Genomic DNA, 55,124 nt, shown 5'->3' with positions numbered 1-55,124 from the left:
CAAGCCCGCTTTCGACGACTTGGTGAAGGTGCTGGATGCTTTGTCGCCCTCTGGCGTAGAAAAGATGAGACCCGGGGAGCCGATGCGGGTGGGCGACAGCGTCAGGGATATTCCTTCGCTGCGCATGCCCTATGGACAAGATGTACCGCTGACCCAGGCGTCGGCGGGAATGCGCCGTATTGCGGCTCTGGCCTATCTGCTGGTGTGGACATGGCGAGAGCATCAGCTTGCTTACGAACGTTATCGAGTCCCACCGGCAAGAGAGATCATCTTTCTCATCGACGAGATCGAGTGCCATTTGCACCCACAATGGCAGCGTCGAATTGTTCCGGCCTTGCTGAATGTCATGAACGCGCTGACCGGTACCCGTGAGGTGCCCGTGCAACTGTTGGCGGCGACCCATTCACCGCTGGTGCTGGCGTCGGTCGAACCGGAGTTTGACGACAATCGTGATTGCATTTGGGATTTCGACCTGGTCGGGACTGAGGTTCACGCTTCGCTCTTTCCGTACTCGCGCAAAGGGGATGTGAATGCCTGGCTATCGTCCGAGGTGTTCAACCTGAAGGAGCCCAGCTCTGTCCCCGCCGAGGAAGCGCTGGAGCGTGCCCGAGCCTTTTTGCGAGAGGTGGCCTCTCAGCCGACACCACTGACGGCCGAGCAACAGAGCACCTTGGCAGAGATTGATTCAGCGTTACGCGGAAGCCTCAGTGATGTCGATTCCTTCTGGATCCGCTGGAGCCATTTCCGCGAGCAGAAGGTGGGCGGCGCATGATTAGAGTTGAACCCGCGGATGAGCCTCAAAGCTTCAATGAACAGGTCAGGAAACCGGGGCTTCGAGCCATTTCTGAAATGGTGGGGGAGCCGGACTTGCCCAAGCGTAGGGGGCGGCCCAGGAAGAAAGTAGCCGAAACACGAGAAGATATTCCGGGTGATGAGTTTCCGCCATTCTGGACTGAAGCCTTACCGGATTTGATGGAGGCATACGGTCGACTGTGCGCGTACGTCTGCATCTACATCGAGCGTGTCACTGGAGGGGGCTCGGTGGATGGACATCCGCAGTCTTCAATTGCACCTCCATAGTAATTGTCTTCTCCATCTTCCACCTCCCACATACTGGTGGTGCAATAGCAGTGTTGGCACTGGTAGTGATACGTAGACATATAGATCGATTCCTAGGCGGCAATGGCTGAGTCAGTCGTTGTGGTGCGAGTAGTCCTCGAAGTATTCTTCTTCGTAATACGGGTCGTGCCGAAAGAATATCGCTGAGATGTTTTGGGCATCTCGCTGACTCAAGCCAAGGCTCGAATTCAACGCCATGGTCTGCTTGGCTGCGGAATCATGGTTGTCATAAGTATGGTGGGTAGCCTGTCCTTCACGGCTACCCTCCTGAACGAGCATCAACCTGTAGATGTTTCGCTCGTTTGGAAGCTCGGTACAGTAGTAACAGTGTCTTTTCGGCAAGACTTTGCCGGTCAGAGCGCGCAAAAATGAGGTCGTGACGCACTCATCTTTGGATGTGACGGATTGCTCGTCCAAAGAATAGAAGGTGAGGCTTTCCGGCTCGCCTGAGTGGGCTGCGTGAAGCTGATAGCTTGGACGTAGCCACCAGAGCCAAATGGTGACTTCTCCTTCTGCTAGCGTGACCTGCACAGGGGGGAGCGCTGTGGAATACCTCCTGTGTTTATGGCGATCAAAACCTACCCAGTCTTCGACAGGATCGACTGAGTCTAACAATGAGAACTTTGAGGCCGCCTCTGAAAAACGATGCTCTGCACTAGCAGCAATTGTTTGAGCCAGCTCTTCGGCAACCTGCTCCATATTCGAGTTGGAACTGCGATCATGTATCAAGTGATAGGAAGTAGCGATCCCTGGCGAACAAACAATCGCAAAGCCCAGGCAAGAGTAAACCCACGTATCATGTGCGACATCAGGTAATTTTGGTGCCTTGGTGCTCATCACGTTCCAGTCACGGAACCCACTTGCACGCGATATAGCGGTCAGCCACTTCCCGAGCGGTATGGCATTGAAGATTTGAGCGTGAGAATGTTTTACGTAGTGGGCTAATTCTTTGGCTTCAGCAACACTTAGAGCAGGCATACCTTTCTCCATGATGAGCACATGTAAGAACGGGGCCTCCCCTTGCCATTCAGTGCTCAGTCAGGAGCGCAGCAAAGAATTGTTCACCAGAGATTTACCGTGCCCAAGAGGGGCGGGAGGGGATGGTTCTCTAAACCGTGGGTGGATGTTATCCATCATTGATTGCTTCCGCAATGCTAGATTTGCAGTGGTTGAATCGTGGAGAATTTTCGAATGACCAAGGGTTGCGCGGTTCAGACCAGTTCAACATGCATCATTCGGATTTTGCTAGAGGTCTGGGCCGCGTGAGCGATGATGAATTGCCGTAACTCAAGGAGTTGGTTTGTGACTATCAGTACCCTGGCTCAGCAACTGCGGAAGGCTCAGCATGTCGTTGTATTCACTGGGGCTGGTGCATCAGCTGAGAGCGGCATCCCGACTTTCAGAGACGCATTGACGGGACTGTGGGAACGCTTTGATCCTGTGCAGCTCGCCACCTGCGAAGCCTTCCGAGCTTACCCATCACTGTGCTGGGGGTAGTACGAGTGGCGCCGGCGGAAGGTTCTCCAAGCGCAGCCTAATGGAGCGCATCTCGCTATCGCCGAGCTCGCCAAGCATGTGCACAAGCTGACGGTGGTCACACAAAATGTGGATGACCTGCATGAACGCGCTGGCAGCCAGGATGTGATTCATCTACATGGCAGCCTGCATTCGCCTCGGTGCATCGACTGTGGGCAGGCGTATACCTTGCCTCTCACGTCTGACGCCCTGCCTGAGGAGGGGAGTCGGATTGAGCCACCGCGATGCAGTGCGTGTAGCGGGTATGTCCGGCCAGGCGTTGTGTGGTTCGGTGAGATGCTTCCTGAAGATGCATGGAGCGCCGCGCTCGCAGCTGCGCAGGAGTGCGATGTCTTCCTGTCGATTGGTACGTCCGGGATTGTCTATCCAGCAGCAGAGCTTCCGCTACGTGCCTTGGGGCACGGTGCGACTGTGGTTCACATTAACCCGGTGCGTTTCGAGATCAGCACCCAGGAGCATTTTCTCCAGGGCCCTGCTTCAATGATGATGCAGAGCCTGCTTCGCGAAGCCTTAGGCGACCATACCGTCTCGTAGTTGGATGGCTACTTCCGGTAGATCCGTTTTGGGCTTGACCCCTTCGGGGCACGGCTGTCGTGAACCAAACCCCGGACAAGCCGGGTTTTGGCCCTCCGGGCGTCCATCCTCAAGCCTTTGGCCCACTGGCCGGCGCGCTCCGCTTGCGATGTAGGGAAGGCCACAAATAGATAATCCTGACACCAAGAGTCTGTTCATTCATAACGCAGTGGCTCAGTGAGTGCCAAAAGCTGCGAGCGCGGCACGAGTTCAGGCTGGCTCATCTTTGTGAGGTATCCACTTGGGCTTGGCTACTCGTGATCCAAAAACGAACCTGCCTATTGATACTGTCTGGGCGCCAAGTTCCAGCAAGGAGCGGTCGAACACTGGCGACAGCGCACTATGCGCCTGAATCATTTCCTCCTGTCCTGGGCTTTGGGCAATGACAGCGCCATAGCCGAAGCGACAGGTTTGGGTGTTTACATAATGTACCCATTCAACGTCTGGTATCTCACCATGCATGAGCCCCTCCGAGCAGTAGCGCTCTCGGTAGTCTTTGGTTCCAAGCAAAATCATGTTGGGACTGATGGGAAACTGGATTGCTATCGGCCCATCAGGGGAAATTGCATAGGGATTCTGGCTTTCGATTGGGATTGATGGGTCGTACCAAACGACTGGATTGTCGCTTGTGAGAAACGGTATGTCTGACGTGTTATGGATAATGGCAAGGCCAACCGTATCAAAAAGCTCCCCGATTTTTTTGATAAGGCCGGGCATCGCATGAATGCTTTGATGAGGGTCGATGGACACCTCGACCTTGTCGAGGATGTCTTCGAAACCTCGGGGTGGTGGTGAAAGCTTTCCGCTCCTCACTAGCGCTTTCATTGTGTCCTTAACGGTTGCCGCCAACCCCGCCTCAAAAGCATCTCGCGCCGCAGGCACTCGAGCCCGCTGTAGCGCAACAAACTGGATGAAGGGCTCAATTTGATCGTTTATGGACTCTTTCCGAGCCAGCCTTTCAACGAGGGACGGCCATGCGGACTCTACTTCACAGAAGATGTCCTCGAGAGTGTTATTGTCCTGACCGCCTTCGGGCAACGGTTGCGAATAGTAATAGCGCTCAAACTGTGTTGTATCTGGCCTGGCGGGAAGCGCTCGTCCAGGGTTGTCTTTACGATAAACGAGAACTTGGCCGCCCTGATTCGCGAACGCTTTGAGATACGCTTTAGGGACAAAGTGGTGGCGTTTTTTTTGCTGAGTTGAGTTCACTGCTCACCTAGATATCGAGAAAAAATACGACGCTCACTGAATGCTCCACAGCAAGGTATCAGAGCTCCTCATCTTCACCACGAATCCAATGGTGATCAGGAGCGATCAGTGTGCCGATAACGCCATCAGCCTGCTTTCTCAGGATTTCCTCATACTGAGAAATTGCCAGTGCGAGCATCTGGATTGCAGATCTCGCGACTCGCAGAGCACTCAGAGCCTCGTCGACAAAATCAGTGTGGTTGAGATGCTCAATTTCTGGAGCCTGCCTCGCTAACGCAGGATCACCAAGATCATGCAGCACCAGGAATCGGTGTGTACCCGAATTTCGCAGATTTTTCTGTGAGCGGAGAATTCCATCTGCGCCGTCATAGTCTTCTGCCAGCTCGACCAATCCGTACATTGCGTATACGCCTGCCCGAATCAGCCCCTCAACTTTCTCTACAAGCCGAGAACCTGTTTTCTTGTCGTCGGGATCCCGCCATAGCCTCCCGAAGCTCACTTTTTTTGGCGGTAATCCGAGCTCGAAATAGAAGTTTGCCGTTACGGCTACCTTGTCGAGCAGATCAAGGGCTGTCCGGTGCGCCAGTATAAGTGCCGAGGTATCAGGGCCGTATAAAGCATAGTCAAGAGTGTCTGAAAATTGCCCCGTCTTTGGCCAAACGCTTTCGTCTCTTGCACGCCATGCTAATTCTCGGGCGAGCAAAAAATCGCCTTTCAGCATATTGAACATGGCAAACAGTGGCGGAGGGCTGACTCCTTTTTCTGGCTCACGCTCAAGGATGCCTGGGAGCGTGAGCCAATCAAGCTTACCCAAAGATGGATCAACGAGTTCGACAGCTGGAGCAAGTGTGAGGCGCTCGTCCTCCACCCACCTGATAAATGGGTCGGTATGCTCAGACCGAGATGGCGGATCACTCAGCTCACTGGCGAGCGCTTCGACTTTGGCCACCACGTTCGCCCCGGCGTATTGGAGAATCCGCTCCTTATTTCGAAGCGCCTGCCTGGCTAGCATCACGGCTTCCATGTGGGTTAGCTCTGAGCAACCTCCACGCTCGAAGAGCCACATTAAATCCAACGCCGCGCAAAACGCGGCGACACCGTTCGTTGGATCAATCCTCAATGCGGAAAGGCGTGCATCAATTTAACGGGGAGTTGGTGTCCGGTCTGGTAGGGGCAAGTCCAGAAAGCTCCAGCATCACCTTTCTCCTGATGTCGCTCAAGCGCTTGGCGCCCTTCTAGAGGCCCTCCAGACTCAGGCGCTTTAGGCCGCCTCATCGGAGCTTGGGCTCAACTTGTCACCTCCAAGGGGTCAGTTTTGGGTTGGCGTTGACATCAACTCAATGAGTGGTGTTTCCACCGGCTCCGATGAACCCATCAATCCCTTCTTCGTTTATAGCCCGCATTGCTTCCGCGAATGCTAGATCCGCTGTCTCGAAGGAATTTTCCCAGCAAGTGGAGTTCCAGTGCTCATCGACAATCTCGATCAGCCAACCGCCCTCACCATCTTCATAAACCTGAACCTCGACAGTCTTCCCGTCTACCGTAACTTTCTGTTCCATTTCAGCTCTACCTGCACACTTTAGCTCGACAGGGTAGCGCGTAGAATTCCTATGGACCAGCCCAGAAGGCAGGACTGAATTTTGAGAAAATTTGTGAGACTCCTTGTTAAGGTGCGGACGCCATGATCATCTCAATATCGCTGACTGGGCAATGTACCTGCGCAAACTAACGAGCTCGAATCAGCTCTGGCAAACACTCCCCGTCTGCTCGATACCGGCGTTTTTCAAGGTAGTTGTCGCGTCACCGTCTAACTATGCCGCTCTTTTCTCGACCTGCGGCTCCCGATCAGGGGTCAACAGCACCGTACCCATCGGCTCCCAGTTTCGCGTCTGTCCAGACCAGCGTTCCGGGCTTTTCTCCCGGGCTTGCTCGTACAGCTCATGACGCCGAGCCAGGATCTGATGATCCTGACCACGGTGTCGTTCGGCCGGGGTCACGAAGCGGATTCGGCTGTGTCGGTGCTCGTGGTTATACCAACGCATGAAATCCCTGACCCAGGCGCGGGCGGCGTCCAGGCTGGCAAAGCCATCTGCCGGCCATTGCGGGCAGTATTTCAACGTCCGAAACAGTGATTCCGAGTACGGGTTGTCATTGCTCACTCGCGGTCGGCCACGTGACGGCGTGATGCCCAGCTTATGCATTTTGCTCAACAGCGTCAGCGATTTCATCGGGGCCCCATTGTCCGAGTGCAGCACCAGTGGCTCGTGCAAACACTGCTCACCGATCACGCTACGTTGCAGTAGCGCAGCCGCCTTCTCGCCACTTTCCTCTTCGTAAACCTCCCAGCCCACGGCCTTGCGGCTGTAAATATCCTCGATCAGGTACAGGTAGTAATACTGACCGCGTACCGGAGACGGCAGGTAGGTGATGTCCCACGACCACACCTGGTTGGGGCCTTGGGCCGCGTGAGTCGTCGGTGCGGTGTGGCGCCGGGGACGCTGGCTACGACCACGATGCTGTTGCTGACCCGCCGCACGCAGCACCCGATAAAACGTCGCTTCCGACGCCAGATAGCGCTGTTGGTCGGCCAGCCTCGGCACGATCTGGCTGGGCGGCAAATGGGCGTAGCCCGGGCTGTTGCACAGCTCCATGATCGCTTGTCGTTCGACCTCGCTCAGCGCATTGCGCGGCTTGGGCCGTGCCGTGGTCGTTCGGGCGTCCGCCTGAACAGCCTCGGTTTCAGTCCAGCGCTGCACGGTTCTGAGCGAGAGACCGACTTCCTGGCAGGCCTTGATTTTCCGGGCGCCGGCCATCCGCGCCTCACTCAACCAGGTCACCAGTAACTGCCGTTCCGGCAAGGCGGTCAGTTGTCCTCGTTGTCGATCCCCCAGTAATCGTTGAGCTTTTTTCGCAGCACCAGCAACGCGGCGGTTTCAGCCAGCGCCTTGTCTTTGCGGCGCAGTTCGCGCTCCAGTTCCTGGATGCGTTTCTTGTCCTTGCGGGCTTGCTCGCGATCGTCTTTTTGCTGGGCTTTGTCTGCCTTCTGGCCGTTGATGCAGGCTTGCCGCCACGCCTTGATTTGCTCGGGGTACAGGCCTTTGCGACGGCAGTATTCAGCCAGTTCAATTTCGGACAAGCCGGCGGTTTCAAGGACGACGGCAAACTGGGTTTCGGCGGTCCAGTTCTGGGCCGGTGGGGTGTTCTCGGACACTGCGTTTCCTTCAGAGCGGGCCTTTCTGCGCCAGTTGGCCAATGACATGTCACTGACCCCTTCGCGCCGAGCAACCTCGGCCATCGACAGGCTCAGTGGGGGAAGCAGCATCTTGAGCAATGCGGCTTTGCGTTCCGGTGAATAGTACGGCACGAACAGTCTCTTTCCGCCCCCGATCTGCGTTTTCAGGAAAATTCGGAGAGGCGACAACTATCCTGACACCGGGGGATACCCTCGCGTTCACCTGCTCCAAGCCCGTCATCCCCGAAGCTCCATACAAACCCACGCTGTTTGCCATCCAACCGGGCATCACTGCTCAGGATGCACTGACCTACGTTTCCAATTTGCTGGAAACGGCAGAACTCAATGGCGATGAAATCAGCCTGCATACCAACCCCGTCGAGCGAGCGTTGTTCTGGGGCATGCTGCATTCGGTGGAAGTGGCGCGGGCAGTGGTGGATGCGCTGCTTGAGGGGGCATCCCCATCCCGTCAGCTATTGTCCGCGTTGGATAACCGCCCGATTGATTGAGGTCGTTGCGCTGAAAGAGATCAAGCACTTGGCAGCTTGATCTCTTTTAATTACTCGATGAACACAATTGAGGTCCAACGCAATGGGCGCTATCAGCCTTGAAGCCAAGAAGGCCTATGCGGCCAGGACTCGCCAATCCAACTACGCGGCCAGTCTGCGTCTGGAAGGCTTCAAAACGACCCCCGCAGATGGTGAGAAAAGCCTGCCGTCGTGTGAGGAGGTCCTGGATTCTTTCTCCAAGAACTCAAGGCGAACCAAGTGAAAGAGCATTTTCCGTAATTTCCTATCGGTGTTGGTCGCCATGTAGGACATTTCTGGTAGTTGGTTGGGATCTGGAGCAAACAGCGGTATTGCTCTTCTTTTCGCTCTTTATCTGTCTTTATATCTGACGCCATCTTTCATACATCAAGGATGTGAAGCATGGCGAACGGATTCATCAATGAAAAGACCATTCATTACCCCAGCCTAAAAAACCAACTGTTGATACAGCGCGGTTCACATGCACAGACCAAGTTCGACACGATCAATAGCCACCTGCGCCGCTCGATGGTGACACCGGGACAATTGGTGATCGTTCCCGATGACAGCACGGCGTCCTGCACCTTCGAAGAAGCCTGGCTGATGACCCGGGCACGGGAAATCGATCTGGCCTTGAGCCTCGACCCCAAGGCCGGTGTCGAGGTTCTGAACAACTATGATTTGTTACAGGGCTTGCTGGGCTATAGCTCGATTGGCATCGGCAGCACCACAGCGGCCTGGGGGCGGCATTTGACTGGGGTCGAGGAAACCTTGAAGGACATCGAAAAACTGCATCAGCAGCATTTAAAAGGCGGCAGCTCGGCCAGGAGCGAATTTATCGTCAAGCGCCAGGCCCTGTTCCAGAAGCTGGACACTCAACTCTAGGGCGTGGGCCATTACGGCACCAGCCTGCGACACAACGAGTCGATCAAGAAAATGCTCGGCATTTCCACCCAACGCTACCTGCATCGCCAGACCATCGACGGCTATGCGCAGCGGATCAACAAGATTGCCAGCACCTCGCGTTTTCTGAGCAAAGGCGGCTATGTGGGCATGGCCCTGGACGTGGGGGCGGCGGGGCTGGCGATTCAGGAGGCGTGTTCGACGGGGCGGGAGGAGCAGTGCAGAAAGGCCCGGTATGTGGAGGGCGGCAAGGTGGCGGGAGGAATTGCTGGTTCTCACTTCGGAGGAAAGCTTGGGGCGCGTGCAGGGGGATTGGTGTGCGCGGTTGGGTTGGGTGTTGTATCGGGCGGGTGGGGAGCATTGAGTTGCGGAATTATTGGTGGGGTCGTAGGTGGATATACTGGCGGAATAATATTTGGAGGGCTGGGAGAGCTTGCGGGTGATTTGATTTATGAGGGAACGCATTGATGATGACGTTGGAGGCGATGAGTGTTTTTCTACTTCTGTTTCTATTGTTCTTTAGTCTTGGCTTGTCAGCCTATATCACTAAAACAAAGCTGGATTTGGTCGAAGCCTATTTCGATAATAACGAAATGATGATCGGTGACCGCAAGTGGTGGGGCGGCAAGTCTTACAAACATCGCTCAATGAGGTTATGTCTGATCGGCATTGTTATCATGTTTCCCAAGATGTTCATCTGGCGGGGACTCATCACCCAGCGAGAGCTCGACGCCATACCACAGGGGCTCAAACGATGGAGCAAAGCACCTTTGTATCTTGAGCTTCCTCTATTCTTCGGCATGATTGCCTTTTGGATATGGCACCCATTTCTGTGAGATGGGCAGTGCGCAAGTTCACGCTGAGCAACTGGCCGACGTATCACGCCGGCGATGTCATTGTCAGCCTGGATGCGCGGGTCAGCGGGGCAGGCAAGAGGTAGACTGCTGGTTTATCCTTCGTCCGGAGTAGCTTCCCCTTGGAACTCAAGCAACTGCGCTATTTCGTGAAGATCGTCGAGCACGGCAGCCTTGGCCGTGCCGCATTGGAGCTGGACGTCGGCGTCTCAGCACTAAGCCAGCAGGTCGGCAAGCTTGAGAGTGAACTGTCGACTCGCCTGCTAAACCGTACCAGCACCGGCGTGACACCGACCAGCGCCGGGTTCGCCTTCCTGCACCACGCCCAACTGACCTTGCGCCAGGCGGAGAACGCGATCCTGGCAGCACATCGCGGACGCATGAGCGGATACGTCAGTGTCGGTCTGCCACCCACCACCGCCACGGTTCTGGCGCTGCCATTGATCAATGCAATGCGCGAGCGTTACCCAGACATCCAGTTGCACCTGGTGGAAATGCTATCCGGGCACCTCGCGGCGCAGCTCAATGCACGACAGATCGATCTGGCCATCCTGTTTCAACTCGAAGGCGGCAAGCGCTGGAGTGTGACGCCGTTGCTGGACGAAAAACTATTCGTGATTACCTCCCGGGAGCTGCCAGGCGCACCGCGTGGCGACAGCGTGCAACTGGCAGATCTTGGTCAACTGCCGCTGGTGATGCCCAGCTCTCAACATGGGCTGCGTACGACTCTGATGACTGCATTTGAACGCTCGGGCGTGACGCCCAACATCATCATGGAGATAGACGGGCTGGTCGTGCTGATGAACGCGGTACGGGCCGGACACGCCGCTACGATTCAACCAGGTGCCGCCGCAGCATTAGAAGGGGAGTCGGGACTGTCACTGGTACAGATCGCTGATGCGCACGTTGGGCGTAGGAATTTGCTGGCGACTCTTGCTGACGACGAACTGTCTCCGGCTGCTCTGGCGACGCGGGTCGTGATAACCGATGTAGTGCGACACCTGGTCAATGATCGGCAGTGGCCCGGAGCGCGTTTGATCGAGGAAATTTGAGACTTGGAACCCTATCACCGTACCTATGCCTTACAGGCAATGCCGCCCACTCAATAGTTGTTCGCTTCGCATAACCGTTGCGATCAAAGGGGCCGTTGCCCGAAGAAAGTTCACTTCCCCCCTTTAGCAAAACTAAAGCCCCCATGTAAAAACCCGCCTTTCGCCCCCTTGGGTGCCGCACTACTGTTCGCCCACTCGCCAGCAGCAACTCGTTCCCGTCTGCTTGCGAATTGAGGAGAAACGATGGTCGATGTTTTGGTTATAGGTGGCGGTAACGCGGCCTTGTGCGCGGCGCTGATGGCGCGGGAAGCCGGTGCCAGCGTGATGTTGCTGGAAAGCTCGCCAAAGGTCTGGCGTGGTGGTAATTCACAGCACACGCGCAACCTGCGCTGTATGCATGATGCGCCGCAGGATGTGCTGGTCGGCGCGTATCCGGAAGAAGAATATTGGCAGGACTTGCTCAAAGTTACCGGCGGCATAACCAATGAAAAATTGGCACGCATCGCCATTCGCGCCTCTTCCTCGTGTCGTGACTGGATGCGATCCCACGGCGTGCATTTCCAGCCGCCGCTGTCCGGCGCGTTGCATGTAGCGCGCACCAATGCGTTCTTCATGGGCGGAGGCAAGGCGCTGGTCAACGCGTACTTTCGCAGCGCCGAACGCCTGGGCGTCAAGATTCGCTACAACGCTCAAGTCACCGATATCGAGCTGCAGGATGGAAAGTTCGTCGCCGCGCATATAGGCGAACGCGAGGTCGATGGGCGGCATTTGCCTGCCGAACGCGTTGAGGCCCGCTCCTGCGTTCTGGCAGCCGGTGGTTTCGAATCCAACCGCGAATGGCTGCGCGAGGCTTGGGGTCAAAACGAACGTGGCGAATGGCCGTCGGATAACTTTCTGATCCGTGGCACGCGTTTCAATACCGGGGTGTTGCTGCGCCGCATGCAGGATCTCGGCGCTGACATCATAGGTGATCCGACACAGGCGCACATGGTTGCCATCGATGCCCGGGCGCCGCTTTACGACGGTGGGATCTGCACCCGCATCGATTGCGTGTCGCTGGGCGTGGTGGTCAACCACGACGGCGAGCGCTTCTACGACGAAGGCGAAGATTTCTGGCCCAAGCGCTATGCAATCTGGGGGCGGCTGGTGGCCGGTCAACCCAACCAGAAGGCGTATTCGATCATCGACCAGCAGGCGATCGGCCGCTTCATGCCGCCGGTTTTCCCTGGTGCCAAGGCCAACTCGCTGCAAGAGCTCGCGCGTCTTCTGGATTTGCCAGAAGCGCAGTTCATGCAAACCATCGAAAGCTACAACCGTGCCTGTCAGGTCGGCACTTTCGACCACACCGCTCTGGACGACTGCCATACCGAAGGTCTGACACCTGCCAAGACACACTGGGCACGGCCTTTGGTCAAACCGCCGTTTTATGGCTATCCGCTTAAACCCGGTGTGACCTTCACCTACTTGGGTTTGGCCACCGACGAAACGGCGGCTGTGCACTTCAAAGGCAGAGCCAGTCCGAATCTGTTTGTCGCCGGAGAAATGATGGCGGGCAATGTGCTGGGCAAGGGCTACACCGCCGGCATCGGCATGGCCATAGGCACTGCTTTCGGGCGTATTGCTGGCGTTCAGGCGGCGGCCTCGGTGGGTTTCGGCCCTTCTACTGTGATATCGGAATCTCGACATGCAACTGTTTGATCCCCAAGCGTCCAGCCAACTGATCCCAGTCCTTAATCTGGAGGAAAGTGAAGTTGAGCGGCAGATGACCATCTGCAATGCCTGTCGCTATTGCGAAGGTTTCTGTGCGGTGTTTCCGGCCATGACCCGGCGTCTGGAGTTCACGCAGGCAGACATCCATTACCTGGCGAACCTATGCCACAACTGCGGCGCTTGCCTTTCGGCGTGCCAGTACGCCGCGCCCCATGAGTTTGCGGTCAATGTGCCTAAAGCAATGGCCAAGGTGCGTCTGAACACTTATGCCGAGTACGTTTGGCCGCAGCCTTTGGGCAAGCTTTACCAACGTAACGGTCTAACCCTGGCTCTGGCTTCGGGTGGCGGGTTGGCGTTGTTTCTGTGCTTGACCCTGGTGGCGATGGGTAACCTGTTCACGGCCATGCCGGGGGGCAATTTCTACGGTATTTTCCCGCACAACACACTGGCCCTGATGTTTGGCGCGGTGTTCGGCTTTGCGGCACTGGCGCTGACAATCGGAGTACGACGCTTCTGGCGTAACGTCTCACCTGCCGACGCGCCGCTGCCACTGAAAACCTCTGCCGCCCTGGAGGCCACGGCCAACGTCGCACAGCTCAAGTATCTGGACGGCGGCCACGCAGAAGGCTGCAATAACGACGATGACAAATTCACTCTATGGCGCCGTCGCTTCCACCACTTCACCTTCTACGGCTTTCTGCTGTGCTTCGCCGCCACGGCAGTGGCCACGCTCTATCACTTCCTGCTCGACTGGTCTGCCCCATATCCGATCTTCAGTCTGCCGGTGATGCTCGGAATCCTCGGCGGTATCGGTCTGCTGGTGGGCCCGGCCGGATTGCTATGGATGAATCTGCGCCGCAACCCGGAACAGGGCGACGGGAACCAGAAACCCATGGATCGCGGATTTATCGCGCAGCTGTTGCTGGTCAGTTCCAGCGGCCTGGCGTTGCTTGCTTTACGCGAGACCAGCGCCCTGGGCCTGCTGCTGGCAATCCACCTGGGGCTGGTGATGGCGTTCTTTCTGACCATGCCCTACAGCAAATTCGCCCACGGTATCTTCCGTAGCGCCGCGCTACTCAAGTACGCCATCGAAAAACGGCTACCCAACCCGATCAACGCCGGCAGTGACTGACCGTCACGACCTCTATTCCAATAACAATATCGAGTAGCACCGTAACCATGGTCAAAATAAAAACGGAAAACACCCGATCCCGGACGTCAAAATTCGGCGCTATCATAAGGGTCACCAGCGGCAACTTTCTCGAACAGTTCGACTTCTTTCTGTTCGGGTTCTACGCAACCTACATATCCCAGACGTTCTTCCCCGCAAGCAGTGAGTTCGCCTCGCTGATGATGACCTTTGCCGTATTCGGTTCGGGTTTCCTGATGCGTCCATTGGGCGCCATTGTGCTGGGCGCCTATATCGACAAGGTGGGGCGTCGCAAGGGGTTGATTGTGACGCTGTCGATCATGGCATGCGGCACGGTTCTGATCGCATTGGTACCGGGGTATGCCAGCATTGGTGTCGCGGCACCGATTCTGGTGCTGTTGGGTCGATTGCTGCAGGGCTTTTCGGCGGGTGCGGAACTGGGCGGTGTGTCGGTTTATCTGGCCGAGATCGCAACGCCGGGTCGTACGGGTTTCTACACCAGTTGGCAGTCGGCCAGCCAACAGATCGCGATCATCCTTGCGGCGGCGTTGGGCTATGGGATCAACGCCTACCTGAATGCAACCGAGATAGCGGCGTGGGGCTGGCGCATTCCGTTCTTCATCGGCTGCGTGATCATCCCGTTCATTTTCATCATTCGTCGTTCGTTGCAGGAAACCGAAGCGTTCAAGACTCGTGCGCATCATCCAAGTACTGCCGAAGTGTTTCGCTCCATGAGGGAAAACTGGCGCACAGTGCTGGCGGGCGGACTGTTGGCCTCGATGACCACGACTACCTTCTACCTGATCACCGTATACACCCCGACATTCGGAAGAACGGTGCTGCACTTGAGCACCACTGATAGCCTGGTGGTGACGTTGTTTGTGGGTCTCACCAACTTTATTTGGTTGCCCATCGGCGGTGCGATTTCAGATCGAATCGGCCGTCGTCCACTGCTGTTGGCGATCTCGCTGCTGTGCATTTTCACAGCGTATCCGGCCATGCATTGGCTGGCTGAAGCCCCCAGTTTCGAGCGATTGTTGGTGGTCTTGCTGTACTTCTCGTTTTTCTTCGGCGTGTACAACGGTGCAATGGTCGCGGCCTTGACCGAAGTCATGCCACAGAATGTGCGGGTGGTCGGGTTTTCTTTGGCCTTCAGCCTGGCGACCGCAATTTTTGGTGGGTTTACCCCGGCGATGTCGACCTTTCTGGTGCAGTCGACCGGCGACAAGGCGTCTCCGGCCTATTGGTTGATGTTCGCAGCGTTGTGCGGGTTCTCGGCAACGATGGTCTTGTATCGGCAACGTAATAGGTCTGCGAAAAAAAACGGGCCGCCCCCAAAAAGGGGATTGTCGCGAAAAACGCCTGACCAGGTGGTTTAGCGTGGCAGCGAATTTTCACGCGATATCTGAGCAAATATGGCAATTGAGCCTGGCCTGTACAATCGGCTGTTAGATTGCCAGCCGTTGAGTTCAGGGATGACAGGAGCAGTGCCAGTGCAAGGAAGCACAGATGAAAGAGCCTTGGCTCTGGCTGTAGTCGGAAGGGGCTCGGGATAGGCGCCTTGCGATATTCCTTCGTTGCGCATGCCCTATGGACAAGATGTGCCGTTGACCCAGGCATCGGCGGGGATGCGCCGTATCGCGGCACTGGCCTATCTGCTGGTGTGGACATGGCGAGAGCATCAGCTTGCTTACGAACGTTATCGAGTCCCACCGGCAAGAGAGATCATCTTTCTCATCGACGAGATCGAGTGCCATCTGCACCCACGATGGCAGCGTCGAATTGTTCCGGCCTTGCTGAATGTCATGAGCGCGCTGACCGGCACCCGTGAGGTGCCCGTGCAACTGTTGGCGGCGACCCATTCACCGCTGGTGCTGGCGTCGGTCGAACCGGAGTTTGACGACAATCGTGATTGCATTTGGGATTTCGACCTGGTCGGGACTGAGGTTCACGCTTCGCTCTTTCCATACTCGCGCAAAGGGGATGTGAATGCCTGGCTATCGTCCGAGGTGTTCAACCTGAAGGCGCCCAGCTCTGTCCCCGCCGAGGAAGTGCTGGAGCGTGCTCGAGCCTTTTTGCGAGAGGTGGCCTCTCAGCCGACACCGCTGACGGCCGAGCAACAGAGCACCTTGGCAGAGATTGATTCAGCGTTACGCGGCAGCCTCAATGATGTCGATTTCTTCTGGATCCGCTGGAGCCATTTCCGCGAGCAGAAGGTGGGCGGCGCATGATTAGAGTTCCCTTTCTGCTTTCTGTGCAGCCATTTCTCCGTGAATTGTTTCCGACAATCCGTCAGACGCGCCGCGACAGGAGCACCAGGTCGGCCGCTTCCTCAGCGTCTTTGAGGAGCGTCGTGCGCGGTGTGCCCATCTGCGCACGCATGGTCAGCCCACGCGCTAGATCCGTGACTTGGATTGCACGCGCGGTTACGGGAAAGTCAGACGGGATTTCTCCCGCGCTGATCCCGTCCCGGAAACGGCCTTCCACTAGCGTCACCGCGCCAGCTCCCGCGTTCTGCAGGAACTGCCGGACCTCGGGGTCGTTCACAAGCGGCGCGACGCACACGAGAAGACAGCCTGGTGCAGAACCTTTCTCGGTCGCACTTTCTACGGCCTGCCTCAGGAAGCTGGTGAGCGAGTCGCGAAGAGTCCCTGGCGATAGGAGTGCCTTGGCTGCGAGAGCACCTTTCTTCTCCGCATACGCCCTGAGAGTACGCAAGAATATCGTCCGCTTGTCCCCAAAGACGGCATACAGGCTCGGCCGTCCCACACCCATCCCGGCGACGAGATCGTCGATCGTCACTCCGTCGTAGCCCTTCGACCGAAACACCTGGGTCGCCTTTTCCAGCGCCCCCGCTTCGTCGAAGCTGCGCGGTCGGCCCCGCGGCCTAGCTGTATTTTGAATCATTTAGTTCAAAACTCGTTGACAATGGTTGTTTTGCAAATATATAACTGAATAGTTCTAAATTGGCAAGCCGGCTCCGGCTTCGCGGGGCTTCACGTTTCACCACGGAGACACCTATGGAACATTCGATCGCACTCGTCACCGGCACCACCTCCGGGCTCGGTTATGCGGCAGCCCGCACTCTTGCCGGAGAGGGCTGGCGCGAGATCATCGTCACCGGGCGCAGCCTGGCCCGGACCCAGGAGACGGCCGCTCAGCTCGCGGCGCAGACCAAGGCGCAGGTCTTCACGCCGCTGGAGCTGGATCTGAACTCGCCGGCCAGCGTCGAGTCCGCCCTCGCCGAGCTGGTCAAGCGCGGTCGGCCGATCGATTTCCTGCTGCTCAATGCAGGGATGGTTCCAGGCAAGGAGCGCGTGATCACGGCCGCAGGCGTCGAGGCTTCCCAGGCCCCGCTGGTCGGCCATCATCAACTGACGGTCGGCTTGCTTCACGCCAACCTGCTGAGCCCCAACGCACGGATTGTTATCGCCGGTGCGGAGCCTGCCCGAGGGGGCGTACCCATGTTCCGCTACACCGACGTGCCAGCCTTCGCGGCCAAGTACTACCGGGGTGACCAAACCGCCGCTGTGGAAGCCTTGATCCGCAACGGGCCGAACGTGAAGTACGTGCCCAACAATGCGTATGCCGATGCGAAGCTGATTGTCGCTTGGTGGGTCGCGGCGCTGGCCCGCCGGCTACCTTCCGGCATGGCCGTATACGCCGTGTCGCCCGGTGCCGCGACCGCTACCAAGGTTTCGCGACAAGCTGGCCTGGCCGTGAAGTATCTGTTTATCCCAATCGCGAACCTTATTCCCGGCATGAATCAGACGCCGGAGACTGCGGCCCGTCGGTACCTCCAGGCGTCGGAGTTCGGAACCGACGTCTCAGGGCAATTCTTCGCCTCGGCTCAAGGGAAGTTCTCAGGCCCCATTGAGGCGCAGCGCCACCCACACCTCCACGATCACGCCAGCCAGGAAGCCGCGTGGCAGGCCGTCGTCAAGGTCTCCGGCGTCGACTTGTCCTAGCCTGCATCTTTGGCGATGGCGACCAAGAACTGATCGCCCCGACAGCCTGCCAAGCCTACGTCAAAGAAGTTTCAACACCAGGGTGACCGTGGGGCTGTCTGAGTGCGCGAATATCCAGTTCGGTCACCGCCCCTATAGATTTATTCCTACGTGTTGCACCCTGACAGGCCCTGAGCTGCCCGTCCGTAGGGTTGTTGAAGGCGACGAACTGTCGGTGCACCTGGGTTCACCCCGTTACGTGGCTGCGCGATTGAGCTTTGAATTTCAATCCATTAGGCTTGCTGTCCACAAGGACTGCGGGTAACAAGGGATTGATGGATGGCGACTTTCTACGATTATTTCAAAGAAAATATGGAAGGGCTGGGCCTTCCGGCCCCCGAGTCACTCTTCGGCACACTGTCCGCCGCAGTGGCCACGGCTTCAACGCTACTTACTCAAATAGACAAGTTCGGCAAAGCGGTCACCATCGGCGAATTGATCGGTGCCGGCACTCGCCTTGAACAGCTCGCCATAATCGGCGCTTGCTCGGCAGCGTTTTATGTGGGGGCTGTGATTGGTAGTATCGCTGTCGCTACTGGTCGGAGTCTTGCCGGGGGCTTGTCCATCGCCGATGTGCTGGCCATGGCCCGTACCAACAATCTCGATCGACATTGGCTGAGTGCCTGCCTGATACAGTATCCAGGCGTGTACCAACCTCAATTGCCAGGCCGTCAGTTGTATCGCAACGCCAGGGGCGTCGTATGAAGGACTCCATCCTGCTGCTTCTCACCGCGCTGGTGGTGGCCGCCGTGTCCTGGGCGTTTTGGCATTTTGCTGGCGCTGATGGGTTTGCAGTCTTGAACCTTCTTGCCCTTGTTGCTTTGGCTGCAGATAACCTGCGACTACGTAGAAGGTTGAAGCGGCTGCTCTAAATTCTGCTGTCGTCGCCAGGCTGCGTCTGTTGTGGTTCAACGGTGCCGGGCACTGCATTGGTTTTCTGCTCAGTCCGAACAGGTATCAAGCAATGACCTGAGGGGCTGATACGGCTGTAGAGCTCCATACTCAATGAACGGGAAGATCCGCTTCCCGTTCATCTATCGTTTTAGAGTTGTCAGCTGCTGACGCTGGCCACTTGCCCATCCAGGACCGAGTCCATTTTGAGCTGTGCCAACTCGATCAGATGCACCACACCCATCGCGACCTTACGGTTCGAGCCGATCTGGTTGTCAGCGTTTTCATAGGCTGTGGCCGCCGCGGATTGCAGAATCGAATAGACGTTGACCAGGGTGTCTTCCTGATTCTTGGGCTCATTCAAATGATCACGCAACATGGTGACGGGGGGAGGTTTCGAGCCTACGTCCGGGCCGAGGTTGTAGTAAGACAGGGCTCGGTCGGCGATACGAGGGTCGATGCTTTCAATGTTGGATATTGCAGGCGGATTGGGGGTTACTTTGAACATATTCGCACTTCCAATGTTAAGTGGAACTGCCAGTCATCGCGACTAAACGAGGGGGTGGCAGCTGTACACAGGTTAGTCGACCGGAACATTGGGAACCCGGCGCGCCCGAGGGCGCCCTGCGCACAGCCACCATAAAGCAGGGCAAGAAAAATCGTGCCCGACAGGGAGGTGACGCTTGTGCGCCCAATGTAGAACTTCCGGGCGACTAAACCCGATCACTGATGAGCAGTGACGAGTCGAAGCCTAGCGGCGGGAGCAGGCGCAAACAAGCGGTCAGGATTTTCTAGGAAATTTCAGTCAAGGGAAAGAGAGATCTCTTGCGCTCCGCTGAAATGACAAGCTTCCGTGAGGGGGGAGAGGGCGGTTGGCCGTATAGTCCCGCCTGTAGCTCCCTTGAAAGAATCTGGGGAGCGCTGCGTCGTAGCTCCCGACCCTGGTCAATCAAGAGTGCGCCCAGCCTGGCGCTTCGCTAATCTGCGGGTACTGTGGAGTCAACCGTGCCGTACAAGGACGAAACCGATGATCAAGCGTATTGGTGAGACAGAAATCAAACCGGTTCACAACGCTTCCTGCCACTGTGGGGAGGTGGTGCTTGAGCTGGAACTACCGAACGGCGTGGTTGATCCGAAACGATGCAACTGTTCACTTTGCAAGAGGCGAGGCGCCGTTATGGGCACCGTTCCCCTCACGGGCCTGAAGATCCTGAAAGGGGCCGACGTGCTGAAGAGTTATCGCTTCAATACCCAGCAGGCCTGCCACTATTTCTGTTCCGTCTGTGGGGTGTACACCCATCACATCAGGCGAATCGATCCGTCACAGTGCGCCTACAACGTTGGCTGCTTGGACGGTGTTGACCCTGCAGACTTGGGCATGGTGCCGGTGAGTAACGGACGTAACCACCCGTTAGACAAAAAGTAAGCTGACCCAAACGTATGAGAAGATCATCGTGGCGTCCTCACCCTGAATACCCATTACCCACCACGTGTGAATGTAAAAAATGCACTTAAAGCGATTTAGATGTTTCGGAACAGGCCCGAACAGTGGAAATGAAGCTTTGGTCATTTTTCAAAGGGGTTCCTCCGAATGGTCGGTCGCTGAGCGGCAAAAATTCGCAGCCGAACAGAAGGCCAATGCCTGCGTCTTCATCAACACAATGGAGGACGGTATCGGACCGTGCGTTCTCGATTTTTATTACCCGCATGCTCGAAGTCCCCTCTGTCTGCACGCATCCCTGGCGGCTGCGCATTACATGCAGACCCATCATGTCGCTGAGTATTCAGGGTCAGCACTGACGTCCATGAGCAAACAGGTATTGACCTTTGCGCACGCAGGAAATGAACTGCATATCAGCGTCGAGCCTGATCATGTGAAAAGGCCTGCGCCCACCATCGGCGCCGTTGCAGAACTGCTTGGCTGCACGGAATCAGCGATCAAGACCCCGGCGGCCATCGCATCAATCGGCAGCCCCAAGCTATTGGTTGAAATGGTTAGTCCCGAGGCGTTGTACACATTGCGCCCCCACCTGAATGGGATTGTCGCATGGGGGAAGGGGGCCGCCGTGAGCGGCATTTACGCCTACGCGCACCGCGAAATGAATCAGTACGAGGGACGTAATTTCAATCATCTGGAGGAGAGCCTGGAGGATGCTGCAACGGGGGTGGCCGCAGGCGCGCTCAGCGTACTCCTGGCAAGAAACATCATCCTGCATCAAGGCGTCATGCTGGGTAATAGATGTCAAATCAGCGCGTCGAATTGTGATGGATTGATCAGCGTTGGAGGCCTGGTTTACGAAGCATGACAGCAGCGTTTTCCTGCTACATCGGTTCCACAACCGAAGGAACCGCCTACTCACCTGCGAAGGTGAGTAGGCGGTTCATGAGCCTCAGTCAGGCTGTGGCAGGGAATATAAGTTCGTACTCAATGGGCAGTAGCAAGAGGGTGTAGCTCCTGTCCGCTGCAGTACAGATGCAGAGCTCTGTCTCGTCTCCCGCATCAATGTCATACGTCGAGAACAATCGAGTGCCGTTTCGCAGCGCTTGGAAGTTGGCGAGTTTTTCCTCCTCTTCCACCTCGCCCCAGTCACAGACCCAGTGCCGCATCAGGTACGGAAGCGCATTGAGCGCCCCTTCTTCCTCAAGCTTACGGACACCGCGAGTCGCCAACAGTCGGCCAGGCTCGAAAGCAAGGACCGAACTCTTTTCTATATCCAGTGCGTCCAAAATCGCAGTGGCGATCTCTTCCGAGACGTCAGTTGCGAGCATCGTATCGTATAGGGTCATTCCCATTTTTATCAGGCCTCCAGATTTCGGGGAGGGCCTGCCCATACGGGCGAGGCCCGTATGGGGGAAACAGTGATCAACAGCAGTGCTTCCATCGACAGCAGTCGATCGGTCGCGCTACTGGAAGCGTTGCGACCTTGGGTGTGGATCATGCGCAATGGCGCATCGTAGCTTCCCGGATCCAAGCTACATGGACAGGGTGCTGACAACGTCAGCGGTATGCACCGACACAATGACCAACGCTGCAGAGGGCTGTCAAAACCCCAACTGCGACAAACTTTTTCAGGTTGTTGGCGCAGGTACTAGAGCAGGGTTCAGGGCTACACATTCGACTCCATTAAACGGCGTGAGCCTTTATGCGTTTCGAGCCAGAGGTGCATCCCGTCAGTGTGTCGGAGACTGATTCTCCAGAGATGCCGTGCCGGGGAAGACTTACGAAATGGGTTTCATCACACCATGCTCGCCTGCATCAGCGCAGTTGTGGGTGTGACGCTGATGCGCCAGCACCGGATGAGGCTCAGCGGATGCGTAGCAGGCATCTGATCCGTCGCTCAGCCTCATGGCTTTACGCCTCTAGCCGTCAAGGCATCTGCAAGGTCAACGGGTTTGAGGTATTAGCGACAGTGTGAGAGAGCAGGCAACTGTCGTTCAGCCAATACTGTCTGCTTCGGCGGCACCTTGCCAAGCACCAGGTCTGCGGCTTTCTCGCCAATCATGATCGCGCCAGCATTGGTATTGCCGGTCACCAGGGTCGGCATGATCGATGCGTCCGCGACGCGCAACCCTTGTAGGCCGTGGACGCGCAGCTGGTCATCGACCACCGCCATGGGATCATTGCCCATTTTGCAGGTGCCCACTGGGTGAAACACCGTGCCCAGGTTTTCTCTGATCCACTGCTCGATCTGCGCCGTGCTGGTGACCTTCGGCCCAGGCACCAGCTCGCCTTGCAAACGCTTGGCAAAGGCGTCAGTCGCCACCAATTGGCGCACCAGTTGAAAGCCTTGTACCAGGGTGTGCAAATCGTCTGGATGACTGAGGAAATTGCCTTCCACTCGCGGCTTGTCCCTTGGGTCCGCTGAGTGCAATCCCACCCGGCCACGGCTTTTGGGGTGCATCACTGCCATGTGCAAGCTGATGCCCTGTCCCACGGGAACCAGGCGTTGGGGTTGGTTCTTCAATGCCGGGGCAACGATCAGTCCCAACTGCGGCGCCGCGTCGCTGGGGTGCAGGCGCAAAAAGGCACCTGATTCAACCGTGTTGGAGGTCAGCGGACCGCGGCGCGCCATCAGATACTGGAACGGCGAAGCCAGCAAGGGCAGCACCCCACGCGGGGATAAGCCGTAGCCCAGGTCACTGTCGCTACGGTACATCAAGACAATGTCCTGGTGATCCTGCAGGTTGTGACCCACCCCGGGTAGTTCATGGTGCTGGGCAATCCCATGCCGTGCCAGTTCGTCAGCCGGTCCGATACCGGACAGCAATAGCAACTGCGGCGAGTTGATGCTGCCGGCGCTGAGGATGACTTCACGGCGCGCTTTGAGTGTGAATACCCGATCGCCTTGGCTCACTTCGACACCACAGGCACGCTTGCCATCCAGCAAGACCCGATGGGTCAAGGTCTCGCTGAAAACGGTCAAGTTCGGCCGCGACAGGGCCGGGTAGAGAAATGCCCGAGCGGCGCTGCAGCGCTCACCGTTGATCTGGGTCACGTGAAAAGCCCCAAAGCCTTCCTGTTCCTCGCCGTTGAAGTCCGAGTTGTAACGCCAGCCCATTTGCGCAGCGGCCTCGTAAAACACAGTGTTGACCTTGCTTGGGCTACGTTGGCAGGCAACATTCAGTTCGCCGTTCTGCCCGTGATAGGGAGCAGGGCCTGGCTCGAAATGTTCGGAGCGATGAAAGTACGGCAATAGCTCGTCGTAGCTCCAGCCCCGGTTGCCCGCTGTCGCCCAGCTATCGTAATCACTGCGGTGGCCCCTTATATAGATCATGCCGTTGATCGCACTCGAACCCCCCCAGACCCGACCGCGCGGGCAAGGGATGGGTTTGTCGCCGCTGTCGGGTTGACGCGCGAACTGATGCATCCAGTTCCATTTCGGGTTGGCAATTAAACGAATGATGCCCGCCGGCGTGCGGATATAGGCCGCGGGAAACAGCGTGCGATCACTGGGCCCGGCCTCGACCAGGCAGACCGAAACCCCGGGCTCGGCAGACAGTCGGTTGGCTAGCACACAACCGGCCGAACCCGCCCCCACTACGATGTAGTCGAAGCTGTGAACAGGGGATTGAGTCATGACAGTTACCTCGTCGATAGTAGAAAAAAGTGTTCAGAGTCCAAGCATCGAGCCCACATCCAGCATCACTTGCAGGCCGACAACGAAGCCGTTGCCGCTCAGTTCCCGGGCACTGGGGTTGTAGTAGTTGTCCGGATTGATTAGGTACTGCACGCTCGGCTCGATCGCCAGGTTGCGGCTCAGCGCAAAGTGGCTGCTGGCCTCCAGGGCGTAGACATCCCGCTCACCGAGGTGTGGATCACCGCTGTTATCGATGCGCTGCTGTTGCTGGAACGCCAGTTGGTGAGGATTGATCCGCAGGTAGCTGGTCTTGAAGTTGAGTGTGTCCTGAGGCCGGTCGAAGGGGCCCAGGTAGGTCAGCCCGACTTCAGCGAAATGGCTGAAGGGTTGCTTGTCATCCGCCGCCGTCGACAACGAACCGAACACTTGCAGGCCTTGTTGGTTGGCGCGCCAGAGCGTCTGGCGGAATTTAAAGAAGGCCCCTGCAGTGCCGTAGTCGCTGGCGCCGGTCAAGGGGTCGACCTGCTTTGATGAGTTGAAGTAAGCGTTGAGTTCGTACTGCGTGGTGTCGTCGCCAGGCTTGCTGCCAATCCCCAACAGGAAGCTGGTGCCGCTGGCGTCGTCGGTGCTGAAGTCCAAGCCCTGGCGCTTTTTCAGATAGTCCACCGGGTTGGATTCGAACGCACCGGCGTGCACATACAGGCTTGGGTTCATCTGGTACTTCAGGTAGCCACCCCACGCGCCGTAGGGTGGTGGTAGTACACCGCTGGAAGAGTCGATGATCGGGTCGTTGCAGGTCACCACGGTGTTGCAGTTGTAGATATAAAAATAGCGCCGGGCGTTGGTGCGTCCCAGGTGCATATCGAGTCGGCCATCGAGCGCTTTCTGCTCGAACGTCAGTAGGCTCAGTTGGTTGCTGGTGATGTCATTGTGAATAGGGGCTCCGGCAAAGTAGCTGCCGGCGGCGCCTTGCCAGTTGCGCGAGGTGGGTTGTCCGGTGCCCTGGTCGAGAATGAACACACTCTGTTCTACATGAACCGCCGCGCCATCAAGGCCGGCCAGGGTGCCGAGATCGACATCAGCGCCGACGAATACGTCGCCACTGTTGCCAAAGCTGTGAGGTCTGGGGCCGGTGTCGAGGTTCTTCATCGACAGATTCCAGAACTGCACATGAGGCTGGATACCGTAACCGGCCAGTTGGTCGCCCAGGTCCGCCAGCGGGCCCTCACGGGTTTGCGCCCAGGCTTGGGGATACAGGGAAACCGCCAGCAGAAATGTGCACAAACGTATTGGAAGGTTCATGATCAGTTACTCGTTTTTATTGTTGTTGTGATGAGCGGGTGTTTCAGTACTGCGCCAGCGACGGGGTGGGATTAACCAACACCTTGATCTGGCTCTTGTCGGCTGACAGGCCCTCGAAGCCTTGCTCGATGGCATGTTCCATGGCCACACAGCGGGTGACGATCGGGGTCAGGTCCAGGCGCCCGCTGGCCAGCAATTCGATCAGCGCCGGGTAGGTATCGCGATAACCGACGCTGCCGAGCAGCCGCAGCTCGTTGTTGACCAAGTGAAAGGCATCGATCTGCACCTCACCCATCAACCCCACCAGCACCGCTTCGCCGCCTTTGCGCAGGCACTGCAGGGCAGCGCTCAAGGTTTGTTGGCTGCCGGCGGCCTCAAAAGCGCTGTCGAGACCGCCGTCGCTGATTGCCCGCAGGCGCTCTAGCAGATCGGCATCGCGGCCATCGAAGACGTCGCTGGCGCCGAGCGCCAGGGCCAGTTGCGTGCGTTCAGGGCTGATGTCCACCGCGTAAATCCGTTCCACTCCGCGCAGACGCGCCAGCATGATCAACAGCAGGCCGATAGGGCCGAGACCAAACACCACGCAACTGCCACTGGCCTGTAAACTGCTTTGGTTCAGCGCATGGAAGGCCACGGCGGCGGGTTCCAAAACGGCGGCCTGTTTGAAACTCACGGAGTCCGGCAACGGGTGGGTCATGTAGACCGGCACCACGACACGCTCGGCAAAGCCGCCATCGCCCATCAAACCGATAAACCCCATGGACTGGCAGAGGTTGTAGCGGCCTTCCAGACAATAAACGCAATGGCCGCAGCGGTATTCCGGCTCGACCGCGACACGGCTGCCGATCTGCACATGGCTGACCCCTGCGCCGAGAGCGATGACCTGGCCGCAGAACTCATGACCCAGGGTCAGCGGTGCACGGCAGCCGGACAGCGGATGGGGCGTAGCTTGGGGAATAGAATGCGGGCCGTCGTGGTATTCGTGCAGGTCGCTGCCGCAGATCCCGCAGTAGGCCACTTGCACCAGGACCTCGCCGGGGCCAGGGGATGGCTCGGGCAGATCACTCAGGCGCAGGTCTTTAGCCGCATGCCAACGCAGTACTTTCATGGTCGGTTTCCTTGCAGGATAGGCGTCGCTGATGGCTGACGGCGGATCACGGCGGGGGCGGTTTCCTTGAGGAACAAGGACAACACCGCCGCTAGCAGGGCACCGCCACAGGAGATCCACATCACGATGGACAAGCCAAAACGGTCGGCGGCGAAACCGGCCACGGTGGGCGCGACAAAACCGCCGATCAGTTCGCCCACGCCCATGATCATTCCCAGGGCGGTGGCTATCACCTCGCGTGGCACGGTTTCGGCCGGAATGGTCGCCATGAACAGGGTGAAGCAGCCCAGCCCGGTGTAGGTCAGCACCATCAGCACGCCGAGAATCATCGATGAGGGGGCGTACAGCAGCGCCATCGGGCAGCACGCGGCAATCAGCGAAAAGATCACCAGGGTTGGGCGGCGGCCGATACGGTCGGAAATGGCCGGAACCGCAAATCCCCAGAGCACCCAGGCTGCGCCCAGGCAACTCATGATCGCGCCCATGGTGGGAGGGCTGTAGCCGCGAACACTGACCAGAAAGCTCGGGGTAAAGGAGATCAGGGTGATGAACCAGGTCAGGAACACGCAACTGATTAAGGTGCAGAGCACAATGTTGCGGCTTTTGAGCAAGGCCAGGCGATGCCCGGATTGTTTATCGCTGAGCACTGGTGCGTGGCGCGGTTCGTCTGGGCGCACGTAGCGCCAGATCAACCCAGCGATCACCAGGCCGGGCACCAGTGAAATAACGAACGCATGTCGCCAGCCATAGGCTTCGGCCAGCGCGATCAACACCGGCGGTCCGATCACCGCGCCTAACAGGCCTGCGGCCGAACCCTGTAGCAAGCCCATATTCAGGCCCCGTCGATGAGGTGACGAGGCTTCGACCATCAGCGACTGGGACAGCGGCAAAATGGGTCCTTCGGCCAGTCCCATGATCCCGCGAAACAGCAGCAGGCTAAGAAACCCGGTGACCAGCCCTGAGAGCGCCGAACACAGTGAAAACAGGATGACCGCAATGACCAGCAGAGGTTTGCGCACCCCTCGACGGTCCGACCAGGCGCCCACCAGCGCACCGGACAGTGCCCAGGCCAGGGCCAGTACCGACGACAGCATGCCCAGGTGACTGTTGCTCAGTTGCAGTTCCTTGGCCATGAACGGAAACAGAAAGGCCAGTGCCAGACGATCAAAAAACACGAAGCCAAATGTCACGAACAGCACACACAGCAAGGTGTTCTCATAACCGGCTTTATTATTGTTGTCAGCCATAGTGGTTCTCCGAAGAACGGGTTTAGCGGAACAGGCGGTCCACAGTATCGGCACCCAGGCCGACCTTTTCGTAGTGCTCTCGGCACAGGGCGATGTAGGAGTGCACGTCGAAGTAACCGTTGGGTTCACCCTGTTCGTCGAGCCAGATCAGTGGGCCCTTGACGATGAAGAACACGCGCATTGGTTCCTTGTGGTCATACGCCACGAGGGTGTGACCTTCGCCTGGTGTCTCGTAGACAAAATCGCCGGCGGTGGCGGTCCAGTCATGCTCCAGGTAGCCCCACTTGCCGGAGAGGGTGTAGGCGAACACCTCGTGAGGGTGGTAATGCCGATTGACCAGGCCGGCGCGGCTGGACATCAAGATGTCGCACCAACGGTTTTCACTGGGGGAGATCCATAGCGGGCGTGAAGACACGGTTTCGGTGAAGGGCACATAGAGCCGTAGATCGTCACTGGCGGCGTCAGGCAGGTAGACCTCGGGCTTGGCGTCTGGTTTGAAGCAGTTAGCAATGGGCTGCAGGTCTTTCCAAAATTCGGTGCGGGCTGATTCGGGCATGTTCGGCCTCTGCTTGTGGGGTATGCAGGAGCCACTCTAGGGCGCACAAGCGAGGTCGGTTTGATCGCAACGGACGTGATTGTTGCTTGTATCGGACCTGGCGTTTTCTGCTTGTCCGGTGGTCGACCGAGTCAGAACGATAAGTTGACATTGGTCATCGTTCATATGTTAATAAGTTCTCTAGAGATCCCGGAATCCGCCATGCCTGGCCCGGCGAATCTCCCGCAGCCATGAGAAGAATAAAAATGACTCCATGCGCCATGCTCGATACCCGTCGAGCCAGTACCGACAGCATTCCCCTTGACCAGCGATTGGCCTTTTGGGAGCAGTACAACGCGACCACCCTGGTGGGCCTCAAGTGCTCCACTTACAGCGAGGGCGGGTTTACCGCTTCCCAGGACAATCTGAGCCTGGAAAACTTGCATCTGGCCCATATCGTCGGCAACGAGCATGTGGTGGAGCGTGATGGCTCGATGATTCGCGCGGTGCCCAAGGCCTCGATTTTCGTGTCGTTTGTGATGGGCAGCGGTTCGTTTTTCTTTCAGAACGGCCACTGCCAGTTGCTCGAGCCCGGTGAGTTGGTGGTCTATCGTACCGATAAGCCCTACTTGTTCGGATTCTCCGGGCCGATGCGCCAGTTCATCTTTGATATTCCCCAGGAAGTCTTTGCCAGTCGTTGTTTGAGCCACTTCGAAAACGCCCTGAAAGTCAGCGCCCACACAGGTGTGCAACGCTTGCTCTTGCGCACACTGGGCGAGCGCACCCGGGGCTTTTTCGCGCAGCCGTTGAGCCAGGACGCGGAGGGCTATCAAGACGATACGTTCGAGTTGCTGGGCAATATCATTGCCGGCCAGGTCGGACAGCGCCGGATCAATGCCCTGAGTGCCTCCTATTTGCTGGCCGCCAAGCAATGCATCAGCGAGCAATTGGCCGACCCGACCTTGAACTGTGAGCGGATCGCCCTGCAAACCGGCGTCTCTACCCGGCATCTGACGCGGTTGTTTGCCCTGGAAGATAGTCAGCCACGGCGCTTCATCCTGGAAAAGCGCCTGCAGCAGGCCCACCGTTTACTGAGCAGTGAACAGGTCAGGGGACTGGATGTCTGTGAGGTTGCCTATCGCCATGGCTTCACCAGCCAGGCGCATTTCGCCAGGGCCTTCAAGGCGCGTTACGGGCAGACACCCAGCGAGGTTCGAGCGGCAGCCTTGGGCGATTAAGAACGCTACAAACTCGTTCTATCTGGACTGCTCAAGGATGTATTGATGCAGAGCGCGACCTATGGCCGCATTCCCACAGCCAACCCCACCTTCCTCTGGCTGAGGCGGTTTGGGAGACGATGGATACCCGGCCGTGAGGTAGTGGTGGTGGTAGTGGATCTTCGGTATGGCCGGAGTAGGCTACAGCGTCGTCATTAGCCATTTTCGGCACAATAGCGGCTCTGGCCTGGCTGTTGCTGTCATGCAAGGTCTTCGCAAAATGCTGCCGTAGTGACTCGAACGTGCCCGGGGCCCGATGTCCGGGCCCCGGTCCAGCCGCGATCAGTAGCGAATCATCACCGACTTGAGCTCGGTGTAATCCTCGATAAAGGCACTGCCAAATTCGCGTCCCACGCCCGAGGACTTGTTGCCGCCGAATGGCACCGCCGGGTCGAGCAGGGTGTGCATGTTCACCCACACAGTACCGGCGTTGATGGCGGGTACCATGCGCAGGGCTTTGCTCAGGTCGTTGGTCCAGAGACTGGCGCTCAGGCCATAGGCGGTGTTGTTCATCAGCTCCAGAAGCTCTTCCTCGGTGTCGTAGGGGAAGAAGGTGGCGATCGGGCCGAAGGTCTCCTCGTTGAGCAAGGTGTCGTTGACGGTGTTGGCGAGGATCACAGTCGGTTCGACGTAGCAGCCGGGGCGGTCGATCAGCTTGCCGCCGTGGACAATGGTGTTGTTTTCGGCACGGGCCTTGGCGAAGAAGTCGGCGAGCTTGAGTTGATGCTGACGGTTGGTGACCGGGCCGAACTCGGTGCGTTCGTCTAGTGGCGAGCCGATGTTCAACTGGCTCAGGCGTTGCGCCAGTTTGTCCATGATCGGTTCGATCTGCGAGCGATGGGCGAAGAAGCGCTCGGCGGCGGCGCAGATTTGCCCGGAGTGCAGGAAGCCGGCCTCAATGATGCCATTGACCGCCTTGTCCAGGTCGACATCGCGCAGAAATCCCGCCGAGTTCTTGCCACCCAGCTCCAGGGTTGCGCGGGTCAGGCCGGCGCCCATGGCACTGCGGCCGACGGCGATGCCGGTCGGCACCGAGCCGGTGAACGAAACCTTGTCGGTCCCCGGGTGCTCGATCAACCCTTTGCCCACCTGTCCGCCGCCGGTCAGTACGTTTAGCGCGCCCGCCGGCAGACCGGCGTCAATGGCCAGTTCTGCGATCCGCAGGATGGTCAGCGGGGTGAACTCGCTGGGTTTGATGATGATGCTGCACCCGGTCACCAGCGCCGAGGCGAGCTTCCAGATGGCGATCATGGTCGAGAAATTCCACGGCACGATGCCCACCACGACGCCCACCGGTTCGCGCAGGGTGAACGCGGTATAGCGTTCGCCAGCGAAGGAGGGCAGGGACGGAGTGATGGTCTGGCCACTGATCTTGGTCGCCCAGCCGGCGTAATAACGCAGGAAGTGAGCGGCCTGGTCGACTTCGAAGGCCCGGGAAATCTGGATGATCTTGCCCGACTGGCAGGTTTCGATCTGGGCCAGTTCTTCGCGGTTTTGTTCCAGCAGGTCGGCCAGTTTCAGCAGCACGTTGCCGCGCACCGCCGGAGCGACCTGGGACCAGTGCCTGAAACCACGATTGGCTGACTCGACTGCCGCGTCGATATCAGCCATATCGGCGTCGGCCACCTGGGCGATGACCTGGCCGTTGGCAGGATTGATCACCTCCAGCGTCTGGCTGGAGTGGCTCTGGACGTAGCCACCGTCGATGAACAAGGCATGGTTTCGACGGAGGAAGGCTTCAACTTGAGGCAGCAGCGCAATATCGGTCATTGGGTTTTCCTGGTGGCGAACAAGGGAAAAGCCCGAGGTTAATCAAAGGTGACCGCATCGGCTTGACTGTGCCTGCCGCACACCATGTCTGTGGCTGCCAGATCAATTGCAGGTATGAGCCTCAGGCCTGTGTCATGGTCTTTGGAAAGTACAATCTTGGCTCTGGAAGATGCATTTTCCGCCTTGATCGCCCGCACCATACTGGCCCTGCATCCAGCGACGTTCAGCAATTTCGAACGCCTGCCGGACATCCAATAATAAGCAGGGCCGTCCATGAAAAAGCCAAACCCGCTCCTCGAAGACCTCAAGTCCATTCTGCCGACCATTGCTGCCAATGCCTTCCGGGCCGAGCAGGAACGCAAGGTTCCCGACGAGAATATTGCGCTGCTCAAGAGCATCGGTCTGCACCGTGCCTTCCAGCCCCGCCAGTTCGGCGGCATGGAAATCTCGCTGCCACAATTTACCGACTGCATTGCCTTGCTTGCCGGTGCTTGTGCCAGTACCGCGTGGGCGATGAGCCTGCTGTGTACCCACAGCCATCAATTGGCGCTGTTCTCGGTAAAACTGCAGCAGGAGGTCTGGGGAAATAACCCGGATGCCACGGCCAGCAGCAGTATCGCGCCGTTCGGCCGCACTGAAGAAACCGAAGGCGGGGTGCTGTTCAGCGGCGAAATGGGCTGGAGCAGCGGTTGCGATCACGCCGAGTGGGCGATTGTCGGTTTCCGTCGCAAAAACTCCGAGGGTAGCCAGGACTACTGTTTCGCAGTACTGCCGCGCAGCGACTACCAGATCCGTGACGACTGGTTCGCCGCCGGCATGAAAGGCAGCGGCACCAAGACCTTGATCATCGACAACGTGCTGGTGCCTGAACACCGGATCCAGAAAGCCAAGGACATGATGGAAGGCAAGTCCGCAGGTTTTGGCTTGTACCCGGACAGCAAGATCTTCTACTCGCCGTACCGTCCTTACTTCGCCAGTGGTTTCTCCACCGTGAGTCTAGGTGTGGCCGAACGGATGCTTGAAGTATTCCGCGAAAAAACCAAGACCCGCGTGCGCGCCTACACCGGGGCGGCGGTCGGCGCGGCGACCCCGGCGTTGATGCGCCTGGCCGAGTCGACCCATCAGGTTGCCGCGGCCCGGGCCTTTCTCGAAAAGACCTGGCAGGAGCATGCCGAGCACAGTGAGCAGCATCGTTATCCGAGCCGCGAGACCCTGGCGTTCTGGCGCACCAACCAGGCGTACGCGACCAAGATGTGCATCCAGGCTGTCGACCGTCTGTTCGAGGCCGCCGGTGGCAATGCCTGGTTCGAGCATAACGAGATGCAGCGTCTGTTCCGCGATTCGCACATGACCGGCGCCCATGCCTACACCGACTATGACGTCTGTGCGCAGATCCTCGGCCGCGAGCTGATGGGCCTGGAGCCCGATCCGAGCATGATCTGAGCCAAGCCGCTACACAGCCCCCATAACAACAATCAGGACTGCTCCTGGAAGCAGTCCGGGAGTCTTGCATGTCTGAGAACAGCGTTTGCGCCGCCCCTGAAACGACCTTCGATCCACGAGCGTTTCGCCGGGCTCTGGGCAATTTCGCCACTGGCGTGACCGTGGTCACCGCCGCCACTGCCTCCGGACGCAAAGTCGGCGTCACGGCTAACAGTTTCAACTCGGTGTCCCTGGATCCGCCTCTGGTGCTGTGGAGCATCGACAAGCGTTCCAACAGCCACGAGGTTTTCGAGCAGGCCAGCCATTTTGCGGTCAACGTGCTGGCGGCGGATCAGATCGACCTTTCGAACAATTTCGCCCGCCCCAAGGAAGATCGCTTCGCTGAAATCGAATTTGAAGCGGGTGAGGGTGGCTCGCCGGTGTTCGCCGATTGCTCGGCGCGCTTTCACTGCGAGAAATACCAGCAGGTGGATGGTGGCGATCACTGGATCATGATCGGCAAGGTCGTCGCCTTCGATGACTTTGGCCGCTCGCCTTTGCTCTATCACCAGGGCGCTTACTCCATGGTCCTGCCCCATACCCGCATGACCAAACGGGATGAAAGCCAGCCGCCGAGCAGCCATTTCCAGGGCCGTCTGAGCCACAACCTGTATTACCTGATGACCCAGGCGGTACGTGCTTATCAGTCCAGTTACCAACCCCGGCAATTGTCCACTGGTTTGCGTACCAGCGAGGCGCGGATGTTGATGGTGTTGGAGAGCGATGCCGGCCTGAGCGCGAGCGAGCTGTTGCGTGAGGTGGCGATGCCCGTACGGGAAATCGCCGAAGCCGTGGCCAACCTCAGGCGCAAAGGTCTGGTCAATGACGATGATGGCCGTGTGCGCTTGACCGCCGCCGGTATCGAGCAGACCGAAGATCTCTGGGCGATTGCCCGCGAGCAGCAGGACAAGGTCTTCGCTGATTTCGGCGCAGCACAGATCGAAACGTTCAAGATGGTCCTGAAGACGCTCATCAGCCATTGCTGACTGTCCTGTCATTCTCTACGGCGCCTGATGGCGCCGTTTTGATTGATGGCAGGCAGGAACAAGCGTGACAGCAGTCTCGTGCAAGCAATCACCCAGGGTTTGCGATCAGATCCAGTGTTTCGACTCGATGAACAAAGGACAGGCTGATGTTCTTCAAGAGACATAAACAGCGGCAAGCGCTCGCCGAGGCTTTACTGCTGGAGCAGTTCGCACAAGAAAGAGCCCAATTCGCAAAGCTCGTGCGGCTGGCTGAGGAACTGGCCAAAGATCAGGCCTCCCAGCTGGAGCGCAGTGAGCAGACCCTCGCAACGCTGGGCCAGCAACTGGATCAGGCGCGGCATCGCGAAGAGACCCTTGAGATCGAGTTGAGCCAGCAGGTTCAGCAGTCCCGCCAACACCAGCAGCAAGCGCAGATCTGGGAGTTGTTACAGTCGACATTGACTGAAGGCTGCTGGGATATCACCGTGGTCAATGGCGATGTTCAGGATCCGGCCAGCTGCATGCGCTTTTCCAATCAGTTCCGCCTCCTGATGGGTTATGCACCGCATGAGCTGCCCGATGGCTGGGATGCTCAGGTTGGCATCACCCATCCTGAAGACTTGCCGAAAATCATGTCGATCTTCGACCGGGAAATCCTCGGCAGCCATGGCAGCGGTGAATACGTCTTCGAATACCGGATGCGCCACAAGACCCGTGACTACATCTGGTGCCGTGAGCGCGGTCGTGCGGTGCGCGATGAGCAGGCCCGGCTCTGTCGGGTGATCGGCGCGGTACGTGATATCAGCGACGAGCGCTCGGCCAAGGCGAGCCATCAGCAAATGCTTGAGCAGAACCAGGCTACCTATGGCCAGATAGCCATGGTGGTGGGGGTGATCAAGGGCATTGCCGACCAGACCAATCTGCTCGCCCTGAACGCGGCTATCGAAGCGGCACGGGCCGGCGAGGTCGGGCGCGGGTTTTCCGTGGTGGCCGACGAAGTGCGCAAACTGGCTGAAAGCACCCGCCAGGCGACGCATCAGATCCAGACCATGTTGCATCAGCACAAGCAATGACGCTATTGAGGCGCTGCACGGGCGGCTCCTGACGGTCAACGGATTGCAGGCATTGATCCTGCCAGCCAAGCGTGGAATCTTGGCAGGGAGCAACAAAACCAGCGGCAGACATGGGCAAGACGATCAGAGTGGGAGGGGCGCAAAGTGCTTGGGCACAGGGCGCCGTTTCGATCAGGGACTGGCTGGGGAGGGCATGAGCGCCGGTTCCCTGAACGGCTCGCTCCATTCACTATAAAAATCCGCTTTCGAGGATCTGCAGCATGTCGATCAATGACAGACTCACCGAGCATTTGAACCGGGGTACGGTTGGTTTTCCCACCGCGCTGGCCAGCACCATCGGCCTGATCATGGCCAGCCCGGTGATTCTCACCGCAACCATGGGCTTTGGCATCGGCGGCAGCGCCTTCGCGGTGGCGATGCTGATCGCCGTGGTGATGATGCTGGCCCAGGCGACCACTTTCGCCGAAGCCGCATCAATCCTGCCGACCACCGGCTCGGTCTACGACTACATCAATTGCGGCATGGGCCGTTTCTTTGCGATCACCGGCACCTTGTCGGCCTACCTGATCGTCCATGTCTTTGCCGGCACCGCGGAAACCATCCTGTCCGGGGTCATGGCGCTGGTGAACTTCGAGCACCTCAATACCCTGGCCGAGTCGGCCGGTGGCTCCTGGTTGCTGGGTGTGGGCTTCGTCATAGTGTTTGGGGTTCTCAATGCCTTCGGCGTCAGCGCCTTCGGCCGGGCCGAGATCATCCTGACGTTCGGCATGTGGACCACCCTGATGGTGTTTGGCGTGCTCGGGCTGATTGCGGCGCCGGCGGTGCAGCTTGACGGCTGGTTTGGCGTGTCGTTGGTGGGCACCGACTTGGTGACCATCCTGTCGTTGGTGGGCATGGCCATGTTCATGTTCGTCGGTTGCGAGTTCGTCACACCCCTGGCACCTGACCTGCGTCAGTCGGCCAAGGTCATGCCCAAGGCGATGATACTGGGGCTGCTCGGCGTAGCGACCTGTATGTTTGTCTACGGCGCGGCAATGAAGCGCCAGGTGGAAAATGTGATGCTGGATGCGGCCAACGGCGTGCATCTGCTGGATACACCCATGGCCATTCCGAAATTCGCCGAGCAGGTGATGGGCCATATCGGGCCGATGTGGCTCGGTATCGGCTTCCTGTTTGCTGGTGCAGCGACCATCAATACGCTGATGGCCGGGGTACCGCGGATTCTCTATGGCATGGCGGTCGACGGGGCGTTGCCCAAGGTCTTCACCTACCTGCATCCGCGCTTCAAGACCCCCGTGCTGTGCATTCTGGTGGCGATGCTGATTCCTTGCCTGCATGCGCTGTACCTGCACGGCAACACCGACAACATCATGCACCTGGTGCTGGCCGCCGTATGTGCCTGGAGTTTTGCCTACCTGCTGGTGACGCTGTCGGTGGTGATCCTGCGAATCCGCCGTCCCGATTTGCCTCGGGCCTATCGCTCGCCGTGGTTCCCGCTACCGCAGGTTGTCTCGAGCGTCGGCATCCTGCTGGGCATGTGGTTTATTACGCCGCCCGGCATGAATCCGGCGGACATCTATGTCCCCTTTGGTGTGATGCTCGGCTGCACGGCGCTGTACGCGCTGTTCTGGACCTTGGTCGTGCAGAAGGTCAATCCATTCAAGCCGGCATCGGTGGAAGACGTGCTGGCCAAGGAGTTTTCCCATGAAACGGGGCACACTCACAGCGGGTATGGCGAGCATGCTGCAAAAACTGTCTGAGCTGTTCAGTGCCCAGCGCGCCCCGGCCGGCTATCGGCCGGGGGTAACCCTCGAGCATCTGCGCCGCAACCTTGGCCTGGCCAGTTTCGAGCAGGCCGGACCCACGGCTGCCCGGGTTTCGTTGGATGCTGACAGCCTGCAAGTGGAGATCGTCGAACGCACCGAGTCGCAGTTGTTGATGCACCTGGTCATGACCGAGTTCGTGATCCGGGTGCCTGCTTCTCGGGTGGGCATGGCGACCTTCGAACTGCACCATAGCGGGGCTGTTCGGCGGACGGGAATCCGCTGTCGCCAGCGGGTGGGGGACACCGCGCTATTGGCCGAGCTGCAAGCCCGCTTGCAGGCCGACGGCGCGCTGTACCAGGCCTTGATGCCGCTGGACTTCAAACGCTTGCGCATCGAGCTGCAAGGGCAGCAGTGGTGCGTGCGGCTGGAGCATATGGGCGGTAGCGAGGTGGTCAATCGGATGCCGGCCTTCCGGCGTTATATTGCTTTGAGCGGCGAGCAGCGCAACAGCCTGTTCGACACGCTGGCGGGTTTTCAACGGATCTTGCGCAACCTCTGATTTGGATCGCGAAATTGGCACTGTTAGTGCTTCTGCATAGGGCATCACGTACTTGTTGCGCACATATAGATAACATGTTAACTATTGTCCAACAAAAACAAGAAGCCATTATGGAGAGCCCCATGAGCATCCATCAGTCTGCGCAAGACGGGTTAGAAACCTGGACCCGGGATCTGCGAGCAGCCTGTGGTCATTTCGACACAGAACTGGCCCACAACCGTACGCTGTTCATTGGCGAGGTCTCCGAGTTTTCTCGCGGGGGCCTGCCTTTGGCGACTTTGCGCACCAATGCCGGGCTGATCAAGCGCGACAAGCCCAACGCCGATCACGACAACGAACAGGATTGCTTTCTGGTCAGCCAGCGCGGCGGTCATTGCCAGATTACCCAGTACGGTCAGAGTATCCAGTTGGCCCCCGGCGACCTGCTGCTCATGGATTCGGCGGGCTCCATCGAAATCAGCCCATTGGGACTGATCGAACACGTGTCGGTCTCGTTGTCACGCCATGAGGTGTGCAAACAGCTCGGCAGCCAATCCAAGACGTTCGGCAAGATTTCCTCAAGCAAGGCCTGTGGGCGGATGCTGCATGTGCTCATGGATCAGTTGTGCAAGGACACCTGGGTCGGTGAGGGTGCGGTCGGCGAGGGCGAGGCGCTGCAGTCGGCGTTCGTCTCGCTGCTCGGCTCGGCATTCGAGCAAGACCCGGTGTCGGGGGATGAGGTTGCGCCCTTGCAGGGCAACAGCCTGCGCAACTATGTGCAGAAAGTCATTGATGAGTCCCTGACCCAGCCAGGCCTGAGCCCGGTAGGCCTGGCCAATCGCCTGAATATTTCGGTGCGGCATTTGTATCGGCTCTTCGAAGAGCAGGACGACAGTGTTTGCCGCTACATACAGCGGGCCCGGCTCAAACGCAGCGCCGATGACCTGACCAATCCGTTCCTGCGCAGCGAGTCGATTACCTCGATCGCCTACAAGTGGGGCTTCACCGATTCGGCGCACTTCAGCCGCTCGTTCAAGAAACAGTTCGAGCTGTCACCCAAGGATTTTCGTTCCAGTCATTTGCAGCAGGCTATGGGCGCTGCGTGAACCTCTGGATGTAAAAAGGGGGCTTTGCAAAGCCCCCCCTTCCAGTAGGAAAGAACCTTGTATCAAACCTCCGGCAAGGTCGAGCCACCATCGACCACCAGCGTCTGTCCGGTGATATAAGCCGCCAGATCCGAAGCCAGGAACAGCATTGCTCCGGCAATATCCGCAGGCTTGCCCAGCCGTCCCAGGGGGACCCGGCTGGCGATCGTCTCGTTCAGGTGCGCATCCCCCAGATTACCCATGGCTGGCGTGGCGATCATGCCGGGCTCGACGCCATTGACCCGCACGTTATACGGGGCCAGTTCCAGCGCGGCGTTGCGGATGAAACCGTTGACTCCGGCCTTGGACGCCGCGTAGTGGCTCAAGCCCGGGTAGGCTACCCGCGGGCCGGTGACCGATGAGGTCACCAGCACGCAACCTTGACCCTGGCGCCGGAACATCGGCAGCGCCGCCTGGGTCAGCCAGAACAACGCCGAGAGATTGACCGCCAGGGTACGTTCGAGAATAGCGGGGGTGATCTCAGTGAAGGGTGTCAGCGGAAAATATCCGGCGTTGTGTACCAGGATATCCAGACGCCCCAGGCGTTGCTCCAGATCCTGGACCCGTTCGAACACTGCTGTGGCATCCGCCAGATCGACGCACACGGCTTCGACCTGACACGCCTGCCCGGACAACTCGTCGGCCAGCACTTGAGCCAGGGGCAGTTGCAAGTCGGCGATCACCACATGGGCACCGCGCAGGGCAAAGGCTTCGACGATGGCGCGGCCGATGCCCTGGGCACCGCCAGTCACCAGTACGGTACGACCGCTGAAATCCAGGTCTTCAGGCATGAGACGGCTCCATATGGGTATAGGCCAGTGTCGGTACGTCGACGATGCTCGAGCCGCCGTCGGCCACCAGGGTCGCGCCGGTTATGATCGACGCTTCGCTGGACGCCAGGAAGCGACAGACCTTGGCGATTTCCTCGGCACTGGCCGGCCGGCGCAACGGCACGTCGGCGCAGACCCGGTCATAGGCTTGCTGCAGCGTCTCGTCATAAAACGCCATCAGCGGCTGCATTTCCTGATCAGCCATGGGCGTGCGCACCCAGCCCGGACACACGACATTCACGCGTACCCCGCGTGGGCCGTAATCCCTGGCCAGGGACCGGTTGAGGCCGAGCAAAGCATGCTTGGCCGTGGTGTAGCCGCAGACTTCCGGCCCCGCTGCCAATGAGGCAATCGAGCCGATCAGCACGATATTGCCGGCCTTCTCCAGCAGCAGCGGAAGGCACGCCCGGGCGCTGTAAAAGGCGCTGTCGAGGTTGCTGCGTAGCGCCGCGGCCCAGGTTGACGGGCTGGTCTGAGTGGCGCTGCCCAAACCATGGCCACCGGCACAGGCCAGCAGCACATCGAGCCGGCCGAAGCGCTGACGAATCTGCGCGACAAAGCCTTCCCAGGTGTCCGGGCAGGCGGCGTCACCCACCAGCACCAGGCCGCCGGTTTCTTCGGCAACCTGCTCCAGGGGCTCGCGACGCCGACCGATCAGCACCAGGTTGGCGCCTTCGGCGGCGTACAGGCGAGCGCAGGCGGCACCGATGCCTGTTCCAGCACCGGTGATCACGACGGTACGTGGCTCAAGCATCGGGATACTCCGTACGGTTGAGCACCTGGCAGTAGGAACTGATGGGAAAGTTCGACAGGTCATCGAAGGACGCCCCGGCATAGCCGAAGATCTTGCCGTCACTACGGTGTTGTTGCAGGTCGATCAGGACCAGGCCGAGGGTCGGAATGATCTTTTCACGCCAGACGAACAGGTACAGCTCATGGGCGATTTTGTAATAGTGGCAGCGGTCGGTGTCACACAGGCCCTGCTCGACGCCCTTGAGACACTGCCAGGCATAGAATTGATCGTTGAGGTAGATGTGTTCGTAGACCTCGCTCGGGCTGTAGCGATACAGGTTGCGCAGGCCTGTCAGTTCGCGGGTCGGTGCGTGAGGGCAGTGGCCCTCCTGCCATGGGCGATCCAGGCTGCCGTGCAGGAAATTCACTTCCACCGAGGTCAACGGCTTGCTGGCCAGGGCGCGACTGTAAAGGCCTTCACGAGTTTGTTCCTGGCTCGGCATACGGCCGACCACGGCGGTGAAGGCCGCGTGGGCGGTATCGAGTACCAGGCTGACCGACCACGCCTGGGCGCCTTCGCGCTTGATAAAGTCCACCAGGTACAGGCCGGGGCGTACCGAGGTTGCCCGATAGTCGGCCGTGCCGCTGGAGTGGCCGTCGGCAGCGCTCCAGGACAGGCATTCGCGGTCGAAGCGATGTTCGATCTGCCAGCCATTGGCGAAGTACAGGGTGAAGGTCTTGCCGTGCAGGTCGGCCAGGTTGGGCAGGATGAAGGCTTCTGGGGCAAAGCCGTCGGCCAGGGCGCCAACGGTGATCCAGTCTGAGGGTGTGGTCATGAGCATGCTCCGGTTGGGTGAATGAACCTCCCGGATCATGCCGCTCTGCGAGTGGCCCGCCCATCAACCGAATGGTTGAAGCGGACTATAGAAACAGGCTGACGACCAACTCGGTGCGGCTGCTCACTCCGGTCTTGCGGAACAGGTTGATCAGGTGGGTCTTGATCGTCGGCAGCCCCACTGCAAGCTCCTGGGCCAGCTGTTTATTGCTGGCGCCCTGGCGCAGCAAGAGCGCGATCTGGCGCTCCTTGGGGGTGAGTTCGAGCAATGCGCCTTCGCAGGGCTGCATGTTGGCAACAGCCATTTGCAGCAGGGATTGCAAGGCATTGAGTTGGGCCAGTTGATCGCCGGTGAAGGCGCCTTGTTCGGCGGTACGCAATAGCGAGATCGCCGCCTGCGGCTGGCCGGCGCGCTGGGCGAGGACCTCCACCACGTCGACTACGCCGTAGCGCTGCAGGAAATGTTGATAGCGACGACTGTCCCGTGGTGGTTGCCGGGACATGGCCAGGCCCAGGGGCACCACGGTCAGCCCGCTGGACAGGCAGTTGCGTGGTTGCAGTGGGTCGAACTGACGGTAGTTGTCCAGATAGTCGCGATGCATGTCGTCACTCATGCCTTGCAATTGGAAGTCACGGGCTTGTAGATGTCGGTCGACACAGTAGAAAGCCGCCTGACTTACAGGTACCAGCTGGGTGAAAGCCTGCAGGCAATGGCTGGCGACTTCTTGGGAGGGGATGGCGTTCATGCTTGTTGACCTGCGCCAAGGGGCTGCCGGTGGGCGCCGGCAGCCGTGTCGATCAAGCAACGGCGAAGTAGTGTTTGACGAAGCTTTCGCTGACGACTTCCCAGAGTACCGGTGTGCCTTTGGTCACGAACCAGCTGTCACCGGCCTTGTAACGGGTGCTCTGGCCGCTGGCTTCGTCGGTCAGGATCACTTCACCGGTCACCACGGTGGCTTGCTCGGCGAAGGGATAGACCATCCGGAACTTGCCCTGGGTGGTGCCGAAGTAGGCACTGCTGACCGCATCTGTAGGGGCGCCGAAGGTCATTTTGCCGAAGGCTTTGACTTCGCCTTCGAGGATCTGCGAGCCGAGGTCGGCCACAGTGCCCCAGGCGTCGAGTTCGGAGAGCTGAATGTCTTTCTTGAGGGTGGTAAGGGTCATGGCAGTTGCTCCTGATGAGTAAAAAGTGAAAGGGAAGAGCGCCTTGAGCGTTAGCGGCGCCCGTTCCAGTAACCCGAGAGTTGGTGCCAGGATTTTCCGGCGGTCAGTATCACTGGGCGGATCGCGTCCTTGCCGATGATGGTCGGGCGGGGGATCGAACTGACCAGGTCATAGCGTGCCGAGCCTTCACTCATGCCTTCGGCCAGCACCTTGCAGATGATGTGACTAGGGGTGACGCCGAAACCGGAATAGCCTTGGACGTAGAAGGCGTTGCGGCGCCCGGGGAGGGTGCCGATCTGAGGGAACAGATTCGGGCTGCAGGCCATCGGGCCGCCCCAGGCCAGGTCGATCTTCACGTCCTTGAGGTAGGGGAAGATCTTCAGCATCAGGTTGCGGTTCCAGGCCTTCAGGTCCTGTGGGATATGTTCGACCAGCGGCGTGGCGGCGCCGAACAGCAGGCGGTTTTCGTTGGTGACACGGTAGTAGTCGATCACCGGGCGAATGTCGCTGTAGGCGCCGCGAATCGGGCTGATACGCTGGATCAACTCGTCCGAAAGCGGCTCGGTCATCATCTGGAAGGCGTAGGTATTGATGGTCGAGCGGTGCAGCTCGGGCTCCAGCTTGTTGAGGAAGCTGTCGCAGGCCCATAGCAGCTTGCTGGCCTTGACCGAGCCGCGTCCGGTACGCACGGTGATGCGTTCGCCGTAGCTGACTTCCAGGGCCGGGCTGTTCTCGAAAATCCGCACGCCGTGGCTGACCACGGCCTTGGCTTCACCGAGTAGCAGGTTCAGCGAGTGGACATGGCCACCGCCCATATGCAGCAGGGCACTGCTGTAGGCGTCGGAGCCGATGATCTGCTTGACGTCGGAACCGCCGAGAAAGCGGATCTCATGTTGGGTATTGATCGACTTGAAGTCTTTTTCCCAGGCTCGCAGGGTCTTTTCCTGGCGGGCATTGAAACCCATGTAGCCGTAGCCGTGGCAGAAGTCGGCATCGATGTCGTACTTGGCGATGCGGTTCTTGATGATGTCGGCGCCCAGGTCGCTGATCTCGAAGATCTGGCGCAGGCCATCTTCGCCGACGTCCTTCTTGATCTTCTCCAGGTCGTGACCGATGCCGGCCATGATCTGCCCGCCATTACGCCCGGTGCCGCCAAAACCCAGGTAACGCGCTTCCAGCACGACGATATTGGTGATGCCTTTTTCGGCGAGCTCAAGGGCGGTGTTGATACCGGAGAAACCACCGCCAATGATGACAACATCGGCTTCCACATCCTGCTCCAGGGTCGGGAAACTGAGGTTGTATTTCTTGGTGGCCGTGTAATAGGTAGGCGTTTCGATATTGATCATGGCGCAGCCTGAAAAGTGAAGGAAAGCTCAATGCAGGGACTTCAAGAAGCTCTGTCGCGGATAAGGCTTATTAAGGGCCAAGGCGCGCCGGATGTCTTGATTCTCTGTGCCGGGCTTTTTGATTCAGCACGCCAGAGCCTTCGCCAGCCCCACAAGTTATGGCGTGTCATGGGTTGGACAATGCTAGAATTTCGTTAAATTATTAACTAAGTTTGCCGTGACCCTGACGCCGATGCTCAAACCCCGACAATCCCTGACGTTGACCCTCTTGCAAGCCCGTGAAGCGGCCATGAGTTTTTTCCGACCCTCGCTCAATCAGCATGGTTTGACCGAACAGCAATGGCGGGTTATCCGTATTCTCAGCCAGCACGATGAGCTGGAAATCTACCAACTGGCCGAGCTGGCCTGCATTCTCAAACCGAGCATGACCGGCGTGCTGGTCCGCATGGAGGCGGCGGGTATGGTTCATCGGCGCAAGGCCGAGCAGGATCAGCGGCGTGTGCTGGTGAGCCTGGCGGAAAAGGGCAAGGCCAGTTTTGAATCCATGGGCCAGTGCATGGAAGAGAACTACCAGCGGCTGCAGGCGCAGTTGGGGGAGGAGAAGTTGCAGACCTTGCTCGGGTTGCTCAATGAGTTGAAGACCATCAAGCGCTGAACGCCGAGGTCATACTGTAGGAGCGAGCTTGCTCGCGATGGACGTCAACGATGACGCGGGATAGCTGATACCCCGCGGTGCCTGGACTACCATCGCGAGCAAGCTCGCTCCTACAGGGGGCGCGCGTTTTAGTACACGCCACCGGCCTGGGGCGGTGCGGGTGCATCCTTGAAGGCGGCGGCGAGGGTTTGCAGGCCCCGCATCAGCACCGTGGTGTCGACACCCACGGCGACGAACGCCGCCCCCAGCTCGATATAGCGTCGGGCGAGTGCCTCGTCGGCACTGAGAATGCCAGCCGCCTTGCCGGCGTTCCTGATCCGCACGATGGCGTCCTCGATGGCCGCCTGCACCTCGGGGTGCCCGGGGTTGCCACGATGGCCCATGGACGCACTCAAATCCGCCGGACCGATAAACACTCCGTCGACGCCCTCGACCGCGGCGATGGCATCCAAGTTAGCCAGCCCTTCACGGCTCTCGATCTGCACCAGCAGGCACATTTGTGCATCGGCCTGGTCCAGGTAACCGGGAATGCTGTTCCAGCGCGATGCCCGCGCCAGTGCGCTGCCGACACCCCGTATGCCCTGAGGCGGATAGTGAATCGCGCGCACCAGTTCGAGGGCCTGCGCGGCGCTTTCTACCATTGGTACCAGCAGGGTTTGGGCTCCGATATCCAGCACTTGCTTGATCAGTGCGGTATCGCCGATGACCGGACGGATGATCGCCTGGCTCGCGTAGGGGGCGACGGCCTGCAACTGGCCGAGCATCCCGCGCAGGTCATTAGGGGCATGTTCGCCGTCGATCAGCAGCCAATCGAAACCGGCATTCGCCGCCAGCTCGGCACAGTAGGCATCGGCCAGGCCGAGCCAGAGGCCGATTTGTGTTTCGCCACTTTGTAGGCGTTGCTTGAAGCGGTTGATGGGCATGTCCATGAAACGGTCCTCCAGGAGTCAGACGAAGCGGCAGGAGATGGAGCCCAGCATGTCGTAGTCGACATGGAAGGTGTCGCCCGGACTGGCCGCCACCGGGCGGGTAAAGGAGCCACCAAGGATGATCTGCCCCGGCTGTAGGGTGACGTCGTAAGGCGCCAGTTTGTTCGCCAGCCAGGCCACGCCTTTGGCTGGATGATTGAGCACGGCGGCCGAAACGCCCGATTCTTCGATCACGCCGTTGCGGTACAACACTGCCGGCACCTTGCGCAGGTCGATCTCGGTGGGTCGCACGGCGCGGCCGCCCATGACCACACCGGCGTTGGCAGCGTTGTCGGAAATGGTGTCGAAGACCTTTCGGGTCGCCTGGGTCTGCGGGTCGACCTGTTGAATCCGGGCGTCGATGATTTCCAGCGCCGGGATCACCCATTCGGTGGCATCGAGCACGTCGAAAATCGTGCAGTTCGGGCCCTTGAGCGGCTTGCCAAGGATAAACGCGAGCTCCACTTCCACCCGCGGCACAATGAAGCGCTCGAACGGAATGTCGGTGCCTTCGTCGAAGAGCATGTCATCGAGCAGGGCGCCGTAATCCGGCTCGCTGATATTCGAGGACACCTGCATGGCCCGGGAGGTCAGGCCGATCTTGTGCCCGACCAGCTTGCGCCCGTCCTTGATCTTCTGGGCGACCCAGGCACGCTGGATGGCGTAGGCGTCTTCGATCGTGATACCCGGGTAATCGAGGGAAAATTGCCGAACTTGTTCCCGGGTGCGTTCGGCGCGCTCCAGTTGGGCGGCGGCTTGAAGGATTTGCTGTTGATCAAGCATGACGAAGATCTCTTTACTGTGGGTTGACGATGGCCGCGTGGGTCCGCAGGACCAGGAAGCCGCCAAGGGCGATAAACATTGCCAGGACATACAGGGCCAGGCTGGCGCTCTGGGTGGTGTCGCGCATCCAGCCGATCAGGTAGGGCGCAAGAAACGAGGCGACGCTGCCGAACGAGCTGATCATCGCAATACCGGCCGCCTGGCTGCCGTTGGAAAGAAACGCTGGGGGCAGTTGCCAGAACATCGGCAACGCGGCACTGGCGCCCATGCCGGCGACGATCAGCCCGCTCATCACCCACAGCGGACTGCCCGGCGCCAGGCCGGCCACGGCAATACCGGTGGCGGCCATCAGGAGCGGCACGCACAGGTGCCAGCGGCGTTCAAGATTGCGGTCTGATGAGCGTCCGCAACCGATCATGAAGAAACACCCGGCCAGGTAGGGCACGGCACTGAGCAGGCCAATCTGGCTGTCGCGACCAATGCCGGCGCCGTGGATCAGGGTCGGCATCCAGAACGCCAGGGTGTTGACCGCCAGCATCACAGCGAAATAGATCGCCACCAGTAGCCAGACCTGGGGATTGCGCACAATGCCGTCCAAAGAGGTGATGGACTTGCGTTGTTCTTCGCTGCTGAGTTGCGCCCGCAGTTGTTGTTTCTGCGTCGGGTTGAGCCACTTCACCGTTTCGAAGCTGTCCGGCAGGCACTTGAGCAGCACCAGGCCGAGGATAATCACCGGCGCGCCTTCGATCAGGAACATCCACTGCCAGCCGCGCAGCCCACCGAAGTCATGGAAACGCTCGAGAATGGCGCCGGACAGTGGCCCGCCGATCACCCCGGCCATGGGCACGGCGATAGCAAACAGTGCCGTGACTTGGGCGCGGCGCCGGGCGGGGTACCAGCGATTGAGAAAGACCAGGATCCCGGGAAAGAAGCCGGCTTCGGCCACCCCCAGCAAAAAGCGCAGGACATAGAAGCCGTTGGCGCTGTCGATCCACAACATGCTGCTGGACAGTACACCCCAGACCAGCATCAAGCTGGCGATCCAGCGCCGTGGTCCGACCCGGTCAAGGGCCATATTGCTTGGCACACCGAACAGCGCGTAGGCAATGAAGAACAGCCCGGCGCCGAGGCCATAGACCGTATCGCTGAAGTGCAGGTCGCTACTCATCTGCATCTTGGCGAAACCGATGTTGATCCGGTCCAGGTGGGCGAACAGGTAACAGACCAACAGCAATGGCAGCAGTCGCCGGGTCACGATGCCGTGGGTGCGATCATGCTCGGCAACACTGCGGCTGTCGGCGATATTGGCTGTGCTCATGATGTTGTACTTTTTGTCTGAGTGGCTGTTGGCGGAAGGTGGGCGTGAATCAGCCCGCCTGGTTCTTCAGGAAGGCATGCACATTGTTCTGTTTGAAGTTCAGCTCCGGGTGCAGCTCGATCATTTCGAACGACAGCGCCAGCAACCTCTGTGCTTGCAGTTCGGCGAAATGTTCGGTGATGACCTTGAACAGCGCTTCGGCGACGGCCTGGCGGGTCGGCAGATCCCTCCCGTGGCCGACCTTGAGGGTCATATGGACGAAGGCGTAATCGTGTTTGCCGTCTGCCATGCGCCAGGTGTCCAGGCGCACTCCGCGACTGCGAATCCCACCCAGGGGAAATACGCCGCTGTCTCCCAGGACGGCGTGTACCTTTTCGAATAACGCGGGCAGGTTGGCCTGCTGTTCGATGTTGTCGGTGTACTCGGCGATGAAATGCGGCATGTGCGTCTCCCGGGCCACGAGCAACCCGTGGGTTGCCCGTGAGCGAGTATCAGAGGGGGAAAATGGCGTTGATCTGGCCAGTACCGGAACTGCCGAAGGGCTCGGTCAGCACTTCCACCGGCTTGTTGTATTCAGGGCCGCCGAGCAGGCCGAGGAGCATGGCCGTGTCGTGCATCTTGCCTTCGCCGAAGCAATGCTCTGCGTAGTCCGGGAGCATCGCGCAGAACTCCTTGAAGCGGCCTTGCTTCCACATCTCGACCACGTGCAGGTCCATCTGCTTGTCGAACTCACGGGTCCAGTTATGAATGTTGGCTTCGGCTTCGCGGTCATCGGAGAAACGGTGCGACAGCGACCCTGAGGCCAGTACCAGCACCTTGCGGTCGCTCTTCTCGATGGCCCGGCGTACGGCGGCGCCAAAGGCAAAGCTGTCTTCCAGGCGGTGCCAGGCACACCAGGCGGCAATGGAGATCACCTTGAATTTCTGCTCATCGGGGACGCCCATGTGCATGTAGCGCATCGGCACCAGCGTGCCGTATTCCAGCTCCAGGCTCGGGATGTTATGAGCCATGGTGCGGACCCCGGCCAGATTGGCCTCGGCCGCGATCAACTCGCCCAGTTCCGGGCAGCCCGGGTAGGCGTATTCCATGTTCTTGATGAAGTGCGGCAGTTCGTTGCTGGTGTAGATACCCTGGAACTGTTCGCCGCAGTTGATGTGATAGCCGCTGTTGACCAGCCAGTGCACGTCGAACACCACCGCGGTATCGGCCCCCAGTTCACGGGCGCGACGGCCGATTTCCTTGTGCCCGGCAATCGCCGCTTCGCGACAACCGTGATGCTTGCCGGGCAGTTCGGACAGGTACATCGAGGGTACGTGGCAGATCTTCGCGGCCAGGACGACTTCGCCCATGATGATTCTCCTGAAATTGTTGTTATTCGATTCAATCGGGCGGGCAGTGAAGTCTGCGACAAGCCGATGTTCGGCCCATCCTGCTCTTCAACAGCCGCTACCGGTGGTTCAGACACCCCAGCGCGGGATGTGATGACTGCCCATGGAGATACAGACGTTCTTGATTTCGGCGAAGACTTCGAAGCTGTATTGGCCGCCTTCACGGCCGGTACCGGAACCTTTCACACCGCCGAACGGCTGACGCAGGTCGCGCACGTTCTGGCTGTTGATGAAGACCATGCCGGCTTCGATGCCGTAGGCCAGGCGATGGGCCTTGCCGATGTCCTGGGTCCAGATATAGGACGCCAGACCATATTCGGTATCGTTGGCCAACTGCAGGGCCTCGGCTTCATCCTTGAATGGGATCAGGCACACCACCGGACCAAAGATCTCTTCCTGGGCAATGCGCATCTTGTTGTTCACATCGGCAAACACCGTCGGCTGGATGAACTGCCCGCGACTCAGGTGTGCCGGCAGGTTGGCCGGACGTTCCAGTCCGCCGGCCAGCAAGGTGGCGCCTTCCTCGATACCGATCTTGATGTAGCCGGTGACCTTGTCATAGTGAGCCTGAGTGATCATCGAGCCAACCTGGGTTTTTGGGTCCTGCGGGTCGCCGACGATCAGGCGCTTGGCGCGGGCGGCAAACTCGGCGACGAACTGCGGGTAGACGCTTTCCTGAATGAAGATCCGGCTACCGGCGGTGCAGCGTTCACCGTTGAGCGAGAAGATGGTGAACAGTGCCGCATCGAGGGCGCGGTCCAGATCGGCGTCTTCGAAGATCAGCACCGGCGACTTGCCGCCCAATTCCATGGAGTACTTTTTCAGGCCGGCGGTCTGCATGATTTTCTTGCCGGTGGCGGTGCCGCCGGTGAAGGAGATCGCCCGCACGTCGGGGTGTCGGACCAGTGCGTCACCGGCCGTAGCGCCGTAGCCCTGGATGACGTTGAGCACACCTTTGGGAATACCGGCCTCGACAGCCAGTCGCCCCAGTTCGTTGGCGGTCAGTGGTGATAACTCGGACATCTTCAGTACGGCGGTGTTGCCCAGTGCCAGGCATGGCGCGGTCTTCCAGGTCGCCGTCATGAACGGCACGTTCCACGGCGAGACCAGCGCACAGACACCCACCGGTTGGTACAAGGTGTAGTTGAGCATCTGGTCGTCGACCGGGTAACTGTGACCGTCCATGCGGGTGCAGACTTCGGCGAAGAAATCGAAGTTATGCGAGGCGCGCGGAATCAACACGTTCTTGGTCTGATGGATCGGCAGGCCGGTGTCCAGGGTTTCCAGCTCCGCCAAATGCGGAACATTCTGCTCAATCAGTTCACCGAGTTTGCGCATCAGCTTGGCGCGTTCCTTGGCCGGGGTATTGGCCCACCTCGGGAAGGCCTCCTTGGCTGCAGCGACCGCCTGTGCGACTTCCGCGGCACCGCCGCTGGCGACTTCGCCTATGGCTTCACCGGTGGCCGGGTTGTAGTTGACGAATACATCTTTGCTTTCGACCTCGCGGCCGTCGATCCAATGTTTGATCATAGTGCTCAAGCCTCTTTCCGGGCGGAGAAGAACTCCGCTTCGCTGACGATACGGTTGACCAGGCGACCTACGCCTTCCACCTCCACAATCACTTCATCGCCCGGCACCACATCGGCCAGGCCTTCCGGCGTGCCCGTGGCGATCATGTCGCCAGGTTGCAGGGTCATGAAGCTGGACAGGTATTCGATCAGGTAAGGGATGTCGAAAATCATGTCCGAGGTCGAGCCTTCCTGGCGCAGTTCGCCGTTGATCCAGGTGCGCAGTTTCAGGTTGCTCGGGTCCGGCACATCGGCAACGTCGACGATCCACGGGCCGACCGGCGTCGTAGCATCGCGGTTTTTCACCCGCAGGTTGGGCCGGTAGTAGTTTTCCAGGTAGTCACGAATCGCGTAGTCGTTGCACACCGTGTAGCCGGCCAGGTAGTCCAGGGCGTTTTCACGTTTGACGTTGCGCGCCTGCTTGCCGATGACCGCCACCAACTCACACTCGTAGTGCATGTAGGCGACGTTATCCGGGCGCCAGGTGGTCTGGTTGTGGCCGGTGTAGGTACCGGGGGACTTGATGAAGGCCAGGGGTTCGGTCGGTGGCTTGAAGGCCAGTTCGGCGGCGTGGTCGGCGTAGTTCAAACCCAGGGCGAACATGCTCCCGGTGGCCGGTGGCAGCCACTCGACCTGGGACTCAGCCAGCAGGCGGCCATCGGCCAGGCGCACGGCGTTATGCGCTTCGACCTGGACCTGGTGGACTTCGCCTTCAAAGCGGATACGGGCGTGTTTCATGGAAGCTCCTGTTACTCGGCCACGATGTGGTTGACGAGGCGGCCCAGGCCGCTGATTTCGACTTCGACGGTGTCGCCGGGCTGGACATCGACACGGCCTTCCGGGGTGCCGGTGATCAGCACATCGCCTTCGTGCAGGGTCATGAATTCACTGATTTCGGCGATCAGTTGGGGAATACCCCGCACGAAGTTGGCCGTGGAGTTCTGCTGGCGCAGCTCACCGTTGACGAACAGTTTCAGGTCCAACTGATGCGGGTTGGCGACTTGGTCATGGGGCACCAGTTCCGGGCCCAGCACGCAAAACCCGTCACGGCACTTGGCCTTGACGGCCGGGCGGTAGTAGCTGTCTTCCGGCAAGCTGAACTCATTGACGATGGTGTAGCCGGCCACATGCTCCAGCGCGCTTTCAACGCGGACACGGCTGGCGCTTTTACCGATCACCACACCCAGTGCCGGGCCCGGCTGCAGGCGTTCGCCGTGGGGATGCAGCACCACGCCGTCATGGCTATTGCGGGTGTTGGGCGTCTTGATGAACAGCACCGGTTTGACGGGCGGTTTCTGGTAAGGCGCTTGCTCGAATTCGGCGATACGTTGGTTCAGCAACCCCTGGTAGTTCAGCGCAACGCCGAACAGGGTGCCGTTCGCAAGATCATGCAGGGCACGGCTCATGCTTTTCTCCTGGCAGTGGCGGGGCAGTGACTGCTCCGTTGGATAATCGTTAACCTATTAACGTTATAATTAATATGTTAACTATCGTCAAGCATGGCAAACTCTTCCAGCGCTGGTGAGCCGTGGCAAACCGGCGCAGGATGAAACCCTTGCACGGCCAACACCCCCAACAAGAAAGAGCCTCCAGCGATGATCGATCGTCAGCCGATCCCCAATATCAACATCGGTCAGGTCTACGACCAGCGCTACAGCGATGCCGAGGTGCACTACGACAAACTCGGCAATCTGGCGGGATTCTTCGGTCGCAACATGCCGGTTCACCGCCACGACCGGTTCTTCCAGGTGCATTACGTGAAGAGCGGTGCGGTACGGGTCTATCTGGATGACCAGCAGTACCTCGAGTCGGGGCCGATGTTTTTCCTCACGCCACCGACGGTGGCCCATTCCTTCGTCACCGAAGCGGATGCTGACGGGCATGTGCTGACAGTGCGTCAGCAGTTGGTCTGGGGCTTGATCGATGCCGATCCGAGCCTGGCGCCCGGCCCACAGTTGCCGGCGGCCTGTGTCGCGCTGGGGCGGCTGGCACCGCAGTTCCATCCCGAGGTCAGGAGGTTGGAGTTTCTGTTCGAAGAGCTGTGCAGCGAGATCAATGCTGCAGGCCCGGGGCGCGGGGCGGCGCTGGACAGCCTGACGCGATTGATCATGATCAGACTGCTCAGGCTTTGCGCCAACTCCTTGGAGGCTCGCCCGGCCCGCCATGAAGACTTGCGGATCTTTCATCGTTTCAACGAGTTGATCGAAGACCATTACCTGCAGCATTGGCCGCTGTCGCGCTATGCCAATGGCATTGGTGTGACCGAGGCTCGGCTCAACGATGTCTGCCGGCGTATTGCCGATCTGCCGTCGAAGCGACTGATCCTTGAACGTGTCATGCAGGAAGCCAAGCGCTTGTTGCTGTTCACCGGTGGCTCGGCCAATGAAATCTGCTACCAACTGGGATTCAAGGACCCGGCCTATTTCAGTCGTTTTTTCCAACGCTATGCGCATGTCACTCCGGGAGAGTACCGCCAGCGCCAATCAGGGTTGCGCTGAGCTGGCGGGTTAATTGCGTTGATCTTGCGCTGGATCATGGCAACGGATCAGGTGCGACAGAATGGCGTTTACAGGGAATGAATTGCACTTTTCATAGGTCGTCGCTACCCGGGAGGGGGCTACGGTATTCGTTATGTGGAGAAGGTGAGTAAGGCAGCGGTCGGGCATTGGCCAGTACCTTGCACCGGCTTGCTGGCGACACTAAGCTGCCGACTCGCCCACTCAAGTAGTTCGATTATGGCAAACCCCAGACCTTCACTGACACTGACCCTATTGCAAGCCCGTGAGGCTGCGATGGCATTCTTTCGGCCATCGCTTAACCAGCATGACCTGACGGAACAACAGTGGCGGGTCATTCGGATATTGCGTCAGCAGGGTGAACTTGAGAGCCATCAACTTGCGCAGCAGGCATGCATTCTCAAACCGAGCATGACGGGTGTTTTGAGCCGCCTGGAGCGCGATGGACTCGTACGTCGGCAGAAGTCCAGCCAAGATCAACGGCGTGTGTTTGTGGCACTGACAGAGCGAGGTCAGCAATGCTTCGTCTCCATGAGCGAGGGCATGGAAAGCAACTATCTTAAAATCCAGGAACAGTTTGGTGCGGAAAAAATGGATCAACTGCTGGCTCTGCTCAATGAGCTGAAAAATATCAAACCGTGATCACGCGCTGAGCGGAAAGGGCTCAAAGAATAAAGTTAACATGTTATCGTTGTGCTGCCCTATGACCTCGCCGTGGCGCGCTGCTGTCCATTTCTCTCCCTGAACGCTTGATCGTATTACTCGCGACCCTTGCTCCCTTTGCCCACTTATCCATCGATATGTTTGACCCTGCTGGTGGCGTTGAGGAGGGGGGCTGCATTCAACCCAAAGCAGCCCCCGGCCTCCAGGCTAGATATTGTAATTACCGGGGTGAAGGGTTAAGCAGACTGGCGACTTCACCCTGTCATGCAGGTGGAAAGTCTTCATAGGATTTTGGGAGGTATCCCCAAATTCTCAGAACATCTGCGCGGACCTCAAACTCGAATCCAATCTGTGCGACGACCTTTGATATTTCGTCCGTATGGTCAATGGTTGTAGGTGCAAGCAGCCTTCCTTTTGAGGGGGCTGCTTCTGACAAGCCAATGTCGAACCATTCGACGGACGCAAAGGGGAACGGCAGATGGTAAAACCACTCGACATCCCACTCTGAGATGTGTCCTGTGATGTCCTTGGAACGGTAGGACGGACGCCAACCCTGAAGCTGGCGGAAATGGTCGATCAGCTCATTCCACTTAGTATTGTTAGATGCACTTGCCAGGTTTCTCGCCGCTACGGTCGTAAGGATTTTCTTCCGTATTGCATCATTATGGCCCGCGCCGGACCTCGGTAGTTCACTCACATTCAGTCCTATTGATTTTTGGGTGTTCAAGAATGAATGACCGTTTCTGGCCGGTCGTGGCCTAAGACGCGGTCTGTGCGCAGAGGCTTCGGGAGTCAAGGTCGAGCGTCCGTTCCTGGGTCACGCACTACCCATTTCTTCATACGAAGCATCAATGACCGTGGTGCGCTCATCCCAAGCAATTTCAGCGACATGTCGGATAATTTCGGCTAGCGTCTCAACGTCCACGCCAAGGGTGCTGATGCAGGCCAGTCGGCCAGGTGACCAATCGATAACGGTGCACTTTGGGTACTTCCTTAGCAGCGTGGACAGGGTTTCCTGAGGCCGCTCTTTGCGGGTGTACATGAAGTCAAAGTACGGCGCCCTGGCGTCCTGAAGCGAGTACACCAGAACCCAAGCATTTGATGGCCCGGGAAACCATAGGGTGACGTGACGCTGCACCCATTCCGGACCACCGTGTTTGATGCGGCAAAGTACGTCGATGATAGATTGGCAATCGGGTATTCGGATCATTCGATCAGGTTCAAACTTCCAGCCAGGTTCAGGCTGAGTGGCTGTTTTGCTGGATACACGTGCAACCATTCTTGCTTTTCTCTTCATCGCGTTACTTTAGGTTCGTACGTCTGCTGTGGGCCGGATTCCACAGGTGTCGGTCGGCCGAGGCCAGTCGTTGTGGCAGGTTGAAAACGCCCCAGTAGTGGCCGGTCGACGCTTGAACAGCTTGTAAGTGAATGAACGAGCCCATGAAAGACGTGACACCGTTTCCCCTTACGATACACATGACAGGTTTGGCGCGCTCAAAAAAAGCGGACTAGTGCGATACGCTAACCGATCGACCGTGACGCTCTCAAATTTCTGCTCGCGACCCCGCCAAAGCGGGCATCTCGGTTTTCTAGGAAAATACTCAATGAGCAAATTATCGGCGCTAATCGCTGAAGCAAAGGTTGGGCTTTCAGTTCAACAAAGCATTCCAGAGGCACGATGGGCAGCTATTTCGAAGCAGTGCGGTGGCGATGAAATTGCAGAGATCAGAGCGCGGATAGAGGCGCTTAAAACCGAGTTGGCGTCAGTCGAAGAATGGGATGGCGATACTCAGGATGAGATCAATGTGGCCATTTTCAGGTTCTCCCAACTGCTAAAACTTGCCTCAAGCTAAATCTGCACAGAATCGAGTTACAGAAATAGAAAAGCCCGACAGCGTCGGGCTTGAGTGAGGTGTTGCCGTGGGGCGAGTCAGCTCATGAAGCAAGCAACTCGTCCTTGAGTGACAGGAGCAGATACGGTGTCTCTGGGTCTGTTTCCACCAGGTTTAGTGTCAGCTCCAGAGAGGACTGCTTCGTGCGACGGCGTGTGTGCAGCCGCTGGTAGAGCCCGAAATGAACCTGCCGAGCATCTGGTTGCCGGTGATGCGCTTTGCTCAAGGCGTGTAGCAGATCCGGCAGCCGACTCTCGTAGGTTGAACCACATCGGTGCTGATTGCTCTGCACCGCTTTGTCCCAGGCCAGTGGCGTGACGGACAGTGAATACTTCATCGCACTGACGCGATCTTGGTTCGGTTGTGGGGACATGAGATTTCTCCAGTTCAGAGAATCCCTATGGATGGATGTGG

58 protein-coding genes and 1 pseudogene (1 of these 59 running past the window's edge) are annotated in these 55,124 nt (G+C 58.7%); 28 read left to right on the top strand and 31 right to left on the bottom strand.

Features of this window, described 5'->3' with window-relative positions:
- Positions 1-772, top strand: the 3' portion of a protein-coding gene (locus M5C01_RS13475; protein WP_152739971.1) for an ATP-binding protein. 521 nt of this gene lie to the left of the window's left edge; only the last 772 of its 1,293 coding nucleotides appear in the window; the start codon falls outside the window, past its left edge; the stop codon is at positions 770-772.
- A gap of 419 nt (positions 773-1,191) precedes the next feature.
- Here the strand turns inward: M5C01_RS13475 and M5C01_RS13470 are convergent, their stop codons facing one another.
- Positions 1,192-2,097, bottom strand: a complete 906-nt coding sequence (locus M5C01_RS13470; protein WP_152739972.1) for a hypothetical protein — start codon at positions 2,095-2,097, stop codon at positions 1,192-1,194.
- Between the two features lie 324 nt (positions 2,098-2,421).
- Here M5C01_RS13470 and M5C01_RS13465 point away from each other — a divergent pair.
- A pseudogene (locus M5C01_RS13465) lies at positions 2,422-3,189 on the top strand (NAD-dependent deacylase).
- 249 nt (positions 3,190-3,438) lie between these two features.
- Here M5C01_RS13465 and M5C01_RS13460 read toward each other — a convergent pair.
- From M5C01_RS13460 to M5C01_RS13445, 4 genes are all read right to left on the bottom strand, one after another.
- Complete coding sequence (locus tag M5C01_RS13460) at positions 3,439-4,437, bottom strand: DUF4238 domain-containing protein (RefSeq protein WP_178129880.1); 999 nt, start codon at positions 4,435-4,437, stop codon at positions 3,439-3,441.
- 58 nt (positions 4,438-4,495) lie between these two features.
- Entirely contained in the window at positions 4,496-5,461 is a 966-nt protein-coding gene (locus M5C01_RS13455) for an LA2681 family HEPN domain-containing protein (protein ID WP_248764332.1), read from the bottom strand.
- Positions 5,462-5,774: 313 nt separating this feature from the next.
- Positions 5,775-5,996 carry a hypothetical protein gene (locus M5C01_RS13450; RefSeq protein ID WP_152739973.1) on the bottom strand — a complete coding sequence of 74 codons (222 nt, stop codon included), beginning with the start codon at positions 5,994-5,996 and terminating at the stop codon, positions 5,775-5,777.
- Between the two features lie 252 nt (positions 5,997-6,248).
- Positions 6,249-7,801, bottom strand: a protein-coding gene (locus tag M5C01_RS13445) for an IS3 family transposase (RefSeq protein ID WP_178129881.1) whose coding sequence is annotated in 2 segments (ribosomal slippage) — positions 6,249-7,339 and positions 7,339-7,801 — 1,554 coding nt in all. Because the reading frame shifts where the segments join, the coding sequence is not laid out codon by codon here.
- Positions 7,802-7,860: 59 nt separating this feature from the next.
- On the opposite strand from M5C01_RS13445, the gene M5C01_RS13440 reads away from it, so the two are divergent.
- From M5C01_RS13440 to M5C01_RS13395, 10 genes are all read left to right on the top strand, one after another.
- Complete coding sequence (locus M5C01_RS13440; RefSeq protein ID WP_178129885.1) at positions 7,861-8,178, top strand: hypothetical protein; 318 nt, start codon at positions 7,861-7,863, stop codon at positions 8,176-8,178.
- 82 nt (positions 8,179-8,260) lie between these two features.
- Positions 8,261-8,440 (top strand): YhfG family protein, encoded by a 180-nt coding sequence (locus M5C01_RS13435; protein WP_152739974.1) that lies wholly within the window; start codon positions 8,261-8,263, stop codon positions 8,438-8,440.
- 158 nt (positions 8,441-8,598) lie between these two features.
- Positions 8,599-9,081, top strand: a complete 483-nt coding sequence (locus tag M5C01_RS13430; protein WP_248764331.1) for a hypothetical protein — start codon at positions 8,599-8,601, stop codon at positions 9,079-9,081.
- A 3-nt stretch (positions 9,082-9,084) separates the two neighbouring features.
- Positions 9,085-9,567 carry a hypothetical protein gene (locus tag M5C01_RS13425; RefSeq protein ID WP_248764330.1) on the top strand — a complete coding sequence of 161 codons (483 nt, stop codon included), beginning with the start codon at positions 9,085-9,087 and terminating at the stop codon, positions 9,565-9,567.
- Entirely contained in the window at positions 9,567-9,935 is a 369-nt protein-coding gene (locus tag M5C01_RS13420; protein WP_152739975.1) for a hypothetical protein, read from the top strand. Before M5C01_RS13425 ends, M5C01_RS13420 begins: the two co-directional genes overlap by 1 nt.
- A 140-nt stretch (positions 9,936-10,075) precedes the next feature.
- The gene (locus tag M5C01_RS13415; RefSeq protein WP_152739976.1) at positions 10,076-11,005 is read left to right on the top strand and encodes a LysR substrate-binding domain-containing protein; all 930 of its coding nucleotides are present in this window, start codon (positions 10,076-10,078) and stop codon (positions 11,003-11,005) included.
- 243 nt (positions 11,006-11,248) lie between these two features.
- Entirely contained in the window at positions 11,249-12,703 is a 1,455-nt protein-coding gene (tcuA, locus tag M5C01_RS13410; protein ID WP_152739977.1) for an FAD-dependent tricarballylate dehydrogenase TcuA, read from the top strand.
- On the top strand, positions 12,690-13,847 hold the full coding sequence (gene tcuB, locus M5C01_RS13405) for a tricarballylate utilization 4Fe-4S protein TcuB (RefSeq protein ID WP_152739978.1): 1,158 nt from the start codon (positions 12,690-12,692) through the stop codon (positions 13,845-13,847). The genes tcuA and tcuB overlap by 14 nt, the downstream gene beginning before the upstream one ends.
- Positions 13,848-13,894: 47 nt before the next feature.
- On the top strand, positions 13,895-15,244 hold the full coding sequence (locus M5C01_RS13400; protein ID WP_248764329.1) for an MFS transporter: 1,350 nt from the start codon (positions 13,895-13,897) through the stop codon (positions 15,242-15,244).
- 204 nt (positions 15,245-15,448) lie between these two features.
- A complete protein-coding gene (locus tag M5C01_RS13395) occupies positions 15,449-16,096 on the top strand; it encodes an AAA family ATPase (protein WP_255916947.1) in 648 nt (215 codons plus the stop codon).
- A gap of 61 nt (positions 16,097-16,157) precedes the next feature.
- Here M5C01_RS13395 and M5C01_RS13390 read toward each other — a convergent pair whose 3' ends face one another.
- On the bottom strand, positions 16,158-16,772 hold the full coding sequence (locus M5C01_RS13390) for a TetR/AcrR family transcriptional regulator (protein ID WP_152742335.1): 615 nt from the start codon (positions 16,770-16,772) through the stop codon (positions 16,158-16,160).
- Between the two features lie 113 nt (positions 16,773-16,885).
- Between M5C01_RS13390 and M5C01_RS13385 the strand changes: the two genes are divergently transcribed.
- From M5C01_RS13385 to M5C01_RS13375, 3 genes are all read left to right on the top strand, one after another.
- Positions 16,886-17,833 carry an SDR family NAD(P)-dependent oxidoreductase gene (locus M5C01_RS13385; protein ID WP_152742336.1) on the top strand — a complete coding sequence of 316 codons (948 nt, stop codon included), beginning with the start codon at positions 16,886-16,888 and terminating at the stop codon, positions 17,831-17,833.
- Between the two features lie 318 nt (positions 17,834-18,151).
- On the top strand, positions 18,152-18,577 hold the full coding sequence (locus M5C01_RS13380) for a hypothetical protein (protein WP_152742337.1): 426 nt from the start codon (positions 18,152-18,154) through the stop codon (positions 18,575-18,577).
- Positions 18,574-18,744 carry a hypothetical protein gene (locus M5C01_RS13375; RefSeq protein ID WP_178130051.1) on the top strand — a complete coding sequence of 57 codons (171 nt, stop codon included), beginning with the start codon at positions 18,574-18,576 and terminating at the stop codon, positions 18,742-18,744. Before M5C01_RS13380 ends, M5C01_RS13375 begins: the two co-directional genes overlap by 4 nt.
- A gap of 179 nt (positions 18,745-18,923) precedes the next feature.
- Here M5C01_RS13375 and M5C01_RS13370 read toward each other — a convergent pair whose 3' ends face one another.
- Positions 18,924-19,271 (bottom strand): hypothetical protein, encoded by a 348-nt coding sequence (locus tag M5C01_RS13370; protein ID WP_152742338.1) that lies wholly within the window; start codon positions 19,269-19,271, stop codon positions 18,924-18,926.
- A 519-nt stretch (positions 19,272-19,790) separates the two neighbouring features.
- Here M5C01_RS13370 and M5C01_RS13365 point away from each other — a divergent pair.
- Positions 19,791-20,189: a GFA family protein gene (locus M5C01_RS13365; RefSeq protein ID WP_152742339.1), complete on the top strand. Its 399-nt coding sequence runs from the start codon at positions 19,791-19,793 to the stop codon at positions 20,187-20,189.
- A 79-nt stretch (positions 20,190-20,268) separates the two neighbouring features.
- Positions 20,269-21,069, top strand: a complete 801-nt coding sequence (locus M5C01_RS13360; RefSeq protein ID WP_152742340.1) for a PhzF family phenazine biosynthesis protein — start codon at positions 20,269-20,271, stop codon at positions 21,067-21,069.
- 88 nt (positions 21,070-21,157) lie between these two features.
- Here the strand turns inward: M5C01_RS13360 and M5C01_RS13355 are convergent, their stop codons facing one another.
- From M5C01_RS13355 to M5C01_RS13330, 6 genes are all read right to left on the bottom strand, one after another.
- Complete coding sequence (locus tag M5C01_RS13355) at positions 21,158-21,556, bottom strand: hypothetical protein (RefSeq protein WP_152742341.1); 399 nt, start codon at positions 21,554-21,556, stop codon at positions 21,158-21,160.
- A gap of 608 nt (positions 21,557-22,164) precedes the next feature.
- Positions 22,165-23,841 carry a GMC family oxidoreductase N-terminal domain-containing protein gene (locus tag M5C01_RS13350; protein WP_152742342.1) on the bottom strand — a complete coding sequence of 559 codons (1,677 nt, stop codon included), beginning with the start codon at positions 23,839-23,841 and terminating at the stop codon, positions 22,165-22,167.
- Between the two features lie 33 nt (positions 23,842-23,874).
- Positions 23,875-25,143: a carbohydrate porin gene (locus tag M5C01_RS13345; RefSeq protein WP_152742343.1), complete on the bottom strand. Its 1,269-nt coding sequence runs from the start codon at positions 25,141-25,143 to the stop codon at positions 23,875-23,877.
- A 43-nt stretch (positions 25,144-25,186) separates the two neighbouring features.
- A complete protein-coding gene (locus M5C01_RS13340) occupies positions 25,187-26,251 on the bottom strand; it encodes a 2,3-butanediol dehydrogenase (RefSeq protein WP_152742344.1) in 1,065 nt (354 codons plus the stop codon).
- Positions 26,248-27,498: an MFS transporter gene (locus M5C01_RS13335; RefSeq protein WP_152742345.1), complete on the bottom strand. Its 1,251-nt coding sequence runs from the start codon at positions 27,496-27,498 to the stop codon at positions 26,248-26,250. Before M5C01_RS13335 ends, M5C01_RS13340 begins: the two co-directional genes overlap by 4 nt.
- Positions 27,499-27,520: 22 nt before the next feature.
- Positions 27,521-28,054, bottom strand: a complete 534-nt coding sequence (locus M5C01_RS13330) for a 2,4'-dihydroxyacetophenone dioxygenase family protein (RefSeq protein WP_152742346.1) — start codon at positions 28,052-28,054, stop codon at positions 27,521-27,523.
- Between the two features lie 245 nt (positions 28,055-28,299).
- Here M5C01_RS13330 and M5C01_RS13325 point away from each other — a divergent pair, with 245 nt between their 5' ends.
- Entirely contained in the window at positions 28,300-29,271 is a 972-nt protein-coding gene (locus tag M5C01_RS13325; RefSeq protein ID WP_152742347.1) for a helix-turn-helix domain-containing protein, read from the top strand.
- Between the two features lie 321 nt (positions 29,272-29,592).
- Here M5C01_RS13325 and M5C01_RS13320 read toward each other — a convergent pair whose 3' ends face one another.
- Positions 29,593-31,080, bottom strand: a complete 1,488-nt coding sequence (locus tag M5C01_RS13320; RefSeq protein WP_152742348.1) for an aldehyde dehydrogenase family protein — start codon at positions 31,078-31,080, stop codon at positions 29,593-29,595.
- A 273-nt stretch (positions 31,081-31,353) separates the two neighbouring features.
- Between M5C01_RS13320 and M5C01_RS13315 the strand changes: the two genes are divergently transcribed.
- The 6 genes from M5C01_RS13315 (at position 31,354) to feaR (ending at position 38,010) form a co-directional block, all read left to right on the top strand.
- Complete coding sequence (locus M5C01_RS13315) at positions 31,354-32,523, top strand: p-hydroxyphenylacetate 3-hydroxylase oxygenase component (RefSeq protein ID WP_152742349.1); 1,170 nt, start codon at positions 31,354-31,356, stop codon at positions 32,521-32,523.
- Positions 32,524-32,591: 68 nt separating this feature from the next.
- Positions 32,592-33,548 carry a p-hydroxyphenylacetate 3-hydroxylase reductase component gene (locus M5C01_RS13310; protein ID WP_152742350.1) on the top strand — a complete coding sequence of 319 codons (957 nt, stop codon included), beginning with the start codon at positions 32,592-32,594 and terminating at the stop codon, positions 33,546-33,548.
- A 146-nt stretch (positions 33,549-33,694) separates the two neighbouring features.
- A complete protein-coding gene (locus M5C01_RS32895; RefSeq protein WP_152742351.1) occupies positions 33,695-34,600 on the top strand; it encodes a methyl-accepting chemotaxis protein in 906 nt (301 codons plus the stop codon).
- A 260-nt stretch (positions 34,601-34,860) separates the two neighbouring features.
- Positions 34,861-36,360: an APC family permease gene (locus M5C01_RS13295; protein ID WP_152742352.1), complete on the top strand. Its 1,500-nt coding sequence runs from the start codon at positions 34,861-34,863 to the stop codon at positions 36,358-36,360.
- Positions 36,341-36,925, top strand: coding sequence for a DUF3156 family protein (locus tag M5C01_RS13290; RefSeq protein ID WP_152742371.1), 585 nt, complete (start codon positions 36,341-36,343; stop codon positions 36,923-36,925). The genes M5C01_RS13295 and M5C01_RS13290 overlap by 20 nt, the downstream gene beginning before the upstream one ends.
- 122 nt (positions 36,926-37,047) lie before the next feature.
- Complete coding sequence (gene feaR / locus M5C01_RS13285; RefSeq protein WP_152742353.1) at positions 37,048-38,010, top strand: transcriptional regulator FeaR; 963 nt, start codon at positions 37,048-37,050, stop codon at positions 38,008-38,010.
- Between the two features lie 62 nt (positions 38,011-38,072).
- Here feaR and M5C01_RS13280 read toward each other — a convergent pair whose 3' ends face one another.
- The 6 genes from M5C01_RS13280 to M5C01_RS13255 all read right to left on the bottom strand — a co-directional run bounded on the left by M5C01_RS13280 (position 38,073) and on the right by M5C01_RS13255 (position 42,959).
- Positions 38,073-38,840, bottom strand: coding sequence for an SDR family oxidoreductase (locus tag M5C01_RS13280; RefSeq protein WP_152742354.1), 768 nt, complete (start codon positions 38,838-38,840; stop codon positions 38,073-38,075).
- Entirely contained in the window at positions 38,833-39,633 is an 801-nt protein-coding gene (locus tag M5C01_RS13275) for an SDR family oxidoreductase (protein ID WP_152742355.1), read from the bottom strand. The genes M5C01_RS13280 and M5C01_RS13275 overlap by 8 nt, the downstream gene beginning before the upstream one ends.
- The gene (locus M5C01_RS13270; RefSeq protein WP_152742356.1) at positions 39,626-40,447 is read right to left on the bottom strand and encodes a molybdenum cofactor biosynthesis F family protein; all 822 of its coding nucleotides are present in this window, start codon (positions 40,445-40,447) and stop codon (positions 39,626-39,628) included. The genes M5C01_RS13275 and M5C01_RS13270 overlap by 8 nt, the downstream gene beginning before the upstream one ends.
- Positions 40,448-40,532: 85 nt before the next feature.
- Positions 40,533-41,192, bottom strand: coding sequence for a helix-turn-helix transcriptional regulator (locus M5C01_RS13265; RefSeq protein WP_152742357.1), 660 nt, complete (start codon positions 41,190-41,192; stop codon positions 40,533-40,535).
- Positions 41,193-41,244: 52 nt separating this feature from the next.
- Complete coding sequence (locus M5C01_RS13260; protein WP_100940245.1) at positions 41,245-41,610, bottom strand: cupin domain-containing protein; 366 nt, start codon at positions 41,608-41,610, stop codon at positions 41,245-41,247.
- 50 nt (positions 41,611-41,660) lie between these two features.
- On the bottom strand, positions 41,661-42,959 hold the full coding sequence (locus M5C01_RS13255) for an FAD-binding oxidoreductase (protein WP_100940246.1): 1,299 nt from the start codon (positions 42,957-42,959) through the stop codon (positions 41,661-41,663).
- 232 nt (positions 42,960-43,191) lie between these two features.
- Here M5C01_RS13255 and hpaR (M5C01_RS13250) point away from each other — a divergent pair, with 232 nt between their 5' ends.
- Entirely contained in the window at positions 43,192-43,614 is a 423-nt protein-coding gene (gene hpaR / locus M5C01_RS13250) for a homoprotocatechuate degradation operon regulator HpaR (protein ID WP_152742372.1), read from the top strand.
- Positions 43,615-43,742: 128 nt separating this feature from the next.
- Here the strand turns inward: hpaR (M5C01_RS13250) and hpaI are convergent, their stop codons facing one another.
- From hpaI to M5C01_RS13210, 8 genes are all read right to left on the bottom strand, one after another.
- Positions 43,743-44,543 carry a 4-hydroxy-2-oxoheptanedioate aldolase gene (hpaI, locus tag M5C01_RS13245; protein WP_152742358.1) on the bottom strand — a complete coding sequence of 267 codons (801 nt, stop codon included), beginning with the start codon at positions 44,541-44,543 and terminating at the stop codon, positions 43,743-43,745.
- Between the two features lie 18 nt (positions 44,544-44,561).
- Entirely contained in the window at positions 44,562-45,365 is an 804-nt protein-coding gene (hpaH, locus tag M5C01_RS13240) for a 2-oxo-hept-4-ene-1,7-dioate hydratase (protein WP_152742359.1), read from the bottom strand.
- A 13-nt stretch (positions 45,366-45,378) separates the two neighbouring features.
- Positions 45,379-46,683 (bottom strand): MFS transporter, encoded by a 1,305-nt coding sequence (locus M5C01_RS13235; RefSeq protein ID WP_152742360.1) that lies wholly within the window; start codon positions 46,681-46,683, stop codon positions 45,379-45,381.
- 49 nt (positions 46,684-46,732) lie between these two features.
- Positions 46,733-47,125, bottom strand: coding sequence for a 5-carboxymethyl-2-hydroxymuconate Delta-isomerase (locus tag M5C01_RS13230; RefSeq protein ID WP_152742361.1), 393 nt, complete (start codon positions 47,123-47,125; stop codon positions 46,733-46,735).
- Between the two features lie 49 nt (positions 47,126-47,174).
- Positions 47,175-48,032 (bottom strand): 3,4-dihydroxyphenylacetate 2,3-dioxygenase, encoded by an 858-nt coding sequence (gene hpaD / locus M5C01_RS13225; RefSeq protein WP_152742362.1) that lies wholly within the window; start codon positions 48,030-48,032, stop codon positions 47,175-47,177.
- Between the two features lie 108 nt (positions 48,033-48,140).
- A complete protein-coding gene (gene hpaE, locus M5C01_RS13220) occupies positions 48,141-49,601 on the bottom strand; it encodes a 5-carboxymethyl-2-hydroxymuconate semialdehyde dehydrogenase (RefSeq protein WP_152742363.1) in 1,461 nt (486 codons plus the stop codon).
- A gap of 5 nt (positions 49,602-49,606) precedes the next feature.
- Positions 49,607-50,377 (bottom strand): fumarylacetoacetate hydrolase family protein, encoded by a 771-nt coding sequence (locus M5C01_RS13215; protein ID WP_152742364.1) that lies wholly within the window; start codon positions 50,375-50,377, stop codon positions 49,607-49,609.
- 11 nt (positions 50,378-50,388) lie between these two features.
- The gene (locus M5C01_RS13210) at positions 50,389-51,045 is read right to left on the bottom strand and encodes a fumarylacetoacetate hydrolase family protein (RefSeq protein ID WP_152742365.1); all 657 of its coding nucleotides are present in this window, start codon (positions 51,043-51,045) and stop codon (positions 50,389-50,391) included.
- Positions 51,046-51,234: 189 nt separating this feature from the next.
- Between M5C01_RS13210 and hpaA the strand changes: the two genes are divergently transcribed.
- Positions 51,235-52,137: a 4-hydroxyphenylacetate catabolism regulatory protein HpaA gene (hpaA, locus tag M5C01_RS13205; RefSeq protein WP_152742366.1), complete on the top strand. Its 903-nt coding sequence runs from the start codon at positions 51,235-51,237 to the stop codon at positions 52,135-52,137.
- A gap of 237 nt (positions 52,138-52,374) precedes the next feature.
- Positions 52,375-52,797: a homoprotocatechuate degradation operon regulator HpaR gene (hpaR, locus tag M5C01_RS13200; protein WP_152742367.1), complete on the top strand. Its 423-nt coding sequence runs from the start codon at positions 52,375-52,377 to the stop codon at positions 52,795-52,797.
- Between the two features lie 283 nt (positions 52,798-53,080).
- Here hpaR (M5C01_RS13200) and M5C01_RS13195 read toward each other — a convergent pair whose 3' ends face one another.
- Complete coding sequence (locus M5C01_RS13195) at positions 53,081-53,515, bottom strand: DUF6678 family protein (protein WP_178130053.1); 435 nt, start codon at positions 53,513-53,515, stop codon at positions 53,081-53,083.
- 120 nt (positions 53,516-53,635) lie between these two features.
- The gene (locus M5C01_RS13190; RefSeq protein WP_248764327.1) at positions 53,636-54,097 is read right to left on the bottom strand and encodes a hypothetical protein; all 462 of its coding nucleotides are present in this window, start codon (positions 54,095-54,097) and stop codon (positions 53,636-53,638) included.
- 325 nt (positions 54,098-54,422) lie between these two features.
- Here M5C01_RS13190 and M5C01_RS13185 point away from each other — a divergent pair, with 325 nt between their 5' ends.
- On the top strand, positions 54,423-54,671 hold the full coding sequence (locus tag M5C01_RS13185; protein WP_152742369.1) for a hypothetical protein: 249 nt from the start codon (positions 54,423-54,425) through the stop codon (positions 54,669-54,671).
- A gap of 82 nt (positions 54,672-54,753) precedes the next feature.
- Here M5C01_RS13185 and M5C01_RS13180 read toward each other — a convergent pair.
- A partial coding sequence (locus tag M5C01_RS13180) for a hypothetical protein (RefSeq protein ID WP_248764326.1) occupies positions 54,754-55,124 on the bottom strand: 371 nt, incomplete at its 5' end.

This window comes from Pseudomonas sp. MWU12-2319, assembly GCF_023242525.1.
Taxonomy (GTDB): domain Bacteria; phylum Pseudomonadota; class Gammaproteobacteria; order Pseudomonadales; family Pseudomonadaceae; genus Aquipseudomonas; species Aquipseudomonas gingeri_D.
The sequence above is the reverse complement of the archived record's forward strand: the minus strand, read 5'-3'. Positions and strand labels throughout refer to the sequence as shown.

Excerpts from the sequence above, each read along its gene's own strand:
- M5C01_RS13470 (WP_152739972.1), bottom strand. The coding sequence starts at position 2,097 with ATGCCTGCTCTAAGTGTTGCTGAAGCCAAAGAATTAGCCCACTACGTA.
- M5C01_RS13455 (WP_248764332.1), bottom strand. The coding sequence starts at position 5,461 with ATGGAAGCCGTGATGCTAGCCAGGCAGGCGCTTCGAAATAAGGAGCGG.
- M5C01_RS13450 (WP_152739973.1), bottom strand. The coding sequence starts at position 5,996 with ATGGAACAGAAAGTTACGGTAGACGGGAAGACTGTCGAGGTTCAGGTT.
- M5C01_RS13435 (WP_152739974.1), top strand. The coding sequence starts at position 8,261 with ATGGGCGCTATCAGCCTTGAAGCCAAGAAGGCCTATGCGGCCAGGACT.
- M5C01_RS13430 (WP_248764331.1), top strand. The coding sequence starts at position 8,599 with ATGGCGAACGGATTCATCAATGAAAAGACCATTCATTACCCCAGCCTA.
- M5C01_RS13420 (WP_152739975.1), top strand. The coding sequence starts at position 9,567 with ATGATGACGTTGGAGGCGATGAGTGTTTTTCTACTTCTGTTTCTATTG.
- tcuA (WP_152739977.1), top strand. The coding sequence starts at position 11,249 with ATGGTCGATGTTTTGGTTATAGGTGGCGGTAACGCGGCCTTGTGCGCG.
- tcuB (WP_152739978.1), top strand. The coding sequence starts at position 12,690 with ATGCAACTGTTTGATCCCCAAGCGTCCAGCCAACTGATCCCAGTCCTT.
- M5C01_RS13400 (WP_248764329.1), top strand. The coding sequence starts at position 13,895 with ATGGTCAAAATAAAAACGGAAAACACCCGATCCCGGACGTCAAAATTC.
- M5C01_RS13395 (WP_255916947.1), top strand. The coding sequence starts at position 15,449 with ATGCCCTATGGACAAGATGTGCCGTTGACCCAGGCATCGGCGGGGATG.
- M5C01_RS13390 (WP_152742335.1), bottom strand. The coding sequence starts at position 16,772 with ATGATTCAAAATACAGCTAGGCCGCGGGGCCGACCGCGCAGCTTCGAC.
- M5C01_RS13385 (WP_152742336.1), top strand. The coding sequence starts at position 16,886 with ATGGAACATTCGATCGCACTCGTCACCGGCACCACCTCCGGGCTCGGT.
- M5C01_RS13380 (WP_152742337.1), top strand. The coding sequence starts at position 18,152 with ATGGCGACTTTCTACGATTATTTCAAAGAAAATATGGAAGGGCTGGGC.
- M5C01_RS13375 (WP_178130051.1), top strand. The coding sequence starts at position 18,574 with ATGAAGGACTCCATCCTGCTGCTTCTCACCGCGCTGGTGGTGGCCGCC.
- M5C01_RS13370 (WP_152742338.1), bottom strand. The coding sequence starts at position 19,271 with ATGTTCAAAGTAACCCCCAATCCGCCTGCAATATCCAACATTGAAAGC.
- M5C01_RS13365 (WP_152742339.1), top strand. The coding sequence starts at position 19,791 with ATGATCAAGCGTATTGGTGAGACAGAAATCAAACCGGTTCACAACGCT.
- M5C01_RS13360 (WP_152742340.1), top strand. The coding sequence starts at position 20,269 with ATGCACTTAAAGCGATTTAGATGTTTCGGAACAGGCCCGAACAGTGGA.
- M5C01_RS13355 (WP_152742341.1), bottom strand. The coding sequence starts at position 21,556 with ATGGGAATGACCCTATACGATACGATGCTCGCAACTGACGTCTCGGAA.
- M5C01_RS13350 (WP_152742342.1), bottom strand. The coding sequence starts at position 23,841 with ATGACTCAATCCCCTGTTCACAGCTTCGACTACATCGTAGTGGGGGCG.
- M5C01_RS13345 (WP_152742343.1), bottom strand. The coding sequence starts at position 25,143 with ATGAACCTTCCAATACGTTTGTGCACATTTCTGCTGGCGGTTTCCCTG.
- M5C01_RS13340 (WP_152742344.1), bottom strand. The coding sequence starts at position 26,251 with ATGAAAGTACTGCGTTGGCATGCGGCTAAAGACCTGCGCCTGAGTGAT.
- M5C01_RS13335 (WP_152742345.1), bottom strand. The coding sequence starts at position 27,498 with ATGGCTGACAACAATAATAAAGCCGGTTATGAGAACACCTTGCTGTGT.
- M5C01_RS13330 (WP_152742346.1), bottom strand. The coding sequence starts at position 28,054 with ATGCCCGAATCAGCCCGCACCGAATTTTGGAAAGACCTGCAGCCCATT.
- M5C01_RS13325 (WP_152742347.1), top strand. The coding sequence starts at position 28,300 with ATGACTCCATGCGCCATGCTCGATACCCGTCGAGCCAGTACCGACAGC.
- M5C01_RS13320 (WP_152742348.1), bottom strand. The coding sequence starts at position 31,080 with ATGACCGATATTGCGCTGCTGCCTCAAGTTGAAGCCTTCCTCCGTCGA.
- M5C01_RS13315 (WP_152742349.1), top strand. The coding sequence starts at position 31,354 with ATGAAAAAGCCAAACCCGCTCCTCGAAGACCTCAAGTCCATTCTGCCG.
- M5C01_RS13310 (WP_152742350.1), top strand. The coding sequence starts at position 32,592 with ATGTCTGAGAACAGCGTTTGCGCCGCCCCTGAAACGACCTTCGATCCA.
- M5C01_RS32895 (WP_152742351.1), top strand. The coding sequence starts at position 33,695 with ATGTTCTTCAAGAGACATAAACAGCGGCAAGCGCTCGCCGAGGCTTTA.
- M5C01_RS13295 (WP_152742352.1), top strand. The coding sequence starts at position 34,861 with ATGTCGATCAATGACAGACTCACCGAGCATTTGAACCGGGGTACGGTT.
- M5C01_RS13290 (WP_152742371.1), top strand. The coding sequence starts at position 36,341 with ATGCTGCAAAAACTGTCTGAGCTGTTCAGTGCCCAGCGCGCCCCGGCC.
- feaR (WP_152742353.1), top strand. The coding sequence starts at position 37,048 with ATGAGCATCCATCAGTCTGCGCAAGACGGGTTAGAAACCTGGACCCGG.
- M5C01_RS13280 (WP_152742354.1), bottom strand. The coding sequence starts at position 38,840 with ATGCCTGAAGACCTGGATTTCAGCGGTCGTACCGTACTGGTGACTGGC.
- M5C01_RS13275 (WP_152742355.1), bottom strand. The coding sequence starts at position 39,633 with ATGCTTGAGCCACGTACCGTCGTGATCACCGGTGCTGGAACAGGCATC.
- M5C01_RS13270 (WP_152742356.1), bottom strand. The coding sequence starts at position 40,447 with ATGACCACACCCTCAGACTGGATCACCGTTGGCGCCCTGGCCGACGGC.
- M5C01_RS13265 (WP_152742357.1), bottom strand. The coding sequence starts at position 41,192 with ATGAACGCCATCCCCTCCCAAGAAGTCGCCAGCCATTGCCTGCAGGCT.
- M5C01_RS13260 (WP_100940245.1), bottom strand. The coding sequence starts at position 41,610 with ATGACCCTTACCACCCTCAAGAAAGACATTCAGCTCTCCGAACTCGAC.
- M5C01_RS13255 (WP_100940246.1), bottom strand. The coding sequence starts at position 42,959 with ATGATCAATATCGAAACGCCTACCTATTACACGGCCACCAAGAAATAC.
- hpaR (WP_152742372.1), top strand. The coding sequence starts at position 43,192 with ATGCTCAAACCCCGACAATCCCTGACGTTGACCCTCTTGCAAGCCCGT.
- hpaI (WP_152742358.1), bottom strand. The coding sequence starts at position 44,543 with ATGGACATGCCCATCAACCGCTTCAAGCAACGCCTACAAAGTGGCGAA.
- hpaH (WP_152742359.1), bottom strand. The coding sequence starts at position 45,365 with ATGCTTGATCAACAGCAAATCCTTCAAGCCGCCGCCCAACTGGAGCGC.
- M5C01_RS13235 (WP_152742360.1), bottom strand. The coding sequence starts at position 46,683 with ATGAGCACAGCCAATATCGCCGACAGCCGCAGTGTTGCCGAGCATGAT.
- M5C01_RS13230 (WP_152742361.1), bottom strand. The coding sequence starts at position 47,125 with ATGCCGCATTTCATCGCCGAGTACACCGACAACATCGAACAGCAGGCC.
- hpaD (WP_152742362.1), bottom strand. The coding sequence starts at position 48,032 with ATGGGCGAAGTCGTCCTGGCCGCGAAGATCTGCCACGTACCCTCGATG.
- hpaE (WP_152742363.1), bottom strand. The coding sequence starts at position 49,601 with ATGATCAAACATTGGATCGACGGCCGCGAGGTCGAAAGCAAAGATGTA.
- M5C01_RS13215 (WP_152742364.1), bottom strand. The coding sequence starts at position 50,377 with ATGAAACACGCCCGTATCCGCTTTGAAGGCGAAGTCCACCAGGTCCAG.
- M5C01_RS13210 (WP_152742365.1), bottom strand. The coding sequence starts at position 51,045 with ATGAGCCGTGCCCTGCATGATCTTGCGAACGGCACCCTGTTCGGCGTT.
- hpaA (WP_152742366.1), top strand. The coding sequence starts at position 51,235 with ATGATCGATCGTCAGCCGATCCCCAATATCAACATCGGTCAGGTCTAC.
- hpaR (WP_152742367.1), top strand. The coding sequence starts at position 52,375 with ATGGCAAACCCCAGACCTTCACTGACACTGACCCTATTGCAAGCCCGT.
- M5C01_RS13190 (WP_248764327.1), bottom strand. The coding sequence starts at position 54,097 with ATGGTTGCACGTGTATCCAGCAAAACAGCCACTCAGCCTGAACCTGGC.
- M5C01_RS13185 (WP_152742369.1), top strand. The coding sequence starts at position 54,423 with ATGAGCAAATTATCGGCGCTAATCGCTGAAGCAAAGGTTGGGCTTTCA.